The organism is Enterobacter soli (assembly GCF_964208575.1).
Classification (GTDB): Bacteria; Pseudomonadota; Gammaproteobacteria; order Enterobacterales; family Enterobacteriaceae; genus Enterobacter; species Enterobacter soli_A.
This window is the reverse complement of record NZ_CAXOFU010000026.1, coordinates 1-56,902: the sequence shown is the minus strand read 5'-3', so window position 1 is coordinate 56,902 and position 56,902 is coordinate 1. Positions and strand designations below refer to the sequence as shown.

Genomic DNA, 56,902 nt, shown 5'->3' with positions numbered 1-56,902 from the left:
CTCACCGCGATGGGCAATATCACTAACGGCGGCTCGACCCACGCCCGCACCCTGACCGCGGACTTTGGCGGCGACACGTTCAACGTCACCGGAAACATGTCAGCCACGGACATTACCCTCAAATCCGCGAAAAACGGCACCCTTCAGAACGGTACCATCGTTAATGATGGCGCACTGACCGGCGATACTATTGAACTGCAAACCAACGGTGCGCTGGTGATGGGAAAAAACAGTTCGGTTAAGGCCTCAACGGCGCTGAATACCAAAAGCTATTCGCTGGACAACGCAGGGAACATCCACAGTAAAACTGCCGCGCTCTATTTCGATAACTACGTCACGACCAATACCGGTCAAATCATCGGCAATAACGTTAAGTTCTGGACGTATGAGGACATGCTTAACGAAGGGATGATTCAGGCACTCCATGACCTGGAGATTAACACCCAAAACAACGGCAACTTAATCAACCGGAGTGCAATCTACGCGGGCGACGTTATGACCCTGGCCGCAAAAAAGGTGATTAACGGCGGCTACGGCTGCGGCCTGTTAAAAATGAGCACCTGCGGCGTGGGCACGCTGAAGGCAAACAGCCTGGTGCTCAACTCCAGCCACAAATATGCGTCTGAAGTTGGCGGCACCCAGCAGTTCAAATGGACGGAAATCAACACCGTTCAATAAGTGACGTGAAAGCGATGCGCACCGGCTGCGCATCGTTTTTTGACTACGGTTCGAACGGACGACGCTGGAACTGATCGTGACCGCATTTCGGGCAGAGCGGCAATACGTCCGGGGTATAGACCGCAATGTGGTGATGGCACTTCTCGCAGACCAGGTTGCCCAGCCCGACCACTTCGCCGCTATGATAAACGCCGTGGTGGTTCAGATCCTGGAACACCTCGCGCCACTCAAGCTGGGTTTTATCGGTGATGTCCGCCAGCTCCTGCCACAGACTCTCTTTAATCACCCGCATGAATACGCTGTCGGTGACCTCCTCCTGGCTCTCCTGGTAGCTACGCGCAAACTCTTCCAGATCGCGGCGGACGGCGCGCGTCACCTCTTCGACCTCGGTTCGCGTTAACTCACCCGTTTGCGTGACCCGCGCCCGTGCCTGTTCAACCAGCGCGTCGATATCGCGTTCGCCGTTACGCAGGCGTTCCGTCAGTGTCGTAACCAGTTCGCGGTAAAATTGAGCAACCTTGTTCATCATTTTGCCTCCCGGGTAAGTAACTGACTCTAATAATAGACCTTATTTAATTGCTGCTTTGTCAGTTGAAGCACAGACCCGGTAAATTCCTGCAAAGCGCATTTGCGTGAAAGGCTGTTTTGACGCGGACGTTTGGGCTATGCTATGCCGATCTGACATAACACATCCATTGGCTACATTAGTAGCTGTATTGAAAACAGGACCACTGGCTGCCATGCAAGAGCAATACCGCCCGGAAGAGATAGAATCCAAAGTCCAGCAACACTGGGACGAGAAGCGCACCTTTGAAGTAACCGAAGACGAGAGCAAAGAGAAGTATTACTGCCTGTCGATGCTTCCCTATCCTTCTGGTCGACTACACATGGGCCACGTGCGTAACTACACCATCGGTGATGTGATTGCACGCTACCAGCGTATGCTGGGCAAAAACGTTCTGCAGCCAATCGGCTGGGATGCCTTCGGCCTGCCGGCTGAAGGCGCGGCGGTGAAAAACAACACCGCCCCTGCTCCGTGGACGTACGACAACATCGCGTACATGAAGAACCAGCTCAAAATGCTGGGCTTCGGCTACGACTGGAGCCGCGAGCTGGCAACCTGCACCCCGGAATACTACCGCTGGGAGCAGAAGTTCTTCACCGAGCTGTACAAAAAAGGCCTGGTATACAAGAAAACCTCTGCCGTTAACTGGTGCCCGAACGACCAGACCGTTCTCGCGAACGAACAGGTTATCGACGGCTGCTGCTGGCGATGCGACACCAAGGTTGAGCGTAAAGAGATCCCGCAGTGGTTTATCAAAATCACCGCTTACGCTGACGAACTGCTCCGCGATCTGGATAACCTGGATCACTGGCCAGACACCGTTAAGACCATGCAGCGTAACTGGATCGGTCGTTCTGAAGGCGTTGAAATCACCTTTAACGTTGAAAACTACGATAACACCCTGACCGTTTACACCACTCGCCCGGATACCTTTATGGGGGCGACCTACCTGGCCGTTGCCGCAGGTCACCCGCTGGCGCAGAAAGCCGCCGAGAACAACCCGACGCTGGCGACCTTCATCGACGAATGCCGCACCACCAAAGTGGCCGAAGCCGACATGGCAACGATGGAGAAAAAAGGCGTCGACACCGGTTTCAAAGCCATTCACCCGCTGACCGGCGAAGCCATCCCGGTGTGGGCGGCGAACTTCGTGCTGATGGAATACGGTACGGGCGCAGTCATGGCCGTTCCGGGCCACGACCAGCGCGACTATGAATTCGCTAAAAAATACAGCCTGAACATCAAGCCGGTTATTCTGGCGGCAGATGGCACCGAGCCAGACCTGTCTGAACAGGCGCTGACTGAAAAAGGCACCCTGTTCAACTCCGGTGAGTTCAGCGGCCTGAGCTTCGAAGAGGGCTTCAACGCCATTGCCGACAAACTGACGGCGCTGGGCGTGGGCGAGCGTAAAGTTAACTACCGTCTGCGCGACTGGGGCGTTTCCCGTCAGCGTTACTGGGGCGCGCCAATCCCGATGGTGACCCTGGAAGACGGCACCGTGCTGCCAACCCCGGAAGATCAGCTGCCGGTTATCCTGCCGGAAGATGTGGTCATGGACGGCATCACCAGCCCGATTAAAGCCGATCCTGAGTGGGCCAAAACCACCGTTAACGGCCAGCCTGCGCTGCGCGAAACCGACACCTTCGACACCTTCATGGAGTCGTCCTGGTACTACGCGCGCTATACCTGCCCGCAGTATCAGGAAGGTATGCTGGACTCCGACGCCGCCAACTACTGGCTGCCGGTTGATATCTACATTGGCGGTATCGAACACGCCATCATGCACCTGCTCTACTTCCGCTTCTTCCACAAGCTGATGCGCGACGCGGGCCTGGTGAACTCTGACGAGCCGGCGAAACAGCTGCTGTGTCAGGGCATGGTGCTGGCAGATGCGTTCTACTACGTAGGCGCAAACGGCGAGCGCAACTGGGTTTCTCCGGTTGACGCCATCGTTGAGCGCGACGAGAAAGGCCGTATCGTGAAGGCGAAAGACGCCGAAGGTCATGAGCTGGTTTATACCGGCATGAGCAAGATGTCCAAGTCCAAAAACAACGGTATTGACCCGCAGGTGATGGTTGAGCGTTACGGCGCGGACACCGTTCGTCTGTTCATGATGTTTGCTTCCCCGGCGGATATGACCCTGGAGTGGCAGGAATCAGGCGTTGAAGGCGCGAACCGCTTCCTGAAACGCGTCTGGAAGCTGGTTTACGAACACACCTCACAGGGCGATGCCCCTGCGCTGAACGCGGCGGCACTGAGCGAAGATCAGCAGGCGCTGCGCCGTGATGTTCATAAAACGATTGCGAAAGTGACCGATGATATTGGTCGTCGTCAGACCTTCAATACCGCAATTGCGGCTATTATGGAACTGATGAACAAGCTGGCAAAAGCACCTCAGGACGGCGAGCAGGATCGCGCATTGATGCGTGAAGCGCTGCTGGCAGTCGTGCGTATGCTGAACCCGTTCACGCCACACGCAAGCTTCACCCTGTGGCAGGAGCTGAAAGGCGAAGGCGATATCGACAACGCGCCGTGGCCGGTGGCTGACGAAGCGGCAATGGTTGAAAACACCACGCTGGTTGTGGTGCAGGTAAACGGCAAAGTGCGCGGTAAAATTACCGTGGCTGTCGATGCAACCGAAGAACAGGTTCGCGAGCGCGCAGGTCAGGAACCTCTGGTTGCGAAATATCTTGAGGGCGTTACCGTGCGTAAGGTTATCTACGTACCGGGTAAACTGCTGAATCTGGTCGTTGGCTAAGCGCGGGAGGAAACGTGCGACAACTGGCAACAATACTCTTATCTCTGGCGGTGCTTGTCACCGCTGGCTGTGGCTGGCACCTGCGCAACACCACGGCAGTGCCTGCCCAGATGAAAACCATGATCTTCGACTCCTCGGATCCGAACGGTCCGCTGAGCCGTGCCGTCCGTAACCAGCTGCGTCTGAACGGCGTTGAGCTTGTAGAAAAAAGCTCGCTGCGCCAGGACATTCCGTCACTGCGTATTCTGGGTATGACCCTGAGCAAAGACACCGCGTCTATCTTCCAGGACGGACGCACGGCGGAATACCAGATGGTGATGAACGTGAACGCTGCCGTGCTGATCCCGGGTAAAGACATCTACCCAATCAGCACCAAGGTCTACCGTTCGTTCTTTGATAACCCGCAAACTGCGCTGGCGAAAGATGCCGAGCAGCAAATTATCATCAACGAAATGTACGACAAGGCAGCGGAACAGCTGATCCGCAAGCTGCCGAGCGTCGAAGCCACGAAGAAAGACGGTACTGACATCGTCGACAAACCGGATGCGAACTCGCCGCCGGTGTCTACCTCGATGGGTAACTGATGATCAGGTTGTATCCTGAACAACTCCGCGCGCAGCTCAATGAAGGGCTGCGCGCGGCGTATCTGCTACTCGGAAACGATCCGCTCCTGCTCCAGGAAAGCCTTGATGCCATACGCCACGTTGCGGCGGCGCAGGGTTTCGACGAGCACCACACCGTTCAGATCGACAACAGCACCGACTGGAACGCCCTTTTCTCGCTTTGCCAGGCGATGAGCCTGTTTGCCTCGCGCCAGACCATTCAGATCCTGCTGCCGGAAAACGGCCCTAACGCGGCGATCAACGAACAGCTGGCAACGCTGGTCAGCCTGCTGCACGGCGATCTGCTGCTGATCGTGCGCGGCAACAAGCTGACTAAAGCGCAGGAGAACGCCGCCTGGTTTACGCAGCTGGCGGCCAACGCGGTGCAGGTCACCTGCCAGACGCCCGAGCAGGCGCATCTGCCTAAGTGGGTTGCCGCTCGCGCTAAGCAGCACAACCTCCAGCTGGACGATGCCGCCAATCAGCTGCTCTGCTACTGCTATGAGGGCAACCTGCTGGCGCTGGCGCAGGCGCTGGACCGGCTCTCCCTGCTGTGGCCTGACGGCAAACTGACCCTGCCCCGCGTTGAGCAGGCGGTTAACGACGCCGCGCACTTTACCCCCTTCCACTGGGTGGATGCCCTGCTCTCAGCGAAAAGCAAACGCGCCCTGCATATTTTGCAGCAGCTGCGTCTTGAAGGCAGTGAGCCAGTAATTTTACTGCGCACCGTTCAGCGTGAACTGGTGATGCTGATCAACCTGAAACGCCAGTCGGCCCACACGCCCCTGCGCGCGCTGTTTGATAAACACCGCGTATGGCAAAACCGCCGCGCGATGACCACCGAGGCCATTAACCGCCTCAGTCACGAGCAGCTGCGCCAGGCCGTTCAGCTGCTGATGCGCGCCGAGCTGACGCTCAAGCAGGACTACGGTCAATCCGTCTGGGCCGAGCTGGAAAGTCTCTCTCTGCTGCTGTGCCATAAGGCGCTGGCAGACGTTTTTATTGATGGATAATATGCATTCTCTACAGGCACTGTATGGCGGCACCTTCGATCCGGTTCATTACGGACATTTAAAGCCGGTTGAGATCCTGGCCAACCTGATTGGCCTGCAGCGCGTTATCATCATGCCCAATAATGTCCCGCCGCACCGTCCTCAGCCCGAAGCCACCAGCGAGCAGCGCAAGGAGATGCTGGCGCTGGCGATAGCCGATAAACCGCTGTTCACCCTGGACGAGCGGGAACTGCATCGTGACACCCCCTCCTGGACTTCGCAAACCTTGCAGGAGTGGCGCGCCGAACAGGGGCCGGATAAGCCGCTGGCGTTTATCATCGGACAGGACTCGCTGCTCAATTTTCCGAGCTGGCATCAGTACGAAACCATTCTGGAAAACAGCCATCTTCTGGTGTGCCGCCGTCCGGGCTACCCGCTCACCATGCGTGAAGAACAACACCAGCAGTGGCTCGACGCGCACCTGACCGATAATATTGAAGATCTTCACAACCAGCCTGCCGGCAAAATCTATCTGGCCGAAACGCCGTGGTTTGATATTTCAGCTACCCTTATTCGCGAGCGTTTGCAGCAGGGGCTGGCCTGCGACGACATGCTGCCAGGCGCCGTTCTGGCCTATATTCATCAGCAGGGTCTGTATCAGAAAAGCGCAGAAGAATGAGCGCGATGCGCGAAAATTTCTGTTATTCACTCTCCTGCCTTGACAGGCCTGTCCATGCTGATATCCTCCGCTGCCAGACTTTCCCGCCGCGCATTGCTTTACAGAAATTGTTTTACAAAAATGGCGATGCAATCTCAGGCGGAGGGTGGGATGATACCCGCCTTCAAAAGCCCGGCCGGTGACATTTGTCCCGACACTGGCGTCAGTTCAGGTATACTGTCTGGCCACGAATTCACAGTTGCACCATCTCACTCACCCCAGGGGGAAAACTTGCAGGGTAAAGCACTCCAGGATTTTGTTATCGACAAAATTGATGACCTGAAAGGTCAGGACATCATCGCTATCGACGTTAAGGGTAAATCCAGCATCACCGACTGCATGATTATCTGCACCGGTACATCTACACGTCATGTTGTTTCGATTGCTGACCACGTTGTTCAGGAATCCCGCGCAGCAGGGCTGATGCCGCTTGGCGTTGAAGGTGAAGCGACCGCTGACTGGGTGGTTGTCGATCTCGGCGATGTGATTGTCCACGTTATGCAGGACGAAAGTCGTCGCCTGTATGAGCTGGAAAAACTCTGGGGTTAATGCGTGAAGTTGCAGCTGGTAGCCGTCGGCACCAAAATGCCGGACTGGGTACAAACAGGTTTCACTGAATATCTGCGTCGTTTCCCAAAAGATATGCCGTTCGAGCTGGTAGAGATCCCAGCGGGAAAGCGCGGCAAGAACGCAGATATCAAACGCATTCTCGATAAAGAGGGTGAGCTGATGCTGGCTGCCGCAGGCAAAAACCGCATCGTCACCCTCGATATTCCAGGTAAACCCTGGGATACGCCGCAGCTGGCGCACGAACTGGAGCGCTGGAAGCAGGATGGTCGCGACGTCAGTCTGTTGATTGGCGGACCCGAGGGGCTCTCCCCCGCCTGCAAAGCAGCAGCAGAGCAAAGTTGGTCCCTCTCCGCGCTGACCCTGCCCCACCCGCTTGTTCGGGTTCTGGTGGCAGAGAGTCTGTACCGCGCGTGGAGCATTACTACCAACCACCCCTATCACCGCGAGTAATGACTGACCAGGGTAGATTAAGCAGCGGATGAAACTACAGAATTCTTTTCGCGACTATACGGCTGAGTCCGCGCTGTTTGTGCGCCGGGCGCTGGTCGCCTTTACGGGGATTTTGCTGCTTACCGGCGTGCTGATCGCCAACCTTTATAATCTGCAAATTGTCCGCTTTACCGATTACCAAACGCGTTCCAACGAAAACCGTATCAAGCTGGTTCCTATCGCCCCGAGCCGCGGCATCATTTACGACCGCAACGGCACGCCGCTGGCGCTTAACCGCACCATCTACCAAATCGAGATGATGCCGGAAAAGGTGGATAACGTTCAGGATACGCTGGACGCGCTGAGAAGCGTTGTCGATCTCAACGACGACGATATCGCCGCCTTCAAAAAGGAGCGCGCGCGCTCGCACCGCTTTACCTCCATCCCGGTAAAAACCAACCTGACGGAAGTGCAGGTTGCCCGCTTTGCCGTGAACCAGTACCGCTTTCCCGGCGTGGAAGTCAAAGGCTATAAACGCCGCTACTATCCGTATGGCTCCGCGCTGACGCACGTTATTGGCTACGTGTCCAAAATTAACGACAAAGACGTCGACAGGCTCGATAAAGACGGCAAGCTGGCAAACTACGCCGCCACGCACGATATCGGCAAGCTGGGCATTGAGCGTTATTACGAAGACGTGCTGCACGGCCAGACCGGCTACGAAGAGGTTGAAGTGAACAACCGCGGCCGCGTGATCCGCCAGCTGAAAGAGGTGCCGCCGCAGGCCGGTCACGACGTCTACCTGACCCTCGACCTAAAGCTGCAGCAGTATATCGAAACCTTGCTCGCGGGCAGCCGCGCGGCGGTTGTGGTGACCGATCCGCGCACCGGCGGGATTCTGGCGATGGTATCTATGCCAAGCTACGACCCGAACCTGTTCGTCGACGGTATTTCCAGCAAGGATTATTCCGGCCTGCTGAATGACCCGAACACGCCGCTGGTTAACCGCGCCACGCAGGGGGTTTACCCTCCGGCATCCACGGTTAAACCATACGTGGCGGTCTCCGCGCTGAGCGCCGGGGTCATTAACCGCAATACCAGCCTGTTTGACCCGGGCTGGTGGCAGCTGCCTGGCTCCGATAAGCGCTACCGTGACTGGAAAAAATGGGGCCACGGGCATCTGAACGTCACCAAGTCGCTGGAAGAATCGGCGGATACCTTCTTCTACCAGGTCGCCTATGACATGGGGATCGACCGTCTTTCCCAGTGGATGAGCAAGTTCGGCTACGGGCACTACACCGGGGTTGACCTGTCGGAAGAGCGTTCCGGCAACATGCCGACCCGCGAGTGGAAGCTAAAACGCTTTAAAAAGCCGTGGTACCAGGGGGATACCATCCCGGTGGGCATCGGCCAAGGCTACTGGACGGCAACGCCGATCCAGATGAACAAGGCGATGATGATCCTTATCAACGATGGCGTGGTGAAAGTCCCTCACCTGCTGATGAGCACGGTGGAAGACGGCAAAAAAGTGCCCTGGATCCAGCCGCACGAGACGCCCGTTGGGGACATTCACTCCGGCTTCTGGGAAATCGCCAAAGACGGCATGTACGGCGTTGCCAACCGTGCCAACGGAACGGCGCATAAATACTTCGCCGGGGCGCCGTATAAAGTCGCGGCAAAATCCGGTACGGCGCAGGTATTCGGCCTGAAGGCGAATGAAACCTATAACGCGCACCGAATCGCCGAGCGTCTGCGTGACCACAAGCTGATGACGGCGTTTGCCCCTTATGATAACCCGCAGGTTGCGGTGGCGATGATTCTGGAAAACGGCGGCGCAGGTCCGGCGGTAGGTACCATCATGCGCCAGATCCTCGACCACATCATGCTGGGTGACAACAACACCGAACTGCCGGCTGAAAACCCGGCATCCGCAGCGGCGGAGGACCAATAATCATGACGGACAATCCAAATAAAAAATCGCTGTGGGATAAGATCCACATCGACCCAGCCATGCTGCTGATCCTTCTCGCGCTGCTGGTATACAGCGCCCTGGTTATCTGGAGCGCCAGCGGCCAGGACATCGGCATGATGGAGCGCAAAATCGGCCAGATTGCGATGGGCCTGGTGATTATGGTGGTGATGGCGCAAATCCCGCCGCGCGTGTACGAAGGCTGGGCGCCCTACCTGTATATCTTCTGTATTGTGCTGCTGGTGGCGGTGGATGCGTTCGGCGCCATCTCCAAAGGGGCGCAGCGCTGGCTGGATCTGGGCATTGTCCGCTTCCAGCCGTCGGAAATCGCGAAAATCGCCGTGCCGCTGATGGTGGCGCGCTTTATCAACCGCGACGTGTGCCCGCCGTCACTGAAGAATACCGCTATCGCGCTGGTGTTAATTTTCCTGCCTACCCTGCTGGTTGCCGCACAGCCTGACCTCGGTACGTCGATTCTTATCGCGCTCTCCGGTCTGTTCGTACTGTTCCTGTCGGGCCTGAGCTGGCGTCTGATTGGTATCGCCGTGGTGCTGGTGGCGGCCTTTATCCCTATTCTCTGGTTCTTCCTGATGCATGATTATCAGCGCCAGCGCGTGATGATGCTGCTCGATCCGGAAACCGACCCGCTGGGCGCGGGCTATCATATTATTCAGTCGAAAATTGCGATCGGCTCCGGCGGCCTGCGCGGCAAAGGCTGGCTGCACGGCACGCAATCGCAGCTGGAGTTCTTACCCGAACGCCACACCGACTTTATTTTTGCCGTTCTGGCGGAAGAGCTGGGGCTGGTGGGCATCTTGATTTTGCTGGCGCTCTACGTGCTGCTGATTATGCGTGGACTGTGGATCGCCGCACGCGCCCAGACTACCTTCGGTCGCGTTATGGCGGGCGGCTTGATGCTGATTTTATTCGTTTATGTCTTCGTAAATATTGGTATGGTGAGTGGAATTCTGCCCGTGGTGGGCGTACCGCTGCCGCTGGTGAGTTACGGAGGCTCGGCACTGATCGTGTTGATGGCCGGGTTTGGTATCGTGATGTCGATCCATACCCACAGAAAAATGTTGTCCAAAAGCGTATAAAAATAAGGGGATCGCAATGCGTAAGCAGTGGCTGGGTATCTGCATCGCAGCAAGTTTGCTTGCAGCCTGTACAAGTGATGATGGTCAGCAGCAGGCGACCGTTGCGCCGCCGCAGCCTGCGGTCTGTAACGGCCCGATTGTCGAAATCAGCGGTGCCGATCCAATCTATGAGCCGCTGAACGCAACGGCAAACCAGGATTATCAGCGCGACGGCAAAAGCTACAAAATCGTGCAAGACCCGTCCCGCTTCAGCCAGGCCGGTTTTGCCGCCATTTACGATGCCGAGCCGGGCAGCAACCTGACCGCATCGGGCGAAACCTTCGATCCGATGCAGATCACCGCGGCGCATCCAACGCTCCCTATTCCAAGCTATGTTCGCGTCACGAACCTGGCGAATGGCCGTATGATCGTGGTGCGTATCAACGATCGCGGCCCTTACGGTAACGATCGCGTGATTTCACTCTCCCGCGCCGCCGCTGACCGTCTGAACACCTCGAATAACACCAAAGTCCGTATCGATCCGATCATCGTCGCGCAGGACGGCACGCTGTCCGGCCCGGGTACGGCCTGTACCACCGTCGCAAAACAAACCTACGCCCTGCCCGCTCGCCCGGATTTAAGCGGCGGTATGGGCGGTGCATCTTCCCCGGCAGAGCCCGCTCAGCCGCAGGGTGAAGTGCGCGCCATCAGCAACGACACGCTGCAAAGCGACGACACCACGGGCGCTCCGGTGAAAAGCAGCGGTTTCCTCGGCGCACCGACCACCTTAGCTTCGGGCGTGCTGGAAGGCAGTGAGCCAGCGCCGGCGCCGGTCGTCGCCACTCCGGTAACTCAGCCCGCGCCCGTCACCGCGCCTTCTGCAACGCAGAGCGCAGCGGTCGCTGCACCGGCCGCATCCAGCGGCGGTTTTGTCGTGCAGGTGGGTGCCGTAAGCGATCAGGCTCGCGCCCAGCAGTATCAGCAGCGTTTAAGTCAGCAGTTCAGCGTGCCGGGTCGCGTTGAGCAAAACGGTGCGGTATGGCGTATTCAGATGGGGCCGTTTGCCAGCAAGTCTCAGGCGGCGTCCCTGCAACAGCGTCTGCAAAGCGAAGCGCAGCTGCAGTCATTTATCACTGTTGCAAAGTAATTAATCGGCGGTATCCGAATTGTCGGTTTGTGTAACTAACATTCACAAACTCATACCGAAAGTCGGATGCCTGCCTGTATAGCATTTGCTATAGTAAGGCACTTTTTTTAATTCCATCACGGATGTCGTAGTTCTGACCATGAAGACCACTTTTACTGCTCGTTTTGTGAAGCGCATGGCGCTGACCACGGCCCTTTGCGCAGCTGCCATGTCCGCAGCCCACGCCGATGACCTGAATATCAAGACCATGATCCCTGGCGTTCCGCAAATTGACGCGGAATCCTACATCCTGATCGATTACAACTCTGGCAAAGTTCTGGCAGAACAAAATGCCGACACCCGCCGCGATCCTGCCAGCCTGACCAAAATGATGACCAGCTACGTTATCGGCCAGGCAATGAAAGCAGGCAAATTCAAAGAAACCGACCTGGTCACCATCGGTAACGATGCCTGGGCGACCGGCAACCCGGTGTTCAAAGGCTCATCCCTGATGTTCCTGAAGCCAGGGATGCAGGTTCCGGTATCTCAGCTGATCCGCGGCATCAACCTGCAGTCAGGTAACGATGCGTGCGTAGCAATGGCGGATTTCGCCGCCGGTAGCCAGGACGCGTTTGTTGGCCTGATGAACAGCTACGTGTCTGCCCTGGGCCTGAAAAACAGCCATTTCCAGACCGTTCACGGCCTGGACGCTGAGGGTCAGTACAGCTCCGCGCGCGACATGGCGCTGATTGGCCAGGCGCTCATCCGCGACGTGCCAAACGAATACTCTATCTATAAAGAGAAAGAGTTCACCTTCAACGGTATCCGCCAGACCAACCGTAACGGCCTGCTGTGGGATAACAGCCTGAACGTGGACGGCATCAAAACCGGCCATACCGACAAAGCGGGCTACAACCTGGTGGCTTCCGCAACCGAAGGTCAGATGCGTCTGATCTCCGCGGTAATGGGCGGTCGTACCTTTAAAGGTCGTGAAACTGAAAGTAAAAAACTGCTGACCTGGGGCTTCCGTTTCTTCGAAACCGTTAACCCGCTGAAGGCAGGTAAAGAGTTTGCCTCCGAGCCAGTCTGGTTTGGCGACAACGACCGTGCTTCTCTGGGCGTGGATAAAGATCTGTATCTGACCATCCCACGCGGCCGCATGAAGGATCTGAAAGCCAGCTACGTGCTGAACACCACCGAGCTGCACGCGCCGCTGCAGAAAAACCAGGTTGTGGGCACCATCAACTTCCAGCTGGACGGCAAAACCATCGATCAGCGTCCGCTGGTGGTTCTGGAAGAGATCCCGGAAGGCAATTTCTTCGGCAAAATCATTGATTACATTAAGCTGATGTTCCATCACTGGTTTGGCTAAAAATTGAACACTTGAAAGTGTGATTTTGATCCCCATATACTAAGTATCCTGATAACTCCCACCTGACGTGGGAGTTATTATTTTTTGACGTTACGCCGGAGCTGACATGAAAACCAAACTTAACGAACTGCTTGAATTCCCTACCTCATTTACTTACAAAGTAATGGGTCTGGCGAAACCTGAGCTGGTTGATCAGGTGGTTGAAGTGGTACAGCGCCATGCGCCGGGCGACTACTCTCCGTCAGTAAAACCAAGCAGCAAGGGCAACTACCACTCGGTTTCTATCACTATTACCGCTACACACATTGAGCAGGTTGAGACACTGTACGAAGAGCTCGGCAATATCGAAATTGTTCGTATGGTGCTGTAGTCCCTCTGCGGTTACCCGGTTTGCCGGGTAACCCGCCTTCCCGCTGTGATATAATCCCCCTCACCTTTTCTCCCTTGTCTTCGGAGACACCGTTTTGTTCCAGGATAAAATCCTCGTCCGCAACCTCGGGCTGCAGCCCTATGAGCCTGTCTCTCAGGCTATGCATGACTTCACCGACTCTCGCGATGAAACGACACCAGACGAAATCTGGCTGGTTGAACACCTGCCGGTGTTTACGCAGGGACAGGCAGGTAAAGCAGAGCATTTGCTGATGACCGGGGATATTCCGGTGATCCAGAGCGATCGCGGCGGCCAGGTGACCTATCACGGGCCGGGTCAGCAGGTGATGTATGTGCTGCTCAACCTGAAGCGCAGAAAGCTGGGCGTGCGCGATCTGGTCACCCTGCTGGAACAAACCGTGGTGGATACCCTTGCCGAATACGGTATCGATGCCCACCCGCGTGCCGATGCGCCGGGCGTGTACGTTGGGGAAATGAAGATCTGCTCTCTGGGCCTGCGCATTCGGAAAGGCTGCTCGTTTCACGGGCTGGCGCTAAATATTAATATGGATCTCACGCCGTTCTTGCGCATCAACCCCTGCGGCTATGCCGGAATGGAAATGACGCAAATGCGCCAGTGGGTAGAAACAGCAAAGCCTGATATTATTCGACCTGTGCTTTTGAACAAGTTTTTAGCGCTACTTAACAATCCTCCCCACGAATATATCACTGCTTAATATATAATACATGCTGGCCCGATAATTTGACGGGCCGCTGCTTATTTCCCGCATTTACCCTTTACAATATTCAGCAGATTCTATATTTTCGAAGCGCCTGAACGCGCCCGAATATTAGCGCTACATATTATTCAGCCCACTGTTCGTGCTGATTACGAGACTCACGTAGCCTGCGTGATAATCACACAACTGTTTGTTTTCGATAAGCAAGTTACGTCCTTAAAACACTTTACGAATCTCTACAGGCATAATAAATAAATTCAACTATCATTCATATTGTGAATGAATACGGAGTGAAAGCGTGGAGTATAATAATTTACCAGCCAAACGCCTGAACGACCCCGTCGGTGAAGATAAACCGCAAATCTTTCGGACTTTACGTAATATTGATCTCAATTTATTGACTATTTTTGAGGCAGTATATGTCCATAAGGGTATCGTTAATGCTGCGAAAATTCTTAACCTCACGCCTTCCGCAATTAGTCAGTCAATTCAAAAATTGCGCGCTATATTTCCCGATCCCTTATTTATTCGTAAAGGCCAGGGCGTAACCCCCACGGCCTATGCTACCCATCTTCATGAGTACATCAGCCAGGGGCTGGAGTCCATTCTTGGGGCGCTGGATTTAACCGGCAGCTACGACAAGCAACGCACCATCACGATTGGGACATCCCCTTCGGTAGGCGTGCTGGTGATGCCTACCATCTATAAGGCCGTCAAAGAGCACTCGCCGCAGCTTTTGCTGCGCAATATTCCCGTCAGCGAGCCTGAGACGCAGCTAGCCCAGTTCCAGACCGACCTGATTATCGACAGCAATAACTTCAGCGCGCGAGCGCTCGGGCAGAACGTTCTGTATGCAGATACCCTGGTGCTGGTGTGCCGCCAGCACCACCCGGCGCTCGGCCAACCGCTGACGATTGAAAACCTGCGCAGCTACGAGCATTCGTCCTTTATGACCGAAGGGCAGACCATGAACCTTCTGCGTCAGCGTATCGATGAAATCTTCCCGGAACGTCAGGTGAGCTTCAGCAGTTACAATATGTTTACCATGGCATCCCTGATCGGCAGCAGCGATATGCTGTGCGTCATGCCCGCGCGGCTGTTCACATTACTGTGCAAATGCTGGCCGCTACAGAGCATTCCTCTGCCGCAGCTGAACACGGAATGCATTGAAATTTCTCTGCATTATAACAAGCTCAGCCTGCGCGATCCGGTTCTCGAAAACGTCATTAACGTTATCCGTCAGGCCTTCTGAAAGCCCCCGTCAGGACAAGTCCCTGCCTGGTGCAGGGCAAAACGCACAAAACAACAACTATTTTACAAATTGGCGACCTGACAGGCTGCTTTACAGGCCGTTTCAATGATATACTGCCTGTCGTTCGTTCAAAAATAGTTGATAAATACAACATTCCCTTGAATTGAAACGCTTTCCTTCGATATTCGCAACTGGAACACGCACGCTATGAGTAAACCCATTGTGATGGAACGCGGTGTTAAATACCGCGATGCCGATAAAATGGCCCTTATCCCGGTTAAAAACGTGGCTACAGAGCGCGAAGCGCTGTTAAGAAAACCGGAATGGATGAAAATCAAACTTCCGGCCGACTCTTCGCGTATCCAGGGGATCAAAGCGGCGATGCGCAAAAATGGCCTTCACTCCGTTTGTGAAGAAGCCTCTTGCCCCAACCTTGCTGAATGTTTTAACCACGGTACAGCGACCTTCATGATTCTGGGCGCCATCTGCACCCGCCGCTGTCCGTTCTGCGACGTTGCGCACGGTCGCCCGGTTGCGCCTGACGCTAACGAACCGCAAAAGCTGGCTCAGACCATTGCCGACATGGCGCTGCGCTATGTGGTCATCACCTCGGTTGACCGTGACGATCTGCGCGACGGCGGTGCTCAGCACTTTGCCGACTGCATCACGGCCATTCGTGAGAAGAGCCCAAACATTAAAATTGAAACGCTGGTGCCGGACTTCCGCGGACGTATGGATCGCGCGCTGGATATTCTGACCGCGACGCCGCCAGACGTGTTCAACCACAACCTGGAAAACGTGCCGCGTATCTATCGCCAGGTTCGTCCGGGCGCGGACTACAACTGGTCCCTGAAGCTGCTCGAGCGCTTTAAAGAAGCCCATCCGCATATTCCGACCAAATCCGGTTTGATGGTTGGCTTGGGTGAAACCAACGCTGAGATCGTGGAAGTGATGCGCGATCTGCGTCGCCACGGCGTGACCATGCTGACGCTGGGCCAGTATCTGCAGCCTAGCCGTCACCACCTGCCGGTACAACGCTACGTTAGCCCGGATGAGTTTGACGAAATGAAAGCGGAAGCGATGGCGATGGGCTTCACCCACGCGGCGTGCGGCCCGTTCGTTCGTTCTTCCTATCACGCCGATATGCAGGCGAAAGGCGAAGAAGTTAAGTAAATCTGAAATATTTATTTACATTAACGCGATAAAAAAACCGGCCACTGAGCCGGTTTTTTTTCGCTAGCCCTCAGGCTTCACGATTACTCTTTGTGAGAAAGCTTCTCAGCCGGGACGTCGTCTTCGGCGCTTTTCTTCGCTGCCGCATCATCGTCATTCATCGCTTTCTTGAAGCCTTTAATGGCAGCACCCAGATCGCCACCCAGCGTGCGTAACTTCTTGGTACCAAACAGCAGGACGACCAGTGCGGCAACCACCAGCAGTTTGGTAATACTAATCTCACCCATAGATACCTTCTTTACTTAAACAGGCTGCATTCAGCGCCAAAAACCTGAATGTATTAACGGTCATTTGGCGCGCGCACACAATAGCAATCTGTAACAAGGTGAATCAAGCATTGTTGAAAAAAACATCACAATAATTGCGGTGGCGCAAACCGTCGGTTGCGCAGGACAGGCAGCTGCTGACGCGCAAGCGCAATTCGCGCCGAAATTATCTCAGCGAAGATCAAATCGGGCCCTTCCGCCGCTGCGGCAATCGTCACGCCGAGCGGATCGATAACCCGGCTCTGGCCGATATTCTTATTGCCGCACTCCCCCGCCGCCACGACGTAGCAGGTGGTATCCAGCGCGCGGGCGGCCAGCAGCGTGGCCCAGTGATGCTCTTTTAACGGGCCTTTCACCCACGCGGCAGGCAACACCAGCACATCCGCGCCCTGAAGCGCCAGGCTTAACGCCAGCTCCGGGAAGCGCAGGTCGTAGCAGGTCATCAGTCCGATATTCATTCCGTCAATTTCAATCAGCGGAGGAATATGCTCGCCGGGATCGACAAGGCGGGATTCCTGGATGCTGAACGCATCGTAGAGGTGCAGCTTGGCGTAGCTCGCCACAATCGCACCCGCGCGCAGCACCACCAGCGTATTGACCGCCCTGCCAGCCGTGGAGGGAACATGCACGGTCAAAATGGTTGTCAGCGTGTTGCCAGCGCTTTCCGCGAGCAGCAGGCGTAAAAACCCGCCGTCCAGCGGCTGGGCTGATTTCACCGACATATCGGGATCGCTATCATCCCGCGCCAGCAGCGCCTCGGGAAGTACCAGCAGCGACGCGCCCTTTTCCCGCGCCTGTGCCATCAGCGCCACGCAGGTGCGGGCGTTTGTTTCCCAGTCCGGCGTGACCGCAAACTGCCCTACCGCAACATGCATATTTGTCCCCTGTCAGTAATCAGCGTTAAACTTGACGCTCTTACACATCAAATAGCAGGTATTCGAGTGTTACAACTACTTTTAGCCGTTTTTATCGGTGGAGGAACAGGTAGCGTTGCGCGGTGGTTCTTGAGTATGCGTTTTAATCCGCTGCATCAGGCGATCCCGATGGGAACGCTTGCGGCAAACCTGATTGGAGCATTTATTATCGGCGCAGGGCTGGCCTGGTTTAACCGGATGACCCATATCGACCCGATGTGGAAGTTATTGATCACCACCGGCTTCTGCGGCGGGCTGACCACCTTCTCCACCTTCTCTGCTGAAGTGGTGTTCCTGTTACAGGAAGGGCGTTTCACCTGGGCATTTACCAATATTGCCGTTAACCTGCTCGGCTCGTTCGCGATGACGGCGCTCGCATTTTGGCTATTTTCCTCAGCCAGCACGCAATAAGTCCCGGAGCGTTAATGTTGGCTTAATTTTTCTCTGTCACTCTGGTTGCAATAAAGAACGAGGGTGACGGAATGAAAGAGAGTCTGATGAGTGCAGGAATGGTGTTGTTGAGCGTGCTGATTATCGCCAGCTTCCTGAAAATGTATCTTCTTGGCTGATTCAAAACGAAAAAAACCCGCTCAGTGAGCGGGTTTTGAAATTCTTGCTGACGCGTCTGAATTACAGAGCGATTACGTTAGCAGCAGAAGGGCCTTTGGCACCGTTAGTGATTTCAAACTCAACGCGCTGACCTTCAGCCAGGGTTTTGAAACCATTAGTCTGGATTGCAGAGAAGTGTACGAACACGTCTTTGCTGCCATCTTCTGGAGTAATGAAACCGAATCCTTTGGACTCATTAAACCACTTAACGTTACCTTTAATCTTAGACATCAAAATTACCTTTACATTAAAAAACGACACAAATGCTGTGTCGGGTATCAGTACAACAATTGTGGGACGTTTTGTCCAGCGGATCTTTGATAAAAAGTGACAAAAGTCGCGTTAATTTTAGCTGACGCATTTTTATCCTTTATGATTCAAAGGCGGTACGTTTTTTCACCACTACGTAAAGTTTTCTCAGTTAAAACTGAAAACGCATCCACGCAAAGTAAACGTTACCGTTGTTATAAGTTCCTGGAATATAGGTCATCTGGAACGTAGCCGGGCCGTAGCCAATGGAGGCCAGCGGCAACAGCACCGGAATTGGGATATATTTCCAGTTATCGCGCGCGGTTACCCCTGCGGTATAACCCAGGCCAATGTGAAAATTATCGTCCGCCAGCGGTCGCCAGGTCTTCTCCCAACCGTAGCCGCCGATGGGTTCCCACTTGTTGAAGGAGTCTTTAAAGGCCATCAGGTAGAGGCCGTGCCAGTTTCCTTTTTCATCCCAGCGCGACTGACCAAAACCAGCGCCCCAGGGACGCTCGTTGTATTTGTCCGTCTTTTCTTTGTCGTACGCAAAGCGCGCGTGCCAGGTTATTGCCGGGACATAGAGATCGTAATGCTCAGGCTCCTTCCAGGTTTGCGCGACGTTATCCGTAAAAGTTGAGAACCAGCCTTTATCCGTCGCGTTGTCTTCTGCCATAGCCACAGTTGATAACGTTAACTGCGCAAAAATAAACAATAAAATCAAGAAAAACTTATTTCGTACGATCACGATGCAATTACCATTCTTAGTATTAGAGGCAGAGTTTACCATACAATAGTTGAATGAAACCTTAACGGCATCAGCGTTATTCTTAATTAATAAACCCCCTTCTGGGAATATTCTTATTCAGGAAATAACCTGTATGCGTAAATAAGCGCATACAGGTCGTAAAGTTAACGTTTATGTAACAGTTTATAAAGCGCCGGAATAACCAGCATTGACAGCAGCGGAGCCGTTATCATTCCGCCAATCATCGGCGCGGCGATGCGCTGCATCACCTCGGAACCGCTGCCCCCGCCCCACATAATCGGCAGCAGGCCCGCCATAATGGTGGCAACGGTCATCACCTTAGGACGCACCCGCAGCACGGCGCCTTCGTGAATGGCGCGCATTACCATCGCGCTGCCACCGTCAGGATCCTGGCGACGATATTTATCCAGAGCATGGTTTAAATAAAGCACCATAATTACACCGAACTCGGCGGCGACACCCGAAAGCGCGATAAATCCAACCGCCCCGGCAACCGACAGATTATATTCAAGAAACCACAATAGCCATACGCCACCAATAAGCGCGAAGGGTAATGTCCCCATTATTATCAGGACATCTGAAACGCGTTTAAAGGTGAGCCAAAGCAGTATAAATATAATCATTATCGTTACCGGCAACACTAATTTAAGCTTTGCCGTGGCCCGCTCCAGATATTCAAACTGACCGGACCAGGAGAGAGAAACGCCCTGCGGCAGCGCCACGTTCTCCGCGACCCGCTTTTGCATCTCATCCACGGCAGACTTCAGGTCGCGCCCGCGCAAATCAACGTAAATCCAGTTCGAAAGCCGCGCGTTTTCGCTTTTCAGCATTGGAGGCCCCTCGGTCACCACGATGTCCGCCAGCTCCCCCAGCGCCACCTGGCTGCCGTTCGCCGCAACGACAGGCAGCACGCGGAGTTTGTCGACGTTGTCCCGCAGATCGCGCGGATAGCGCAGGTTGATGGGATAGCGCTCGCGCCCCTGAATGACTTCGCCGACGTTATCCCCGCCCACCAGCGTCGAGGCCATGCTTTGCAGTTCATCGACGGAGACGCCGTAGCGCGCCGCCTTTTGCCGGTCGATGCGAATATCCACATATCGCCCGCCCGCCAGCCGCTCGGCAAGCGCGGAGGTGACGCCGGGAACCTGCTTCACCACGTGCTCAATCTGCTGCGCCACCCGCTCGATATCGGCAATATTATTGCCGTTCACCTTAATCCCCACCGGGCTTTTAATCCCGGTCGCCAGCATATCCAGGCGGTTGCGGATGGGCGGCACCCACACGTTGGCAATGCCCGGCACGGACACGGTTTTGTCCAGCTCCTCGACCAGCTTTTGCGGCGTCATGCCCGCCCGCCACTGCTCGCGGGGCTTGAAGTGGATCGTCGTTTCCAGCATGGTCAGCGGCGCCGGATCGGTTGCCGATTCCGCCCTGCCCGCCTTGCCAAACACGCTCTCCACTTCCGGCACGCTTTTAATCAGCCTGTCCGTCTGCTGTAGAAGTCTTGACGCCTCGCGCGCCGAGATCCCCGGCAGCGTTGACGGCATATACAGCAGATCCCCTTCATCCAGCGGCGGCATAAACTCGCTGCCGAGGCGGCTCAGCGGCCAGAGCGTGACGAGTAACAGCCCAAACGCCAGCACCAGCGTGGTTTTCGGAAACGACAGCACCTTATCCAGCAACGGCTCATACAGGCGGATCAGCACCCGGTTAATCGGGTTAGCTTTCTCATCCGGTATCCTGCCGCGAATGAAATACCCCATCAGCACCGGCACCAGCGTGATGCCAAGCCCTGCCGCCACCGCCATCGACCAGGTTTTGGTGAAGGCGAGCGGGGAGAACATTCGACCCTCCTGCGCCTCCAGCGAGAACACCGGAATAAACGACAGGGTAATGATCAGCAGGCTGCAAAACAGCGCCGGGCCAACCTCCACCGCCGCGCGTTCGGCAAGATGCCAGTAGTCTGCCGAAGACGGCGTTTTATCCGGGTGATCGTGCCGCCATTGCTCGAGGACTTTATGCATGTTTTCGATCATCACGATCGCCGCATCCACCATCGCGCCGATGGCGATGGCTATTCCTCCGAGCGACATAATGTTGGCGTTGATGCCCTGATAGTGCATCACCACGAAGGCGCCCAGAATGCCCAGCGGCAGCGAAACAATCGCCACCAGCGCCGAGCGGAAGTGGAATAAAAACAGCGCGCAGACCACCACGACGACCGCAAACTCTTCCAGCAGCTTGTGGGTCAGCGTTTTCACCGAGTCTGCAATCAGCGTTGAGCGGTCGTAGACCGGCACGATCTCCACGCCCTGCGGCAAGGTTTTTTGCAGCTCGCTGAGCCTGGCTTTGACGGCCTTGATGGTCTCCAGCGCGTTTTGCCCGTAGCGCATCACCACCACGCCGCCCGCCACTTCCCCTTCGCCATTCAGCTCGGCCACGCCCCGGCGGATCTCCGGGCCAAAGCCGATGGTCGCCACGTCTTTCAGCAGGACAGGCACCCCGTCCCGGCTGGCGATCACCACGTTGCGGAAATCCTCCAGCGAGCGCAAATAGCCGGTGGTGCGCACCATATATTCCGCCTCGCCCATCTCCAGCAGCGCGCCGCCGCTCTCTTTGTTGGCGGCCTGTACAGCGGCAGAAAGCTGGCTGTGGGTAATATTCAGCGCGCGCATCTTCGCGGGATCGGGGACGATCTGGTACTGGCGTACCATGCCGCCAATGCTGGCGACTTCCGACACGTTCGGCACGCTTTTGAGCTCAAACTTCAGCGTCCAGTCCTGAATGGCGCGCAGATCGGCGAGACTGTGCTTCCCGCTGCGATCGACCAGCGCGTATTCGTAGATCCAGCCCACCCCGGTGGCATCCGGCCCGAGGGACACCTTCACCCCGGCAGGAAACTGCGACTGCACCTGGCTTAAATACTCCAGCACGCGGGAGCGCGCCCAGTACAGATCCGTTCCGTCTTCAAACAGCACGTAGACGTAGGCATCGCCGAACATCGAAAACCCGCGCACCGTTTTTGCCCCGGGCACCGAGAGCATGGAGGTGGTGAGCGGCCAGGTGACCTGATCCTCAATCACCTGCGGCGCTTTACCGGGGTAGCTCGCCTTGACGATAACCTGCACGTCCGATAAATCCGGCAGGGCATCCAGCGGCGCGCGCTGCACCGCCCACCAGCCCCAGCCGGCCATAACTATCGCCGCGAGGATCACCAGCAGCCGGTTGCGCAGTGAAGCACGAATGATGGCGGCAATCATTGGCTCACCTCCGGCATCACGCTGCGCAGGCTCGCCTCGGAGTCGATAAGGAACTGCCCGGAGGTCACCACCTCATCGCCCGCTTTCAGCCCGGAGACGATCTCCGTCCAGCCCTGCGCCGTTATCCCGGTTTTGACGTTCACCGGGCGGAAATAGCCGTCGCCGGTTGCCAGCAGCAGGCGCGTGGAATCGCCGCTGTTGATAACCGCCTCTTCCGGCACGGCGAGCACCGGCGGACGCGGCGCCCCCTGCGCCCGCGACACGTTAAGGTACATGCCCGGCTTGAGTTTCTGTTCGGGGTTGTCGAGCACGATGCGCGCTTTCAGCGTGCGCGTGGTGGTTTCCATCTGCGGCAGCAGCTCGCTGACCGTGCCGTGGAATTGCTCCCCGGGCCAACTCTGGGTGGTGGCGACGATGTCACTGCCCACCCGCAGGGACTGCGCCTGCGTTTGCGGGTAGTCAACCACCAGCCAGACCGGGTCGAGGCTGGCAATCTCAAACAGCGGCGCCGTGGCCGCAATTTGCGCCCCTTCCCGCACGTCCAGCTTGACGACGTACCCGGCCTTCGCCGCCCTGACGGTCAGGGTGGTCTGCGGTTTGCCGCTGCGCTCAAGGGCGCGAATTGCCTCTTCGGGCATAAACTGCAGCGCCAGCCGCTCCCGCGCCGCGCGGGTCAGCCCGGCGTCGCCCAGTTGGCGCACCGCCAGATACTCCTGCTGGGCGGTGGTCCATTGGGGGATCCAGAGCTGCGCCAGCGGCTCGCCCGCCTTGACCTGCTGCTGCGGGGCGCTGGCGTACAGGCGTTTCACCACGCCGTTTGCCGGGGCGGAGACCAGGGTGATGTTGCGCTCGTCCGCGGAGACGGTGGCAAAGGCCGAAAACGGCGATTCCAGCTGGCGCATCTGCGCCTTCGCCGTCTTCATGCCGAGGTTTTGCTGCTGCCGGGTGCTAATAGCCACGCCTGCCGCCGCTTTTTCCTCATCGGCGTAGCGCGGCACCAGCTCCATATCCATGAAAGGAGATTTGCCCGGCTTATCGAAGCGCTGGCCGGGCACCATCGGATCGTACCAGTACAGCACCTTACGCTCCGCGGGCTGTGCCACCGTCGCGTGCTGATGGGACTGTTTCTGCCCGACGAAATAGCCCGCGCCGCCTGCGACCAGAACGGCAACTGCGAGGGCACTCAGGGTTGTTGTTTTCATATTGCCAGCTCCTGTGGGATCAGCCATTGAATGGCCGCCCAGGTTCGCGCCATCTCGCGCTCGGCCTGATTCACCGCCAGTTCCGTATCCAGCACGCTGCGGCGCGCCTCCAGTAATGCAGACAGTTCGGACTGCCCCGAGCGGTACTGCGCGGTCATCACCTCCAGACGCTGGCGCTGCAGCGGCAGCACCTCGTCGCGCTGGCGCTGCCAGAGGGTTTGCGCCGCCTGATACTGCGCCACCAGCGTTTGCACCTGGGCGATGTGCTCGCGCTTGATCAGCGTGAGCTGGTCAACAGCCTGCATCGAGCGGGAGACATCCGCGGCGTAGTCCTTGTCCTGCCGTTTTGACTGGAACAGGGGCAAATCGACGCTGAACATCACGCCCGCCATATCGTCATAGCCTTCGGCGCGATGGGCGTAATAGACTTCGACGTCGACATCGGGAATGGCCGCCACCGCCGACTGGGCGGAGCGGGCCTTTGCGGTATCGGCTTCGCGGCGGGCCGCTTCAACTTCCGGGTGCTGAATAATCCCCTCTTCCAGGGTTTTCTCGTCGGCAGGAAGACGCTGATAGCGCGGGAGCGGCCCGCTGACGTCGGTGATGAACTGCCCGGTCAGCTGGAACAGACGGCTTTGCGCCAGCTGGACATCGCGCTGGGCCAGCGTTTCTTTGTCGCGCATGGCGCTGAGGGTCATTTGCAGCGCCAAAACGCTGTCGGGCGCCGCGCTTCCGGCCCCGACGCTTGCCTTCTGCACGCCGCGCTGGCGCTCGGTTTCGCTCACCAGGGTATGGGCTTTTTTCAGCGCCTGACGGGCTAAGGCCAGTTCGAGCCACGCCTGGGCGGTATCGCGCTGGAGCGCCGCGCGGATGGCCTCGCCTTTTGCCAGCACCCCGCGCGCCTGCGCCTGCAGGGTCTGCGCCTTGCGCTCGCGTTTTTCGGCGCTGACGTAGCTCTGCATGATGCCCACCTTCTGCATGGTCATGCCTTCGCGGGTCATGCGCCGGTCGCTGTTGCCCTGCACCGGCACGTTTTCAATGCCGAACTTGAGCTTCGGGTCGGGGAGCTGGGTGGCGGAATCCGCCATCGCATCCAGCGCCTGCGCTTCGTTGCGGCTGGCGGAAAGCTCTGCGGAGTAGCGCTGGGCTTCGGACAGGGTTTGCTCGAGCGTCCACGGCTCCGCCTGTACGGCGGAGCTGAGCAGCCCAAACAGCACCCCACCGAGCCACAGGCTCAGTGTGTGTTGTTTCATGGTGTCCTCGCTTAGCGCTGCGGCGTCAGCGAGACAATCTGGAAACCATCCCCCGCGCGTTCAAGGATGAACGTGACCTTATCGCCGGGCTTCGCGCCGTTCAGCGCCGCGCCGGAAGCGAGGGTAAAGGGCATCGTCATGGCCGGCCATTTCAGCTCGGGAATGGCGTCGTGCTGAAGCATGACGGATTGAGCGGAGAACGACTGCACAACGCCGTGGCCCTGCCAGCGCTGGGCGGCAGGCGTGGAGATCTCACTGGCCTGAGCGGCAACTGAGGAAAAAGAGAGGGTTGCGCCAAGCAGCGCAGAAAAGAGTAAAGCACGCATGATAAAGCTCCTGTTAATCGTAAATTAAAATGAATTCAACGCATTAACAGGTTTTTATTCCCGGAACCGGCAGAAACGAATCGTTGCCGGCGGCCCCGCGGCGGGAGGGGTGACTGACCATGCAGACTGGCGCACCGGGGTACATTCCGGCACGTTCAGGGTCAGGGTCATGGCGGCAGGAAGCGCCACCACTTGTAGCTGAGAAGGATCTTTTTGCGCCTGATCCGGCACGCAGTGCTTTTTACACAGCGGCGAAACGCCAGCAGTGTGCTGAGGGCCCGGTTTGGCCATCATATCCATATGCTGAATGGACGTGACGCTACCGCGCAGGTCGATATCGCAGTCGTGAGAGGCAACCGCCACCTGACTCTGGATCAGCAGCCAGCCAAAGGCTAACAAAAACATCAGAAGATGTTTTTTGAGAAAGCGCAGGCGATAGGTCCAGCTGGCGTGCATATCGGCGTCATCAGGTTGAAAAAAGTGCTGCTAGTATAGGCAGCGTGAAAAATGAAAGGAAAACGCTTTTAAAGATTTTTACGCTTTTTATCAGTCGCCTGATGAAACACCTCTATGGCATTAACAAATCAGCATCATCCATATGACATATAATAGTGATTCATTCGGTCAATGTTCTTGTGATGCAAATGTCGCGGCCATGGCAAAATATCGTCGTGCTCTCCTTTAGTAGTATTTTTATTGATTTTAATCAGCAATAGCAGGCCATTAATTCGGCACATTTCATGGTCGTTTTTTTATTGATTATTTGTGCTCTCGGGCAGCAAGGAGACAGGGGAAACCATGCTTACGTTTATCGAACTCCTCATCGGGGTCGTCGTCATTGTCGGTGTAGCGCGCTACATCATTAAAGGCTACTCAGCCACCGGGGTGCTGTTCGTCGGCGGCCTGACGCTGCTGATCGTCAGCGCCCTCATGGGCCACAAAGTTCTGCCAGCCAGCGAAACCAGCACCGGCTATACCGCGACCGACATCGTGGAATACGTCAAGATCCTGCTGATGAGCCGCGGCGGCGATCTGGGCATGATGATCATGATGCTCTGCGGGTTTGCGGCCTTTATGACCCACATCGGCGCGAACGATATGGTGGTGAAGCTGGCGTCCAAGCCGTTGAAATTCATCAACTCCCCTTACCTGCTGATGATCGCGGCCTATTTCCTCGCCTGCCTGATGTCATTAGCCGTGTCGTCGGCGACCGGTCTGGGCGTGCTGTTAATGGCCACCCTGTTCCCGATTATGGTGAACGTGGGTATTAGCCGTGGCGCCGCCGCCGCAATTTGCGCCTCTCCGGCCGCCATTATTCTGTCACCAACCTCTGGCGATGTGGTGCTGGCGGCAAAAGCGGCGGAAATGTCGCTGATCGATTTCGCCTTTAAAACCACGCTGCCTATTTCTATTGCCGCCATTATCGCGATGGCGATTGCCCACTTCTTCTGGCAGCGCTACCTCGATAAAAAAGAGAACATCAGCCACGAAATGCTGGACGTGAGCGAAATTACTACCACCGCGCCCGCCTTCTACGCCATTCTGCCGTTCACCCCGATTATTGGCGTGCTGATTTTCGACGGTAAATGGGGCCCGCAGCTGCACATTATTACCATCCTGGTTATCTGTATGCTGCTGGCCGCCCTGCTGGAGTTTGTTCGCGGCTTTAATACCCAGAAAGTGTTCTCGGCGCTGGAAGTGGCCTACCGCGGTATGGCGGATGCCTTCGCGGGCGTGGTGATGCTGCTGGTCGCGGCGGGCGTGTTCGCGCAGGGCCTGAGCACCATCGGCTTTATCCAGAGCCTGATCTCCATCGCCACCTCGTTCGGCTCGGCGAGCATTATCCTGATGCTGGTGCTGGTGGTACTGACCATGCTGGCCGCCATGACTACCGGCTCCGGCAACGCGCCGTTCTACGCCTTCGTGGAGATGATCCCGAAACTGGCGCACTCCTCCGGCATTAACCCGGCCTACCTGTCGATTCCCATGCTCCAGGCCTCTAACCTGGGCCGTACCATTTCTCCGGTTTCCGGCGTGGTGGTAGCCGTCGCCGGGATGGCAAAAATTTCGCCGTTTGAAGTGGTCAAGCGCACCTCCGTTCCCGTTCTCGTTGGCCTGATCGTGGTCATCATCGCTACCGAAGTGCTGGTTCCCGGCACTGCCGTAGGCTAAGCCTCCCCTCACCAAAAAAGCGCCTGCGGGCGCTTTTTGTGCTTTAATAACTCCCAGAAATTATCCGCTTTCAATCATCAGGAATTCAAATGTTCAGGAAGGATATCGCTATTCTGTCTGGGACGATGGCGCTGTGCGTCTTCTCCGCGCAGGCCGAACCGCTTAAGGCAACGCAGTACGGGGATTTCGATCGGTATGTGCTGGCGCTCTCATGGCAGACCGGGTTTTGCCAGAGCATGCACGAACGCAACCGCGACGAGCCGGACGAGTGCCGCCTGCAAAAAGAGAGCAACACCAAAACCGATTTCCTGACCGTTCACGGCCTGTGGCCTGGCCTGCCGAAATCCATCGCCTCGCGCGGGGTGGATGAGCGCCGCTGGATGCGCTTTGGCTGCGCAACCCGCCCGGTGCCGAACATGCCGGAAGCCAAAGCCAGCCGCAAATGTTCTGCCGCTGAGACCGGGCTCTCGCTCTCGGGCGCGGCGAAGCTGAACAGCGTGATGCCGGGCGCGGGCGGTAATTCCTGCCTGGAGCGCTACGAATACGCTAAACACGGGGTCTGTTTTGGCTTCGATCCGGACGCCTATTTCGGCACCATGGTGCGCCTGAACCAGGAAGTGAAAAGCAGCGCGATGGGGGAATTCCTCGCGGCAAATTACGGAAAAACCGTCAGCCGCGGCGCGTTTGATGCCGCCGTTGCCAGAAGTTTTGGCAAGGCGAGCGTGAAGGCCGTCAAGCTGACCTGTAACGGCAACCCGGCCTACCTCACCGAAATGCAGATCTCCCTGAACGCGGCCACCATTAACAACCCGCTTTCTGCCGGATCGTTTGCCCCGCAGCCCCATCCGGGCAGCTGCGGTAAGCAATTTGTCATCGATAAAGTCGGCTACTGACCCGCGCCGGGGCGCACCAGGTCAAACCGGTGTTCGTCGCTGATGGCGTAATAGGCCGTTGGCCCGCCTGCGCGCAGTATCGGGCGGGCTTTGGCGGTCTGGTAAATGCCCTCTTCCAGCAGCGATTCCTGAATATGGATCCCCACCACTTCCCCCAGCACCAGCCAGGTGTCGACAGGCGTACCGTCCGCTCCCGTCAGCTGAATACACTGGGATAAGCGGCATTCGAAGTTGACCGGGCTTTCCGCCACCCGCGGCGCGTTCACCAGCCTGCTCGCGGCGGGCGTGAGTCCGGCAAAGGCAAATTCATCCTCGCCGTGGGGCAGCATCGCCGACGTCTGGTTCATCGCTTCAGCCAGATCGAAGGTCGCCAGGTTCCAGACAAACTCGCGCGTTTCGGCAATATTACGCACGCTGTCTTTCCAGCCGTTGCTGGAAAATCCAATGATCGGCGGGCGATAGTTGAAGCAGTTAAAGAAGCTATAGGGCGCCAGATTCGGGCGGCCCTCGCTGTTGCAGGAGGCGATCCAGCCAATCGGCCGCGGGCCCACGATAGCGTTCAGCGGGTCATGCGGCAGGCCGTGCCCCTGGGAAGGTTCGTAAAAGTACATAGTTTTCTCGGGTAGATGGGTCTGAGACGAAATGCGCTTCGCTCATCGCCCTGAAACAGAAGGATCAGCGTAGCGCATTTCGTTGAGGATCAGGACTGAATAAATTTCAGCAGAACTTCATCGTTCTGCCGTTTGTGCGGAGTGCCGATCCCGCCGGAGCCGCCTGCAACGCTGCGTCGACAAGGGCGCTTAAAAAGCATAATGCAAATCGGCGGGGGATCGCGTTTTTCGCTAAAAATTCATATGACCGATGAATGTGACTTTCATCACTTCAAACTTGGCGGCTCAGCCAGTATCATCGGGAGAGTTAAACCCTCGCTGCCAGACGGCGAGGGTTTTCTTTTGGATTGGTTTCTGCGTGACACGCAGCGTTAACGACATGGAGTAAAAATGTCCAGACCCACAATTATCATCAATGAACTCGACGCAGAACGTATCGACCGTCTTCTGGAGAAGCCAGAATTTGCCGCGCTGCCGATTGCCGACGCGCTGAACGCCGAGCTGGATCGGGCGCAGATGTGCACCCCGGAATCGATGCCTCACGACGTGGTGACGATGAACAGCCAGGTGAAATTCCGCGACCTGACAACGGGCGAAGAGCGCACCCGCACGCTGGTGTATCCGGCGCAGATGACCGACAGCAGCGCGCAGCTTTCCGTGCTGGCACCCGTAGGAGCGGCGCTGATCGGCCTGCGCACCGGCGACACCATTCACTGGGAACTGCCGGGCGGTACGTCGACGCACCTGGAAGTTCTCGAACTGCTCTATCAGCCTGAAGCGGCCGGCGATTATCTTCGTTAAGCCCTTCTGAACAAGCGCTCACCCGCCTTGCCCGGAGGATGCTCTCGCATCCTCTTTCCGAAATTCACCCAATCTTCCTATATCGTCCAAAATCCCCTTAATCCAGGCTTAATCTGTTTTGGTGCCGTGGGGACGGTCATGGGTGAGATACTGGTTATCACACTGGTTTTTCTCTGTTTTTTGGCAATTATTGTCACGGCAGTGCTTTATCTGGAACGTCACTGGTAAGCGACCGCGATCACACAACGCCCCCCGGCAGCCGGTTCACCAGCCCCGTAACCCGCTCCTGCGCCGCCTCCGGCGTTGCAGCTCCGGGCACCAGAATAACCTTGCGACACTCCTCTTCGCGTTTTTCGAAAATCTTGTAGGCACGCTCGGCATCGTCAAGCGGCAGATAGTGCGTGACGATCTCCTCGGGCGTGAGCAGCCCTTTTTCAATCAGCGGGAGCAGCTCCCCCAGCCAGGCGTGGACATGGGTCTGCCCCATTTTGAAGCTGAGCCCTTTGTCGAACGCATCGCCAAACAGAAAACCGTGGATAAATCCGGCATAGACGCCCGGCACGCTTACCACGCCCCCGCGGCGTACCGCAGCGATGCACTGGCGCAGGGCTTTGCCGCTGCTGCCCTCGATTTTGAGATTGCTGAGGATGGTTTCGGTGGTGCTGCCCTTCGCTTCAAACCCCACGGCATCAATCACCGCATCCACGCCGCGCTGCCCGGCGGTTTGCTCAATGATTTTTTCCGCCGCGTCGTTATCGTCATCAAAATTCACCGGGATGGCGCCGTACCGCTCGCGGGCAAAGCGCAGCCGGTACGGATGGTGATCGACGACGAAAATCTGTTCGGCGCCCAGCAGGCGGGCGCAGGCGATGGTCAGCAAGCCCACCGGCCCGGCGCCGTAAACCGCGACGCTGGAGCCTTTTTCAATCTGGGCGTTTTTCGCCGCCTGCCAGGCGGTGGGCAGTATGTCGGACAGGAAAAGCGCTTTATCATCCGACAGCAGCGGCGGAACCTTAAACGGCCCGACGTTGCCTTTCGGCACGCGAACGTACTCCGCCTGCCCGCCCGGCACCCCGCCGTAGAGATGGCTATAGCCGAACAGCGCCGCCGGGGCGGGAATTTGCTTCTTGTTTAGCGCCGCGCCCTGCCCGGCGTTGGTCTTTTCGCACGCGGCGTACTGATGCATCTGGCAGAAAAAGCAGTCGCCGCAGGCAATCACAAACGGGATCACCACCCGGTCGCCCTTCTGCACGTTTTTCACCTCCCGGCCGCACTCCACCACTTCCCCCATAAACTCGTGGCCGAAAATATCCCCGTGCTCGACCTTGGGGATCTTCCCGCGATAGAGGTGCAGGTCGGAGCCGCAGATCGCCGTGGCCGTGACGCGCAGGATGATATCGTCGGGTTGTTCAATGCAGGGATCGGGAACGTTATCCACCCGGACGTGGTGTGGACCGTGGTACGTCAGTGCCTTCATGCAGCCTCCGAACAGAAGTGAGCGAGCTTTTACAAAGGGTAGCTAGCTCAGGAGATCTGCTGAAAAATTAAGCTGTTTTAAGATTTATCCTGGCGATATTTAAAATTGCCATACCGCTTACAGAAACCGCTAATATTTTGTGTTTGAATGGATTTAGCGTTGATAAACAAGGAGAAACGGGTATGTATAAGACAATCATTATGCCAGTTGATGTTTTTGAGATGGAACTGAGTGATAAAGCCGTTCGTCATGCGGAATTCCTGGCGCAGCAGGACGGGGTTATCCATCTTCTGCACGTGTTGCCCGGCTCTGCCAGCCTGAGCCTGCACCGCTTCGCCGCCGACGTGCGCCGTTTTGAAGAGCATCTGCAGCACGAAGCGGAAACGCGCCTGCAAACGATGGTCAGCCATTTCAGCATTGACCCTGCACGCATCAAAACCCACGTCAGATTCGGCAGCGTCCGCGATGCGGTTAACGAGCTGGCGAGCGAGCTACGGGCCGATGTGGTGGTGATTGGTTCACGCAATCCGTCGATCACCACGCACCTGCTGGGCTCTAACGCCTCCAGCGTCATCCGCCACACCCACATTCCGGTGATGGTCGTCAGATAAAAAAAAGGCCACCTTTCGGTGGCCTCTTGCTATTGCAGGTGTGGTCTTACTTTCTTTTATTATGCTGTTTTCGTACGGATCAGATAGTCAAAGGAGCTCAGCGACGCTTTCGCGCCTTCGCCGGTCGCAATGATGATCTGCTTGTACGGAACGGTGGTGCAGTCGCCCGCGGCAAATACGCCCTTCACGCTGGTTTCGCACTTCGCGTCGATGATGATTTCGCCCATGCGGTTGCGCTCAATCGCGCCTTCCAGCCAGGTGGTGTTCGGCAGCAGACCAATCTGGACGAAGATGCCGGACAGCGCCACGCTGTGAACGTCGCCGCTCACGCGGTCGCGGTATTCCAGTCCGGTCACTTTGCTGCCGTCGCCTTTCACTTCGGTGGTCTGCGCGTTCAGCACGATATCCACGTTTTTCAGGCTGCGCACTTTGTCCTGCAGCACCTGATCCGCTTTCATTTCTGGTGCGAATTCCAGCAGCGTAACGTGTTCAACGATACCCGCCAGGTCGATTGCCGCTTCCACGCCGGAGTTACCGCCGCCGATCACCGCTACGCGCTTGCCTTTGAACAGCGGGCCGTCGCAGTGCGGGCAGTAGGTTACGCCTTTGGTGCGATACTGATCTTCGCCCGGCACGTTCATGTTGCGCCACTTCGCGCCGGTCGCAATGATGATGCTGCGTGCTTTCAGCACCGCGCCGGACGCGGTTTCAATCTGGTGTAAGCCGCCTTCAACCGCCGCCGGAACCAGCTTGCTGGCACTCTGGCTGTCGATCACGTCCACATCGTAATCGCTGACGTGGGCTTTCAGGGCGCCCGCCAGTTTCTGGCCTTCGGTTTTCGGCACGGAGATGTAGTTTTCGATATCCACGGTATCCAGCACCTGACCACCGAAACGCTCGCCCATCAGGCCGGTACGGATACCTTTACGCGCAGAGTAGACCGCCGCCGCCGCACCCGCCGGGCCGGAACCGACAATCAGAACATCGTATGCGTCGCGCTTGTTCAGCTCTTCCGCCGCGCGTTTTTCCGCGCCGGTATCCACTTTCGCAACGATTTCCGTCAGGGTCATACGGCCCTGGCCGAACTCTTTGCCGTTCATAAAGACCGCCGGCACGCCCATCACGTTGCGATCGGTAATTTCGTTCTGGAACGTACCGCCGTCGATTGCCGTGTGTTTGATGCGCGGGTTAAGCACCGACATCAGGTTCAGCGCCTGCACCACGTCCGGGCAGTTGTGGCAGGAGAGTGAGTAGTAGGTTTCAAACTCAAAATCACCGTCGATATCGCGGATCTGCTCCAGCAGCGCCTGCGCTTCTTTTGACGGATGACCACCGGTCCACAGCAGCGCCAGAACCAGTGAAGTAAATTCGTGACCCAGCGGGGAACCAGCAAAGCGCGGGCCCTGAGTGGAGCCTGGGTTAGTAATCAGGAAAGACGGCGTGCGCACCGGCAGGCTGTTGTCTTCTTTGAAGGTCACTTTTGGTGACAGTTCGGCGATGTCCGCCAGCAGTCCTTTGATTTCTGCCGATTTAGCGCTGTCGTCCAGCGTGGCAATCAGCTCAACAGGCTTAGTCAGTTTCTCAAGGTACGCCTTGAGCTGGGTTTTCATATTGGTGTCGAGCATTATTCTTCCCTCTTTAAAAACGTCATCATGCAAGCTGCCTTGATCGGGCGGCCTGAATGCAACTTGCATCATGGAGTTAGATGAAATGGGCGCGGGGCGCGCCCATTGAGATAAATTAATTTCCTAAGTATTTCGCGCCAGAGCAAGGCGGCTAGCCTGGGAATCCCCGGGAGCTTACACCAGTAAGTGACCGGGGTGAGCAGGCGACGCCAACGCAGCTATGGCGTGAAAAACGACGGAAATTTAGATTTTGCCGACCAGGTCCAGGGAAGGAGCCAGCGTCGCTTCGCCTTCTTTCCATTTCGCCGGGCACACTTCGCCTGGGTGAGAAGCAACATACTGAGCCGCTTTCACTTTACGCAGCAGGTCAGATGCATCGCGGCCGATACCTTCAGCGGTAACCTCGATAGCCTGGATAATACCCTGCGGGTCAACAACGAAGGTTGCACGATCTGCCAGGCCTTCATCTTCACGCATGTTGTCGAAGTTACGGGTCAGGGCGCCAGTCGGGTCACCGATCATCGCGTATTTGATTTTCGCGATGGTTTCAGAGCTGCCGTGCCATGCTTTGTGGGTGAAGTGGGTGTCTGTAGACACAGAGTAAACGTCCACGCCCAGTTTCTGCAGTTCTTCGTAATGGTCTGCAACGTCGCCCAGTTCAGTCGGGCATACGAAGGTGAAGTCAGCCGGGTAGAAGAAGAATACGCTCCAGCGGCCTTCGGTATCTTTCTCGGTAACTTCTACGAATTCACCGTTTTTGAACGCCTGGTTTTTAAAAGGTTTAATTTTGGTATTAATTAAGGACATCTGTATTTTCTCCGTTTTCTCGTTGGGTTGTAAGGTATCTAACTTTTTCAGATTCGGCTAATGCGTTTGCTTTATCAAATCAATCAGCCATACCTTACAAACTCAACAAAGTGCCATTGTGATGCTTAACCCGGTCAGCTCCGTAAGTAAAAAGGCCGCCTCGATGGGCGGCCCTGATACCTGAACTTCCCATAGGTACATTCAGTGCCAGTCTTCACTGACGTTGCGTTGCGCTCTATAACCTTTTTCAAAGTCATAACAGCGGTTCGATTACAGCATCCCCGCCCTCCTCAGGCACGGCGTTCTTGTCTATGTCTGTGATAGGTTTTGCCGAACAACAACAATTTGCCCTGACTGATTCTCAATACGACTACGCAAATACATTCATATATAAAATGATTATCAACGCCTCACGCCCGTATTTATGGGCCCGGTATTAATTTAATGCAGTAATGAGTCGCGTCACATATATAAATGAGAGATGTTTTTCAACGAATGTCGTCACTCTTAATGGATAAAATTATCTTAATGTCTCATGAAGTTTGGTTTCATTAATTTGACATCATGATATATTAAGCGGACATTCAAAGTGAATTAAGTAAGTTAACCCAAAGGATTGTAAATGGTTGGCTTCAATCTATAGTTATCAGTGATGTGATAACGACCGCAAAACATGGCTTACTCAGGATGAACTATGGCAAACCTCTACGACCTCAAAAATTTGATCTCAATCTGCTGGTCATTTTTGAATGCATTTATCAGCATCTCAGCATCAGTAAAGCGGCCGAAACGCTGTACATTACGCCATCTGCGGTTAGCCAGTCATTGCAACGCCTGCGTAGCCAGCTTGAAGATCCTCTGTTTATTCGTTCCGGAAAAGGGATCACCCCGACCACGGTCGGCACGAACCTGCACCTCCATCTTGAGCAGAATCTTAATCAGATAGAACAGACTATCAACATCATGCACGGCTCCAGCCTCAAGAAAAACTTCATCATCTACTGCCCGCAGATCGTGATCCCCGGGCGGTTGATTGAGCCGCTGCATCTGCTGTTCTCTGAAAATAACTACGAAGTAGAACAACACGATATGCTGCTCTCCCCGGAAACGGCAGAAGACCTGCTTGCGTACCGCAAAGCCGATCTGGCCTTTACGATGGCTCCCCTGAGCAACCGCTCGATTGTCTGCACGCGCTTCACCCAGTTTTCCGTGGTGTTGGTGGCCAGCAATAAACATCCGCGCCTGAAGGACTCGGTCACCGAAGACGAGTTGCGCAATGAGAAATTCACCTTTTTGAACAGCACGGAGGCGGGCGTAAAAGAGTTCCGGGCCCAGATTGAAACCGTTTTTGCTGAAAGGAATATTGCTTTTCGCAGCGACTCGTATATTTCCATCCTTAACGTCATCAGCACGTCAGAATTAATTGGCTATGTTCCCGAACCTATTTTCGAGAATTATAAAGACCTGCTGAATTTGAAAAAAGTCGAGATTCCGTTTGAGCTTCCTAAGCCGGAAGTTTTTATGCTGTACAATCGCGCCGCGCTGAACAGCAATATCTTCACGCAGTTTATTGAGCGGATCAAAACAGATTAACCATTCTCATATCGCCCGGTAAATCACCGGGCGATATGATTAACAGACTCAACCCGCCAGCTATATAAGGAGTATTACAGAATCGTTTACCCGTTGGCTGGTAGAGTTAGGCTGGCGAAGCGTACTCGACATTAATGACTCAGGGAGAGATTAGCTATGTCGATTTATAAATACCCGTTATCTCAAAACGTTCTTGAGGCCGCACAGGAACGCATTGAATGGACCCTTAATAATTTATCACAGGTCTGCGTCTCTTTTTCCGGCGGCAAAGATTCCACCATCATGCTGCACCTCACGGCGCAAACGGCGCGGGCGCTGAAGAAAAAAATCAGCGTGCTGTTTATTGACTGGGAAGCGCAATTTTCCTGCACCATCGAGCACGTTGAGAACATGCGCGAACTCTATCAGGACGTCATAGAACGCTTCTACTGGGTTGCCCTGCCGCTCACCACGCAAAACTCCCTGTCGCAGTTCCAGCCCGAATGGCAGTGCTGGGAGCCGGGCACCCGCTGGGTTCGCCAGCCGCCCGCCGATGCCATTACCGACCCAGAGTATTTTGATTTTTACCAGCCGGGCATGACCTTCGAAGCCTTCGTGCGAACGTTTTCCGCCTGGTTTGCCCAGCGGCGCCCCGCCGCGGTGATGGTGGGCATCCGCGCCGACGAGTCCTACAACCGCTTTCTCACCATCGCCAACGCGCGCAAACAGCGCTTTGCCGACGATAAACCCTGGACCACGGTCGCCCCCGGCGGTCACGCCTGGTACGTCTACCCGCTCTACGACTGGAAAACCGCGGACATCTGGACCTGGTTTGCCAAATCAGGCTGCTGCTACAACACCCTGTACGACCTGATGTACCAGTCCGGCGTTCCGCCGCGCTATATGCGCATTTGTGAACCCTTTGGCCCGGAGCAACGCCAGGGGCTATGGCTTTATCACGTCCTTGAGCCGGAAAGATGGGCGGCGATGTGTGAACGCGTCAGCGGCGTGCGAAGCGGCGGAATATACGCCGGACAGGACAATCACTTTTACGGTCACCGGAAAATCCTCAAGCCGGATCATTTATGCTGGAAGCAGTACGCCATGCTCCTGCTCGACAGTATGCCGCACACGACTGCCGAGCATTACCGCAATAAAATTGCGATTTATCTGCACTGGTATCAAAAGAAAGGGATGGACGATATTCCCGACACGCAGGAAGGCGATATTGGCTCAAAAGATATTCCGTCGTGGCGTCGCATCTGCAAGGTGCTATTGAATAACGATTTCTGGTGCAGGGCGCTATCATTCAGCCCAAATAAGCCGAAAAACTATCAGCAATACAGCGCCAGAATAAAATCGAAACGCAAGGAGTGGGGGATTTTATGCAACAACGATTAATTAAAGAGATGGAGAGCTATTTGCAGTCGCTGTCGGAAAGCGAGCGCATTGACGCCATCAACACCTTTCGCCAGGCGATCCATAAAATGAGCCCGTTTCGCGAGCAGCCCATCGACTGCGTGCTGTGGGTAAAACAGGATGATATTTCCGCCAACGATTACAACCCCAATAACGTTGCGCCACCGGAAAAACGCCTGCTCAGCCAGTCGCTGGAAATAGACGGCTTCACGCAGCCAATTGTGGTGACGGAAGACGCGCCGCAGCACTTCGAAATCGTCGACGGCTTCCACCGCCACGAGATCGGCAAAAACCGCGCGGCGCTCAGGCGCCAGCTCAAAGGCTATCTGCCGGTCACCTGCCTGCGCAAGGAGCGTCGGGAGAAATATGACCGCATGGCGGCGACCATCCGCCACAACCGCGCCCGCGGGCGGCACCAGATCAACGCCATGTCGGACATCGTGCGCGAACTCTCTTTACTGGGCTGGAGCGACGAGAAGATCGGCAAAGAGCTGGGGATGGACGGCGACGAAGTGCTGCGACTGAAGCAAATCAACGGCCTGCTGGAGATGTTTGCAGACCGTCGCTACTCGGAAGCCTGGACGGTGAAATAATCAGAGCGCGTTAAGACGCTCGGCCGCCGCCAGCAGCGTCGATTCCTGCTTCGCAAAGCACAGGCGAATCAGCTTATGCGGGAAGGGATCGGCGCAAAAAACCGACAGCGGAATGGCGGCTACGCCCGCCTCTTTGGTCAGCCACTGGCAGAAACTCACGTCATCCAGGTCTGAAATGGCGCTGTAATCCGCCAGCAGGAAGTAGGTGCCTTCGCTCGGCAAGATCTCCAGGCGGCTGGCGCTCAGCGCATTCACAAACAGGTCGCGGCGCGCGCGGTAAAATTCAGGCAGCTCGCGGTAATGCTCCGGCTCGGCGCGGAGCATATCAGCCAGCGCAAGCTGGGCGGGCGTGTTCACGGCAAAGGTCAGATACTGATGCACCTTGCGCAGCTCGGCGCTGATGGCCGCCGGCGCCACGCAGTACCCCACTTTCCAGCCGGTCATATGGTAGGTCTTACCAAACGACGAAACCGCAATCGCCCGCTCGCGCAGCTCGGGATGGGCCAGCACGCTGGCGTGCCCCTCGGCGGCAAAGCAGATGTGCTCGTACACTTCATCGCTCAGCACGTAGATTTCACGTTCGGCAATCGCCTGCCACAGAGCGGCGAAATCCGCTTTCTGCCACACGGTCGCCGACGGGTTGTGCGGAGTATTCAGGATCACCAGCCGGGTTTTATCGCTCAGCAGCGAGGCGAAAGCCTGCCAGTCCGGACGAAAATGCGGAGGCTGTAGCGCCACGCGCTTCACCACGCCGCCGGAAAGCGCGACCGCAGGGGCGTAGCTGTCGTAGCTCGGGTCGAAGCAAATCACCTCGTCGCCGGTGCGCACCAGGGCGGTAATGGCGGCATACAGCGCCTCGGTTGCCCCCGCCGTCACGGTGACGTCGGTGTTGGCATCCGGCCTGTAGCCGTACAGCTCAGCGGTTTTATCGGCGATGGCGTCGCGCAGCGCCTGCGCGCCCGTCATCGCCGCATACTGGTTTGCGCCCTGCGCCACGTGATGCGCCAGACGCGCCTGTAAATAGGCCGGGCCGTCAAAATCCGGGAAGCCCTGGGAGAGGTTAATGGCGTTATGCTGCTGCGCCAGGGCGCTCATCTGGGTAAAGATCGTGGTACCGAGACTGGGGAGTTTACTCTTCGGAATCAACGGGTTATTGCTCATTGTGTCGTGCCTGCTTGTAATACTTATGTTGCTGCCACTATAACACGATGTTAGTCTTTGGCAATCAAGACGCTTAGACGTCTATACCATATCAATATTCCTGGCCGACAGAGGTAAAAGGAAATGACAGACAACCTGCAACTCACGCAACTGGTCGACGCCTGCCGCTGGATTGGCGCGAAAGGCTGGGCACCCGCCACCGGCGGCAACATGTCGGTACGTCAGGATAGCGCCCTGTGCTGGCTTAGCGAATCGGGCAAAGACAAGGGGAGCCTCACGGTCGAGGATTTCCTGCAAGTCGAGATAGCCACCAACCGCGCGCCGTCAGGCCGCAAGCCCTCGGCCGAAACCGGGCTGCACACCCTCATTTACCGCCTGTTCCCGGAGGCCAACGCCGTGCTGCACGTTCACACGGTCAACGCCACGGTGCTGTCGCGGCTGGTGAAGGCATCAGAACTGCAAATCAGCGGTTTTGAGATGCAAAAATCCCTCTCCGGGCAGACCACGCATCTGGATACCCTGACCATTCCGGTATTCGATAACGATCAGGACATCGACGCCCTCGCCTCGCGAATCGCCCATTACGCGCAGGAACGCACCCTTAATTATGGTTTTCTTCTGCGCGGCCATGGCTTAACCTGCTGGGGGCGCGACGTGGCGGAAGCCCGTCGTCACCTGGAAGGCCTGGAATTCTTATTTGAATGCGAAATGCGTTTACGACAACTGGAGAGAATATGATTCGCGCGATTGTGACGGATATTGAAGGGACCACCAGCGATATCCGTTTTGTCCATGATGTTTTGTTCCCCTATGCGCGTGAGCGGCTGGCGGCCTTCGTGACCGCGCAGCAGTACGCCGAACCGGTCAAATCGATTCTGGACAACCTGCGCGATGAAATCGAACAGCCGCACGCCAGCGTTAGCGACCTGATTACCGCGCTGTTTGCCTTTATGGATGAAGATCGTAAGTCCACCGCGCTGAAGGCGTTACAGGGCATCATCTGGCACGACGGCTACGTGAACGGCGACTTTACCGGACATCTCTACCCCGACGTGCTGCCTGCGCTGGAAAAATGGAAGGCGCAAGGGATTGATCTCTATGTTTATTCCTCTGGCTCCGTCGCCGCGCAGAAACTGTTATTTGGCTACAGCGATGAAGGTGATATTACTCATCTGTTCAGCGGCTATTTTGATACGCACATCGGCGCCAAGCGCGAGGTGCAGTCTTATCAGAACATTGCGGCGCATACCGGCATTGCCCCGTCGCAAATCCTGTTCTTGTCTGATATCCATCAGGAGCTGGACGCCGCCGAGCAGGCAGGTTTTCGCACCCTGCAGCTGATTCGCGGTGATGATGATGGCGCGAGCCACCACCATCAGGTTCACCAGTTTGACGAGATTAACCCGGAGCAGATCCCTTCATGAGCGCATTAACGATTTTTTCTGATAAAGACGCCAGCCAGCACCAGTGGCACAGCACCGACGCCGCCGAGATCGCCCAACAGCTCAACGCCAAAGGCGTGCGTTTTGAACGCTGGGCGGCGGATCGTGATTTGGGGCGCGATCCAGCCCCAGAGGCGGTGATCGAGGCCTATCAGCATGCGATCGATAGGCTGGTGGCGGAGAAAGGCTATCAGAGCTGGGATGTGATCAGCCTGCGCGCCGACAACCCGCAAAAGGACGCGCTGCGCGCGAAGTTCCTGAACGAGCATACCCACGGCGAAGACGAAGTGCGCTTCTTTGTTGAGGGCGCCGGGCTGTTCTGCCTGCACATCGGCGACGAGGTGTATCAGGTGCTGTGCGAGAAAAACGACCTGATTTCGGTGCCCGCGGGCACGCCGCACTGGTTCGATATGGGGTCAGAACCGAACTTTACGGCGATCCGAATTTTCGATAACCCGGAAGGCTGGGTGGCGCAATTTACGGGCGATGCGATCGCGGATGCGTATCCACGCCTGGCATAGGTAAAAGCAAAACGGCAGCTAACGCTGCCGTTTTTAGTGTTTGCTCCCTCTCCCTGTGGGAGAGGGTCGGGGTGAGGGCACCAGAGCGCACTACCGTTTTAGCCCCTTCACATACGCCACCAGCTGATCCAGCACAATCCCCCACCCTTCGTGGAAGCCCATCTGCTCGTGCTGTTCGCGGATCTCCACCGTCGGGTGCCGCGCTATCGCGGTGTAGCGGGTCTTCCCTTCTCCGACATCTTCCAGCAGCAAAATCGCGGTCATAAACGGCTTCTCGGCGGGCTTCCAGCCTTCGGTGTAGCCGTCGGTGAAGACCAGCTTCCTGCCCGGATCGATATCGAGAAAAACGCCCTTGTTGTCCATGCGCTGCCCGTCAACCTCGAACACGGTGTTGAACCGCCCGCCGACGCGCAGGTCGAGGTCGCATTCGATCACCTTATGGGGAACGGGAATGAAGAACTTTTTGATGTGTTCGGGGGTGGTCCAGCAGAGCCAGAGCAGGTCGCGCGGTGCGTCCACCACGCGCTCCAGCTTTAAGTCGGTATTGGGATCGAGCGTCACGATGTTGTCCTCTCAGGGGAACCCCTTAAAGGATAGCCGGACTCAGGCAAATTTCCCTTCAGCAACCTCCTGCGGCGTGACCACGCCGGTGTCCAGCACCCAGCAGCTAATCAGCGACGCCGGGGTGACGTCAAACGCCGGGTTGTACACCTGCGCATCTTCCGGGGCCCACTGCACCGCGCCAAAGCTCCCGGCGACGCCCGTCACTTCCGCCGCCGCGCGCTGCTCAATCGGGATCGCGTCCCCGTTCGGGCAGGCAGGATCCAGCGTGGTTTGCGGGGCGGCGACGTAGAACGGAATGCCGTGGAATTTCGCCAGCACCGCCAGGGAATAGGTGCCAATTTTGTTCGCCACATCGCCGTTGGCGGCAATGCGGTCTGCGCCGACCCACACCGCGTCGACCTGCCCTTTTGCCATCAGGCTGGCGGCCATCGAATCGGTAATCAGCTTATACGGCACGCCCAGCTCGCCCAGCTCCCAGGCGGTTAATCGGCCGCCCTGCAACAGCGGACGGGTTTCATCCACCCACACGCTGCTGACGTTGCCTTCCCGATGCGCACGGGCAATTACTCCCAGCGCGGTGCCGACGCCCGCCGTTGCAAGCCCGCCGGTATTGCAGTGGGTCAACAGGCGGCTGCCGGGCTTCACCAGCGCGCTGCCCGCTTTCGCGATGGCATCGCAAAGCTGCCTGTCTTCTTCGATCAGGCGCAGGGCTTCAGCCGCCAGCGCCGGCACGAAATCCTCCTGCCACAGGGCCTGCTTCATCCGGTCGAGGTTGTTCATCAGGTTCACCGCCGTCGGGCGGGACGCGCGCAGGGTGTCCAGCGCAGCGGCCAGCTCGTCGCGGCTGCCGCCGTTTTCCGCCAGCAGCGCCAGCAGCAGGCTGGCAGAGAGGCCAATCAGCGGCGCGCCGCGCACGCGCAGGGCGTGAATGTGTCCCACAAGCGCCTCTGTGCTGGAGGCATCCAGCCAGCTTTTCTCCTGCGGAAGCGCCTGCTGGTCGAGAATAAATAGCTGATTATCCGCCACCCGCAGGCTGGTCGTCTGTAATGTCTGCATGTCGTTAATTCTCTGTTGCGTTGTTGTAGCACATTGTGTCAGGATGAAATCCAGATGTATAGACGTCTAAATGTCTTTATTAGCAAATCAGTGAGGAACAGGCAATGTCGCAATACCGTACCTTTACCGCTCAGGACGCCGTGGAGTATGCAAAGCAGTTCGGCGGCCTTGATAACCCATCGTCACTGGTGGAGGCGCAGGAGGTGGGCGACGGCAACCTCAATCTGGTGTTTAAGATTTTCGACAGCCAGGGCGTGAGCCGCATCGTCGTCAAGCAGGCGCTGCCCTACGTGCGCTGCGTGGGCGAGTCCTGGCCGCTGACCCTTGACCGCGCCCGCCTGGAGGCGCAAACCCTGGTCGAGCACTACCGCCACAGCCCGCAGCACACCGTTAAAATTCACCACTTCGACCCGGAGCTGGCGGTGATGGTGATGGAAGATCTCTCCAGCCATCGCATCTGGCGCGGCGAGCTGATCAAGAATAACCACTACCCGCAGGCCGCGCGCCAGCTGGGGGAATACCTCGCCCACACGCTGTTCCACACCAGCGATTTTTATCTGCACCCGCACGAGAAAAAGGCGCAGGTGGCGAAGTTCATTAACCCGGAGATGTGCGAGATCACCGAAGATCTGTTCTTCAACGATCCGTATCAGATCCACGAGCGCAATAGCTATCCCGCCGAGCTGGAAAACGACGTTGCCGCCCTGCGCGACGACGCGCAGCTCAAGGTGGCGGTGGCCGCCCTGAAGCACCGCTTCTTCTCGCAGGCCGAAGCGCTGCTGCACGGCGATATTCACAGCGGCTCGATCTTCGTGGCGGAGGATAGCCTGAAGGCCATCGACGCCGAGTTTGGCTATTACGGCCCCATCGGTTTTGACGTGGGCACCGCCATTGGCAACCTGCTGCTGAACTTCTGCGGCCTGCCGGGGCATCTGGGCATTCGCGATGCCGCCGCCGCCCGCGAGCAGCGCCTGAACGATATCCAGACGCTGTGGACGACCTTCGCAGAACGCTTCCAGGCGCTGGCCACGGAGAAAACCCGCGATGCGGCGTTAAGCACCCCGGGCTATGCCTCGGCGTTCCTGAAGAAAGTGTGGCAGGACGCGATTGGCTTCTGCGGCACCGAGCTGATTCGCCGCAGCGTGGGGCTGTCCCACGTGGCGGATATCGATACCATTGCGGACGACGCGATGCGCCACGAGTGCCTGCGCCACGCCATTACCCTGGGCAAGGCGCTGATTGTGATTGCGGATCGTATCGACAGCGTGGAAGAGCTGGTGGCGCGGGTGCGTCAGTACAGTTAAGCGTTGTGCGGGCGGGTGCCCTCACCCTGACCCTCTCCCACAGGGAGAGGGAATTGTTTCTCACCCCAGATACTCAATCACCGACAGCCCGCCGTTGTAGTCCGTGCTGTAGATAATCCCCTGCGCATCCACAAACACATCGCACGACTGGATCACCTGCGGGCGGTTCGGGCGGGTGTCCATCATCTTCTCCGGCGCCGCGGGCACCAGCGCGCCGGTTTCCACCGGGCGATACGGGTTCGAAATGTCGTACGCGCGCACGCCGGCGTTCTGGTAGGTGGCGAAGATCAGCGTGGAGCTGACAAAACTCCCCGGACGGTTCTCGTGCAGGTTGTGCGGGCCGAAGTGCGCCCCTTTCGCCACGTAGTCGATCTCATCCGGCTGCGGGAAGGTGGAAATGCTCACCGGGTTCGACGGCTCGCGGATGTCGAACAGCCAGATAAGCTTCTCGCCGTCCTCCTGATTGTCGAGCACCGCTTCGTCCAGCACCACCAGCAGGTCGCGATCCGGCAGCGGCAGCGCGGTGTGCGTCCCACCGCCGAACGGCGGGCTCCAGTTGCGATGGCTGATAAGCTTCGGCTGGGTGCGATCCTTCACGTCCAGCAGGGTTAATCCGCCGTCGCGCCAGCTGCCGTAGGCGGTATCCCCGGCGATAATGGCGTGGTGCAGCGCGTAGCGTTTGCCCTCCGGCCAGTTCGGCTTTTCGCCGTCGGCCTGGTTCATGCCCGGCAGCCACCAGCGCCCCGCCACTTCGGGCCTGCGCGGATCGGCCAGATCGATGGTCAGGAAGATGTAGTCGGTAAAGCCGTCGATCAGCGCGGAAACGTACGCCCAGCGCCCGCCCACGTACCAGATGCGGTGGATGCCGATGCCGTTCAGCGACAAAAAGCCAATTTCGCGCGGCCTGTCCGGCGTGGAAATATCAAACACCCGCAGCCCGGCGCTCCAGCCTTTGTCCTGCACGTCGCTGACGGTCTCCCCCACCTGACGGGTGTAGTAGACCTTTTCATCGGCAAAGCGTGCATCGGCGAACAGATCCCGGGCGTTAATGACCAGCAGCAGGTCGTCGTGCGCCTGCAAATGTACGTTCCAGGTGCCCGGCGGCGCGGGCACGTAGCCTGCGGCCTTCGGGTTATTCGGGTCGCGCACGTCCACAATGGAAAAGCCCTGGGACACCATATGGCCGATATAGGCAAAACCGCGATGCACCATCAGCTGCACGCCGTCCGGGCGGCCGCCCTGATCGCTGTGGCCAATCAGGCGCATGTTGCGGCTGTATTCGGGAGGGGGTAAATGAGTCACCTTGAGCTCCTTTCGCCGGGTGGCGGCTGCACCTTACCCGGCCTACCAAACCGTAGGCCCGGTAAGCGCAGCGCCACCGGGCATTATTTTGATTTCGCTTCCAGCGTCGCAAACCACGGGGCGATAAAGTCTTCGGTCTGGCCCCAGCCTGGAATAATTTTCCCCAGCGACGCCACGTTCACCGCGCCCGGCTGGGCGGTCAGCAGCGCCTGCGGAATTGCCGCCGCTTTAAACTCGTAGGTCGCTGGCGTGGTTTCCCCGGCAATCTTGTTGGCGACCAGACGCACGTTGGTCGCGCCAATCAGCTTCGGATCCACCGCCACGCTTACCTTCCACGGGCTGCCGGATTCGCGCATCAGCTGTAAATCCTGGTTCGAGATGTCGATGCTGTAGAGCTTGATCTCGGTGCGGCCGTTCTCCTTCAGCGCTTTATACGCGCCCTGGCTGAACGCGTCCCAGGTGCCCCAGATAGCGTCGATCTTGCCTTTCGGGTATTTCGCCAGAATAGCGCCCACCTTGTTGGCGGTATCGCCCTGCACGTCAGAGGAAACCGCGCCGATAGACTCCAGCTCTTTGATGTCCGGGTACTGCTTTTGCAACTCTTTATACGCCGCCTGACGACGCTCCATCGGCGGGAAGCCCGCCACCCACAGCTTGACGATATTGGCCTTGCCGTTGAAATCTTTCGCCAGCTGGCCGAAGGAGAGATGGGTCAGCGAGGCATCATCCTGTTGGGTTACGGTCACGCCGGGGATCTCGCCGTTGACGGCGGTATCAAACACCGACACTTTAATCCCGGCGTCCACCGCTTTTTTCACCAGCGCGGTGGAATACGGGTCGCGGCCCTGAGAGAGGATGATCCCGTCATACTTCTGGCTGATGGCCTGATTGACGAAGTCCTGGAATTTGGCGTCGTCGCCGTTACTTAAAAAGGTGCTGACCTTAAAGCCGAGCTTTTTCCCTTCCTGAATGGCGCCGGCGATAAACTGGGTGGTGTTATCGTCAGAGCCGAGGTTGCGGATCACCGCAATGCGAATCGGACCGTCGTGGCCGGCAATCGCCGCCGGAACCGGGGCAGGCGTTGCCGCATAGCCCGGCAGAGAAGTCAGTAACCCTAGCGCAACCAAAGAAAGTGCAATCTTTTTCATGTGTTATCCCGTTGTGTTGTTAGCGTTTTTGTACGTAGGTAATCGCCAGCGCGACGGCCAGCACCAGCCCTTTTATAATGTCCATGGCGTAATACGGCACCGACAGCATCACCAGCCCGTTCGACAGCACGCCAAGAATGACGGCCCCCACCAGCGTTCCAAGCGCGTTCGGCTTGCCGGAACCCGCCAGCGAAAAGCCAATCCACGCCGCCGCCACCGCATCCATCAGGTATCCCCCGCCCGCGTTCACCTGGGATGACCCGATGCGCGAGGCCAGCAGAATGCCGCCCAGCCCCGCCAGCAGAGAGGCAATCACGTAGGCCGCCACCTTGTAGCGGGTGGTGCGGATGCCGGACAGACGCGCCGCCTCCGGGTTGCCGCCGATGGCGTACATGCGGCGTCCGTGGGTGGTCAGCGAGAGCCCAAGCTGCGCCACAATGGTCACCACCAGCATGATGATAACGATGGTCGGCACCTGCCCGAGCAGGCTGAACGCCGCCGGAATCGTCCCTTCCGCCATATCGCCGCTCGGCAGCACCATGTTTTCGGTAATCGACCCGCCGTAGCTGTAGGTCATCGCCACGCCCTGAATGACAAACAGGCTGGCGAGGGTGGCGAGCATGTCCGGGATGCGCAGAATGACGATCAGAAAGGCGTTAAACAGCCCGACCAGCGAGCAGAGCGCGAGGGTGATCAGAATCGACTCGGTGGTGCCGAAGCCGTGCCAGACGAACAGCGATACCACCAGCGCGTTCGCCAGCGACGCCGTAGATCCCACGGAGAGATCGAACCCGCCGATGGTCAGCGAAATCGACACGCCGATGGCGATCACCGTTACGATGGCAATGGAGCGCAGGATGTTGATGATGTTGTTCGGATCGAGGAAGTTGTCCGACGCCAGGCCAAACACCGCCACCAGCGCGACCACGGTCAGCAGCATGCCCCACTTGTAAAGAAAATCGAAAATGTGCTGACGGCCAGACGCCGCCGCAGTCACTGAAAGGGCCTTGCTCACGACGCCGTTCCTCCGGTTGAATAATAAAGTAGTGTCTCTTCACGGGCCTCGGCCCCGGCGATTTCCGCCACCACGCGCCCGTCCCACAGCACGCAGATGCGGTCGCACAGCCCGACCAGCTCGGCAAACTCGCCGGAGGCGTAAATCACCCCTTTGCCCTCGCGCGCCAGGCCGTCGATAAGCTGGAAAAGATCGGTTTTGGCCTTCACGTCCACGCCCTTGGTCGGCTCATCAAAAATCAGCACGCTGGCGTCGTTGCGCAGCCATTTGCCGATCGCCACCTTCTGCTGGTTGCCGCCGGAAAGCCGGCGCAGCACCTGCCCCGGACCACGTGCGCGCACGCCCACCCGGGCAATCACCTCTTCCGCCCAGCGCCACGCCTGACGATGCCCGAACAGGCTCCAGCGCGAAAACGTGTTGTCGGCGCTCACGGCAAGGTTCATGCTCACCGGCTCATCGATAAAAATGCCCTCTTTGCGCCGCTCCTCCGGCACCAGCGCCAGGCCGCGCAGCACCGAGTCCGCCGGATCGCGCGGCTGCCACGGCTGATGATTCAGCTCGCCGCGCGCGACGCGGCTTTTGCTCGCGCCAAACAGCGCCTTGCAAAGCTCCGTTTTACCCGCGCCCGCCAGCCCCGCGATGCCAAGAATTTCCCCCCTGCGCAGATGCAGGGAGATATCTTTCAGCAGCGCGTCGTCGTGCAGCCCCTCAATGCGCAGCAGGGTTTCGTCGCTGTGCGGTGGGCGCGCGGGCGGGTAGATATCGCTCAGCTCGTGGCCGAGCATCTTCTCAACGATCTCTTCGCCGCTCAGATCCGCCATCGGGCCGGACTCAATCAGCTTGCCGTCGCGCAGCACCGTCAGGGTGTCGCAGATGGCCTTCAGCTCATGAATGCGGTGCGAGATAAACACCACGCCGATCCCCTGCTGCTGCAGGCGTTTCACCACCGCAAACAGGCGCTCGCTTTCGTGGGCGTCCAGCGGCGCGGTGGGCTCATCGAGGATCAGAAAACGGCAGTGGTGCGAAAGCGCCCGCGCCAGCAAAATCTGCTGCTTTTCCGCCAGCGTGCAGCCGTCAACCGAACGGCGCACGTCCAGCGCCACGTCCAGCTGCGCCAGCGCCTGTCGCGCCTGCTGGCGGATCGCCCCCCAGCGGTAGCCGTGGCCCGGCTGGGCCAGCTGGTCGAGCATGATGTTTTCGGCAATGCTTAAGCCCGGGATCAGCGCGACGTCCACTTCCTGCTGCACCAGGTGAATGCCGAGCAGCTTGGCGTCGCGCGGTTCACGAATGCTCACCGGCTGGTTGTTAATGCAGATCTCACCTTCATAGCGCTCGTGCGTGCCGCACAGCACCGCCATCAGCGTGGATTTCCCGGCACCGTTCGCGCCGGTCAGCGCGTGTACCGAACCGCCCGTGAGGGTGAAGTCAACGCGCGACAGCGCCTGAAAGCCGGAAAAGGCCAGGCTGATGCCGCGCATCTCAAGGCGACTGGAAACCATCCGCGTAACCCCTTCATTAATATTTTGATTTATGGAATTTTTCACAGCTCCGGTTGACTGACAACGACGGAAAAGGCATAAGATAAAGCGAAATATTATTAGCCATCCGGATGTCCAGACATAACATCGGGTTAGCGCTTGCTAAAAAAAGGACAATACCATGAGCAACACCGATATCCGCGTCGTGCCTGGCCCGGCGAACTACTTCTCCCACGCCGGAAGCCTTGCGCGTCTGAACGATTTCTTCACCCCGGAACAGTTTTCCCGCGCGGTGTGGATCTACGGTGAGCGCGCCATCGTGGGCGCCCGTCCGTTCCTGCCGGAGAGCTTTAACGCGCCGGGGGCTAAGCACCTGCTGTTTAAGGGCCACTGCAGCGAGCGTGACGTCGCGGAGCTGGTGAACGCATCAGGCAGCGACGCCAGCGTGGTGATTGGCGTGGGCGGCGGCGCGGTGATGGACACGGTGAAAGCCGTGGCGCGTCGCCTGGCCGTTCCGTTCGTGGGGATTCCAACCGTCGCCGCCACCTGCGCGGCCTGGACGCCGCTGTCGGTCTGGTATAACGATGCCGGTCAGGCGCTGCAGTTTGAGATCTTCGACGACGCCAATTTCCTGGTGCTGGTGGAGCCCAATATCATCCTCAACGCTCCGGCCGAATACCTGTTGGCGGGCATTGGCGACACGCTTGCGAAATGGTACGAAGCGGTGGTGCTGGCGCCCGAGCCGGAGCACCTGCCGCTGACCGTGCGTCTGGGAATTAACGGCGCGCTGGCGATCCGCGACGTACTGCTCGAGAGCAGCGAACGGGCGCTGGCCGACCAGCGGCGCGGGGAAGCGACGCAGGCGTTTAAAGACGTGGTGGATGCCATCATTGCCGGCGGCGGCATGGTGGGCGGGCTCGGCGAGCGCTACACCCGCGTGGCGGCGGCGCACGCGGTGCATAACGGCCTGACCGTGCTGCCGCAAACCGAGAAATACCTCCACGGCACCAAAGTGGCCTACGGCATTCTGGTGCAAAGCGCCCTGCTCGGGCAGGATGAGGTGCTGGCGCAGCTGGTTGCCGCCTATCAGCGCTTCAGTCTGCCGACGACCCTGCGCGAGCTGGAGGTAGACATCCACAACCGTGACGAGCTGGATAAGGTTATCGCCCACACCCTGCGCCCGGTGGAGTCGATTCACTATCTGCCGGTGGAACTCAACCCGGCGGTATTACGCAGGGCGTTTGAGAAGGTGGAATCCTTCAGCCGCTAATCGCCCCGACCGTCTATACCTAATGATGATTCTCACCACTCTCGCAACGAGGTCATCATGCAGATCGATTTAACAGGTAAGAAGGCGCTGGTTACCGGCGCCAGCCGCGGGCTTGGGCGTGCCATTGCCCTGTCTCTCGCCCGGGCAGGCGCCGATGTGGTTATCACCTATGAAAAATCCGCCGAGAAAGCCCAGGCGGTGGTCAGTGAGATTACGGCGCTCGGGCGCAAAGGCGAGGCGGTTCAGGCCGACAGCGCCAGCGCCGAAGCCATTCAGGATGCGGTAACGCACGCGGCACGCACCCTCGGCGGGCTGGATATTCTGGTCAACAACGCCGGGATTGCGCGCGGCGGCCCGCTGGAGGCCATGACCCTTGCGGATATCGACGCGCTGATTAACGTCAACATTCGCGGCGTGGTGATCGCCACCCAGGCGGCGCTGACCCACCTTTCCGACGGCGGGCGCATCATCAATATCGGCAGTTGCCTGGCTAACCGCGTTGCCCAGCCGGGTATCGCCGTCTATTCCATGACCAAATCCGCCCTGAACTCCCTTACCCGCGGTCTGGCGCGCGACCTCGGGCCGCGCGGCATTACCGTTAATATTGTGCATCCTGGCCCGACGAACAGCGATATGAACCCGGAGGACGGCGAGCAGGCCGATTCGCAGCGCCAGCTGATTGCCATCGGGCATTACGGTCAGCCTGAGGATGTGGCGGCGGCAGTAACGTTTCTCGCCAGCCCCGCCGCCGGGCAGATCTCCGGCACCGGTCTGGACGTGGACGGCGGGCTGAATGCCTGAAGCCCGCTAGCATATTTTCTGCACGCCTCTGTCGCCCGGCAGAGGCGCTTTCGAGCCGCCTCGACGAATCACACTTTGCCGCTTTTTCCCGCCGTTCATCCCCTCTACAGTGCGACATAAGAAATTCGGAATTTATCTAATAGTCTAATTATTCCCTTATATTTTGTGTGGGCGTACAGTGGAGGTACGGATGAAGATTGTTTGGTCACGGGTTGCAAAGAAAGCGCTATCCAGAATTGATAGCCGCTATCGTCAACGAATTGAAACGAAGCTTACGAAACTGGATGACCGGTCAGCTCCCCGACCCGATATCATAAAAATATCGGCTTCAGAAAATCATTTCCGGCTACGCGTTGGCGATTACCGCATTCTAATTATGCTGCGGGACGATCCCGTAGATCATTGTTATGTAGTGGATATTAAACGCAGAACATCAACCACTTACTTGCACGAGGAAAAGACACCCTATGGCTGTACAGCTAATTAAGGACGAAAACGGAAATACGCAATACGTGGTGATTCCCTATAACGAATACTTTCGCATGTGCCTGGAGATGGCAGAGATCGACGACGAAACCGACGACGACCTGGAGGATATTGAAGTCGAACACGATTGTTATGATGACGTGGAACTGCCGGGCGAGGTTTGCAGCATCATGACCTGGCAAAACGTCAGCCTGCAGGCCGCCTGGCGCATTCTCCGCGGCATGTCCCAGCAGGAAGTGGCTGAAAAGCTCGGCATCAGCCAGTCTGCCGTATCACAGCTTGAAGCCCTGGACTCTCGTCCGCAAAAGCGCACCCGCGAAAAGCTGGCGGCCATTTATGGCTGTAATCAGGAGCAGATCAGTCTCTATTTACCGAAAGAGGGTTAACAGCACTTCGCCCCGCCTTTGCCGCCGTAGCGCGCGTCCTGGCGGTCGCGGAAAAATTCTTCGTAGGTCATCGGCGTCTGGTCTGGGTGGTTGACGCGCATATGTTCGACGTAGTTGTCGTAATCCGGCACGCCGATCATCATTTTGGCGGCCTGGCCTAAGTATTTACCTGCTTTGGAGAGGGTGTCGAACATAGATCATTTCTCGTGTGTATCCCCTCACCCTAACCCTCTCCCCAGAGGGGAGAGGGAACTTTTAACACCCTCTCCCCTTTGGGGAGAGGGCTGGGGTGAGGGGTATCCTTAGTAAAATTAATGCGCCCCTTTCGCCTGAGTCACTATTTCATCCAGATTCTCAGGCATTGGCTCATACGGAGTCTCTTTCGCCGTTGGCTTGTCGACTTTCAGCGCCGCCAGCGCGGTTTTGAGAGAGTACAACGCCAGCACCACAACCACCACCATAAAGAAGATGGTCAGACCGGCATCCAGACGGTTGTTAAACACCAGCTGCGACAGCTGGGACTCGGTATATTGCGCCGGGATTTTACCGCTGTCGATCATCGCCTGGAACTTATTGGCGATGGCCAGGAAGCCCACTTTGTTATCCGGGCTAAAGGCTTTCTGCCAGCCTGCGGTCAGGGTACAGATCAGCAGCCACGCGGTCGGCACCAGGGCGACCCAGGCGTAACGCTGGCGCTTCATCTTGAACAGCACCACGGCACAGAGCATCAGCGCCATGCCCGCCAGCATCTGGTTGGCGATGCCGAACAGCGGCCACAGGGTGTTGATCCCGCCCAGCGGATCCACCACGCCCTGATGCAGGAAATAGCCCCACGCCAGCACGCACAGCGCGGTTGCCAGCAGGTTGGCCGGTAGCGAGTCGGTGCGCTTCAGGTTCGGGGAGATTACGCCGAGAAGATCCTGCAGCATAAAGCGCGCCGCGCGGGTCCCGGCATCCACCGCCGTCAGGATAAACAGCGCTTCGAACAGAATGGCGAAGTGATACCAGAACGACACGTCCATCAGGCCGCCCAGCGCGCCGTGGAGAATATACGCCATCCCCACCGCCAGCGTCGGCGCACCGCCCGCGCGGGAGATGATCGACTGCTCGCCCACCTCGTTGGCAATGTGCGTAAGCGTTTCAGGGGTAATGGCAAAGCCCCAGCCGCTCACCACCTGCGCGGCGGACGCCACCACGTCAACCGTACCGGCCGGGGCCAGCACCGCCATCGGGCTGTTCATCGCGAAGTAGACGCCCGGATCGATGATGCAGGCAGACACCAGCGCCATGATCGCCACGAAGGACTCCATCAGCATGCCGCCGTAGCCAATCAGGCAGGCCTGGTTTTCGTTCGCCAGCATCTTCGGCGTGGTGCCGGAGGCGATCAGCGCGTGGAAGCCAGACACCGCGCCGCAGGCGATGGTGATAAACAGGAACGGGAACAGGTTGCCGGTCCAGACCGGGCCGGTGCCGTCAACGAATTTGGTCAGCGCGGGCATGGTCAGAGTCGGGCGCATAATCAGAATGCCGATGGCCAGACCAACGATGGTGCCGATTTTCAGGAAGGTCGAGAGGTAGTCGCGCGGGGCCAGCAGCAGCCAGACGGGCAGCACTGCCGCCACGAAACCGTATCCCACCAGCATCCAGGTGAGCTGCACGCCGGTGAAGTCGAAGAACGGTGCCCAGGTCGGGCTTTCCGCCACCCAGCCGCCGGAGATAATCGCGAACACCAGGAACACCAGGCCAATGACGGACACTTCACCGATGCGCCCCGGGCGCAGATAGCGAATGTAAATCCCCATAAACAGCGCCAGCGGAATGGTAAAGGCCACGGTGTAGGTTCCCCACGGGCTGTGGGTCAGCGCTTTCACCACGATCATCGCCAGCACCGCCAGAATGATCACCATGATCATAAAGGTCGCGACCAGCGCAATCACCCCGGCGGTTGCGCCCATCTCCTCTTTGACCAGCTCGCCCAGCGAGCGACCGTCGCGGCGGGTCGAGACAAACAGCACCATAAAGTCCTGCACCGCCCCGGCCAGCACCACGCCCGCGAGGATCCAGATCATCCCCGGCAGGTAGCCCATCTGCGCCGCCAGCACCGGCCCCACCAGCGGGCCCGCCCCGGCAATCGCCGCGAAGTGGTGTCCGAACAGCACTTTTTTATCGGTCGGCACATAGTCTAGACCGTCGTTATGGCGCACCGCGGGCGTCATGCGGGTGGCATCAACCCCCAGCACGGTGTTGGCGATATAGCGCCCGTAAAAGCGATATGCGATCAGATAAATGCAGACGGAGGCAACGACTATCCACAGCGCATTGATCTGCTCACCCCGGTTGAGGGCGATGTAGCCCAGCGCAAATGCCCCCACAACGGAGAGCACTGCCCATTTAAGGTATTTCCCTGAGTTGTTCATGGTTGTTATCCGTTGTCGTGAAACAGTGGAATGTTACATTTTGTTTCTAGAACAACGCGCAAAATTTAACAACTCGGAAACACAATAATGTGTGGTCAAACCAGACATTTACACCACATTGTTAAGCCGATCACCTTCGCGCCGTCAGCGGTCACACTTTTGCCTTTTTCGTCCCGCCGCCGCATTACGGAATGATTTGTATCATCTTTTTAGAATATATCCTCGCCAGAATATCCTTGCGCGATCGCGCGCATACAAGGAAAAGGATATGAACAGTTCAGTACCTCAGGATTATAAGGTCGGGCCCGGCGCTTACTTCGCGCTGGCATTCGCCGCCGTTTTCTTCTCTGGCCTGTTGGGCGGAAAAGAGTGGTACGGCGTTTTCGATTTCACCACCCTCAACGGGGCGTTTGGCAAAGTGGTCAGTAAAGCGAGCCTCGACGGCGACACGCTCACTACCGCCACCAGCGCCTTTCGCGGACAGGGCGGCAGCGGCGCGATGGACGGTTTTCTCTTCGCGCTGGGGCTGATCCCCGCGGTAATGTTCGCCCTCGGCATGATTAACGTGCTGGAGCACTACGGCGCCCTGCGCGCCGCGCGCAAGCTGTTAACCCCGCTGCTGCGCCCGCTGCTGGGCATTCCCGGCACCGCCGGGCTGGCGCTGATCGGCAGCCTGCAAAGCACCGACGTGGGCGCGTCGCTCACGCGCAACCTCGCTGATGAAGGGCAAATCAGCGAATCGGAAAAAGACGTCTTCGCCATGTTCCAGTTCTCGGCGGGAGCGATGATCACCAACTTTTTCTCCTCCGGCGCGATCCTCTTCACCCTGATTGCCGTTGACGGCAGCGCGGCCGTGCCCACCTCCATCGGCGCATGTATCGCCGTGATGTTTATCATGAAAATTGTCGGCGCCAATCTGCTGCGCCTGATCCTCAAATTCACCGCTAAAGACGCCCCCGTGACACCCCAGGCAAAAGGAGAAGCCGCATGAGTGCTCCGCAATCCAATCCCGTCATCACCGATGTGTTTGTCGAAGGCGCGCGCAAGGGCTGGGGCATCGCCACCAGCAGCACCCTGCCGAACGTGGTGATGGCCTTTATCATTATTAAGGCGCTGGAAATTACCGGCGCGCTGAAGGGGCTCGGCATGATTTTCGCCCCGCTGATGGGGCTGTTTGGCCTGCCGGGCGAAGCCGCCGCGGTGCTGATTGGCGGCTGGATGTCGATGGGCGGCGGCATTGGCGTCGCCATCGGCCTGTTCGATAAAGGCATTCTCTCCGGCGAGCATCTGGCGATCCTGGCCCCGGCGATTTATCTGATGGGCTCCCAGGTGCAGTACCTCGGACGCATTCTCGGCGTGATCGGTACCCGCGCCAAACGTATTCCGCTGATGATTGCTATCTCGGTGATCAACGCATTTTTAGCCATGCTGCTGATGCGCATTATTCTCTGAACAGGACGTAACCATGAATCTGGAACACTACATTGAAGAACTGAAAACCCTGGTGAACGTGGACTGCGGCACCCAGACCATCGCCGGCGTCGCCACGGTGGCGGGCGTTATCGAGGCGCTGTGGCTGCGCGAGGGGTGGCACACCGAGCGCGTGGATCTGGGCGACAAGGTCGGCCCCGGCGTGTTCGTCTGCAACAAGCCGCAGTCGACGCAGTTTGACGTGCTGCTGGTCGGCCATCTGGACACCGTGTTCGCCCCCGGCACCGTTGCCGAGCGTCCGCTGAGCGAGGACGACACCCGCCTGTACGGGCCGGGCGTGTCGGATATGAAGAGCGGGTTGCTGAATATTTTGTGGGCGATGCGCCAGCTCGACGCCGCCGATAAATCCCGCCTGAGCATCGCGGTGGCGATGAACCCGGACGAAGAGACCGGCTCGGTCTATTCCCACGCGTGGATCGGCGAGCTGGCAAAACGCGCCCGCTGCGTGCTGGTGTGCGAAGCCGCGCGCGCCGACGGTTCGCTGGTGAAGGCGCGTAAAGGGATGGCGGGTTACCACCTCACCTTTAGCGGCGTGGCGGCGCACGCCGGGAACGACCCGGAGAAAGGCCGTTCGGCCGTCGTGGCGCTGGCAAACAGCATTCTGGCCATCAATGCGCTCACCGACTGGGATCGCGGCACCACGCTTAACGTGGGGGTGATCCAGGGCGGCAGCGCGGCAAACGTGGTGGCGGATAAGGCGGTGGCGGAGCTGGACGTGCGCTTCTGGGAAAACGACGAGTACGAGCGGGTGAATCAGGCGCTGGAAGCCCTGTGCGAGAAAGGCTTCCTCGACGGCGTGACGACGACCCTCACCCGCGTAAACCATAAGCCGGCAATGGCCGCGAGTGAGGCAACGCAGGCGCTGATGCGGCAGGTGGAAGCGGCGGGTAAAGCGGAAGGTATTGCCATCACCTGGCAGGCGGTGGGCGGCGGCAGCGACGCCAATCACACCGCCGCGCTGGGCATCCCGACGCTCGACGGCTTAGGTCCGGTGGGTGCAGGGTTCCACAGCCCGGCGGAGTGGCTGGATAAAGCGTCGATCGAGCCGCGGATCCGGTTGTTGAAGCGAATTGTGTCGATGATGTAGGCCCCATCCCCACAGGGGCCGATGAACCTCAGGCAATTTTTATTTCATGAAGCGCTGAGTGTTTGTCATAAAAATAGAAGGGTTACAGCGACACC

General features: G+C 57.8%; 57 protein-coding genes and 1 pseudogene (1 of these 58 cut by a window edge). 35 read left to right on the top strand and 23 right to left on the bottom strand.

What is annotated here, in order from left to right:
• On the top strand, positions 1–678 hold the final stretch of the coding sequence (locus AB6V08_RS20855) for a two-partner secretion domain-containing protein (RefSeq protein ID WP_368544710.1). The gene continues 1,110 nt to the left of window position 1, outside the view; 678 of the gene's 1,788 nt are visible here — the last part of the coding sequence; its start codon lies beyond the left edge, outside the window; it ends in the stop codon at positions 676–678.
• Between the two features lie 43 nt (positions 679–721).
• Here AB6V08_RS20855 and AB6V08_RS20850 read toward each other — a convergent pair whose 3' ends face one another.
• Entirely contained in the window at positions 722–1,204 is a 483-nt protein-coding gene (locus AB6V08_RS20850; RefSeq protein WP_368544723.1) for a zinc ribbon-containing protein, read from the bottom strand.
• A gap of 214 nt (positions 1,205–1,418) precedes the next feature.
• Between AB6V08_RS20850 and leuS the strand changes: the two genes are divergently transcribed.
• The 14 genes from leuS (at position 1,419) to lipA (ending at position 16,389) form a co-directional block, all read left to right on the top strand.
• Positions 1,419–4,001 carry a leucine--tRNA ligase gene (gene leuS / locus AB6V08_RS20845; RefSeq protein ID WP_368544709.1) on the top strand — a complete coding sequence of 861 codons (2,583 nt, stop codon included), beginning with the start codon at positions 1,419–1,421 and terminating at the stop codon, positions 3,999–4,001.
• 14 nt (positions 4,002–4,015) lie between these two features.
• Complete coding sequence (gene lptE, locus AB6V08_RS20840) at positions 4,016–4,585, top strand: LPS assembly lipoprotein LptE (RefSeq protein WP_368544708.1); 570 nt, start codon at positions 4,016–4,018, stop codon at positions 4,583–4,585.
• Positions 4,585–5,616: a DNA polymerase III subunit delta gene (gene holA / locus AB6V08_RS20835; RefSeq protein WP_368544707.1), complete on the top strand. Its 1,032-nt coding sequence runs from the start codon at positions 4,585–4,587 to the stop codon at positions 5,614–5,616. The genes lptE and holA overlap by 1 nt, the downstream gene beginning before the upstream one ends.
• Positions 5,609–6,274, top strand: a complete 666-nt coding sequence (gene nadD, locus AB6V08_RS20830; protein ID WP_368544705.1) for a nicotinate-nucleotide adenylyltransferase — start codon at positions 5,609–5,611, stop codon at positions 6,272–6,274. The genes holA and nadD overlap by 8 nt, the downstream gene beginning before the upstream one ends.
• 270 nt (positions 6,275–6,544) lie before the next feature.
• Entirely contained in the window at positions 6,545–6,862 is a 318-nt protein-coding gene (rsfS, locus tag AB6V08_RS20825; protein ID WP_368544704.1) for a ribosome silencing factor, read from the top strand.
• 3 nt (positions 6,863–6,865) lie between these two features.
• A complete protein-coding gene (gene rlmH / locus AB6V08_RS20820) occupies positions 6,866–7,333 on the top strand; it encodes a 23S rRNA (pseudouridine(1915)-N(3))-methyltransferase RlmH (protein WP_003858701.1) in 468 nt (155 codons plus the stop codon).
• A gap of 28 nt (positions 7,334–7,361) precedes the next feature.
• Positions 7,362–9,263, top strand: a complete 1,902-nt coding sequence (gene mrdA / locus AB6V08_RS20815) for a peptidoglycan DD-transpeptidase MrdA (protein ID WP_368544703.1) — start codon at positions 7,362–7,364, stop codon at positions 9,261–9,263.
• A 2-nt stretch (positions 9,264–9,265) separates the two neighbouring features.
• The gene (gene mrdB, locus AB6V08_RS20810) at positions 9,266–10,378 is read left to right on the top strand and encodes a peptidoglycan glycosyltransferase MrdB (RefSeq protein ID WP_131633072.1); all 1,113 of its coding nucleotides are present in this window, start codon (positions 9,266–9,268) and stop codon (positions 10,376–10,378) included.
• Between the two features lie 16 nt (positions 10,379–10,394).
• Entirely contained in the window at positions 10,395–11,504 is a 1,110-nt protein-coding gene (gene rlpA, locus AB6V08_RS20805; protein ID WP_368544702.1) for an endolytic peptidoglycan transglycosylase RlpA, read from the top strand.
• Positions 11,505–11,643: 139 nt separating this feature from the next.
• Positions 11,644–12,855 carry a D-alanyl-D-alanine carboxypeptidase DacA gene (gene dacA, locus AB6V08_RS20800; RefSeq protein ID WP_368544701.1) on the top strand — a complete coding sequence of 404 codons (1,212 nt, stop codon included), beginning with the start codon at positions 11,644–11,646 and terminating at the stop codon, positions 12,853–12,855.
• Between the two features lie 106 nt (positions 12,856–12,961).
• Positions 12,962–13,225 (top strand): DUF493 family protein YbeD, encoded by a 264-nt coding sequence (ybeD, locus tag AB6V08_RS20795; protein ID WP_006177135.1) that lies wholly within the window; start codon positions 12,962–12,964, stop codon positions 13,223–13,225.
• 94 nt (positions 13,226–13,319) lie between these two features.
• A complete protein-coding gene (gene lipB / locus AB6V08_RS20790; RefSeq protein ID WP_368544700.1) occupies positions 13,320–13,961 on the top strand; it encodes a lipoyl(octanoyl) transferase LipB in 642 nt (213 codons plus the stop codon).
• Positions 13,962–14,262: 301 nt separating this feature from the next.
• Positions 14,263–15,216, top strand: a complete 954-nt coding sequence (locus AB6V08_RS20785; RefSeq protein ID WP_368544699.1) for a YbeF family transcriptional regulator — start codon at positions 14,263–14,265, stop codon at positions 15,214–15,216.
• 207 nt (positions 15,217–15,423) lie between these two features.
• On the top strand, positions 15,424–16,389 hold the full coding sequence (gene lipA, locus AB6V08_RS20780; RefSeq protein WP_259389792.1) for a lipoyl synthase: 966 nt from the start codon (positions 15,424–15,426) through the stop codon (positions 16,387–16,389).
• 83 nt (positions 16,390–16,472) lie between these two features.
• Here the strand turns inward: lipA and tatE are convergent, their stop codons facing one another.
• Positions 16,473–16,676: a twin-arginine translocase subunit TatE gene (gene tatE, locus AB6V08_RS20775; RefSeq protein WP_014069320.1), complete on the bottom strand. Its 204-nt coding sequence runs from the start codon at positions 16,674–16,676 to the stop codon at positions 16,473–16,475.
• A gap of 125 nt (positions 16,677–16,801) precedes the next feature.
• Entirely contained in the window at positions 16,802–17,590 is a 789-nt protein-coding gene (locus AB6V08_RS20770; protein ID WP_368544698.1) for a deaminated glutathione amidase, read from the bottom strand.
• 66 nt (positions 17,591–17,656) lie between these two features.
• On the opposite strand from AB6V08_RS20770, the gene crcB reads away from it, so the two are divergent.
• Complete coding sequence (gene crcB / locus AB6V08_RS20765; RefSeq protein WP_368544697.1) at positions 17,657–18,040, top strand: fluoride efflux transporter CrcB; 384 nt, start codon at positions 17,657–17,659, stop codon at positions 18,038–18,040.
• 219 nt (positions 18,041–18,259) lie between these two features.
• Here crcB and cspE read toward each other — a convergent pair whose 3' ends face one another.
• The 7 genes from cspE to AB6V08_RS20730 form a co-directional block, all read right to left on the bottom strand.
• Positions 18,260–18,469, bottom strand: a complete 210-nt coding sequence (cspE, locus tag AB6V08_RS20760) for a transcription antiterminator/RNA stability regulator CspE (protein WP_000034825.1) — start codon at positions 18,467–18,469, stop codon at positions 18,260–18,262.
• Positions 18,470–18,659: 190 nt separating this feature from the next.
• Positions 18,660–19,277: a lipid IV(A) palmitoyltransferase PagP gene (gene pagP / locus AB6V08_RS20755; protein WP_439649905.1), complete on the bottom strand. Its 618-nt coding sequence runs from the start codon at positions 19,275–19,277 to the stop codon at positions 18,660–18,662.
• Between the two features lie 122 nt (positions 19,278–19,399).
• Positions 19,400–22,516: an efflux RND transporter permease subunit gene (locus AB6V08_RS20750; protein ID WP_368544695.1), complete on the bottom strand. Its 3,117-nt coding sequence runs from the start codon at positions 22,514–22,516 to the stop codon at positions 19,400–19,402.
• Complete coding sequence (locus tag AB6V08_RS20745) at positions 22,513–23,718, bottom strand: efflux RND transporter periplasmic adaptor subunit (RefSeq protein WP_368544694.1); 1,206 nt, start codon at positions 23,716–23,718, stop codon at positions 22,513–22,515. The genes AB6V08_RS20750 and AB6V08_RS20745 overlap by 4 nt, the downstream gene beginning before the upstream one ends.
• A complete protein-coding gene (locus AB6V08_RS20740; RefSeq protein ID WP_368544693.1) occupies positions 23,715–24,971 on the bottom strand; it encodes a TolC family protein in 1,257 nt (418 codons plus the stop codon). The genes AB6V08_RS20745 and AB6V08_RS20740 overlap by 4 nt, the downstream gene beginning before the upstream one ends.
• An 11-nt stretch (positions 24,972–24,982) precedes the next feature.
• Complete coding sequence (locus AB6V08_RS20735; protein WP_368544692.1) at positions 24,983–25,297, bottom strand: copper-binding protein; 315 nt, start codon at positions 25,295–25,297, stop codon at positions 24,983–24,985.
• A 54-nt stretch (positions 25,298–25,351) separates the two neighbouring features.
• Positions 25,352–25,753: a hypothetical protein gene (locus AB6V08_RS20730; RefSeq protein WP_368544691.1), complete on the bottom strand. Its 402-nt coding sequence runs from the start codon at positions 25,751–25,753 to the stop codon at positions 25,352–25,354.
• 342 nt (positions 25,754–26,095) lie between these two features.
• Between AB6V08_RS20730 and dcuC the strand changes: the two genes are divergently transcribed.
• Positions 26,096–27,469 carry an anaerobic C4-dicarboxylate transporter DcuC gene (gene dcuC, locus AB6V08_RS20725; protein ID WP_368544690.1) on the top strand — a complete coding sequence of 458 codons (1,374 nt, stop codon included), beginning with the start codon at positions 26,096–26,098 and terminating at the stop codon, positions 27,467–27,469.
• Positions 27,470–27,558: 89 nt separating this feature from the next.
• The gene (rna, locus tag AB6V08_RS20720; RefSeq protein ID WP_368544689.1) at positions 27,559–28,362 is read left to right on the top strand and encodes a ribonuclease I; all 804 of its coding nucleotides are present in this window, start codon (positions 27,559–27,561) and stop codon (positions 28,360–28,362) included.
• On the opposite strand, the gene AB6V08_RS20715 is transcribed toward rna, so the two are convergent.
• Positions 28,356–28,973, bottom strand: coding sequence for a flavin reductase family protein (locus tag AB6V08_RS20715; protein ID WP_368544688.1), 618 nt, complete (start codon positions 28,971–28,973; stop codon positions 28,356–28,358). The genes rna and AB6V08_RS20715 overlap by 7 nt on opposite strands.
• Positions 28,974–29,363: 390 nt before the next feature.
• On the opposite strand from AB6V08_RS20715, the gene rnk reads away from it, so the two are divergent.
• Together rnk and yldA are read left to right on the top strand one after the other, a co-directional pair.
• Positions 29,364–29,774 carry a nucleoside diphosphate kinase regulator gene (rnk, locus tag AB6V08_RS20710; RefSeq protein ID WP_368544687.1) on the top strand — a complete coding sequence of 137 codons (411 nt, stop codon included), beginning with the start codon at positions 29,364–29,366 and terminating at the stop codon, positions 29,772–29,774.
• A gap of 138 nt (positions 29,775–29,912) precedes the next feature.
• On the top strand, positions 29,913–30,002 hold the full coding sequence (gene yldA / locus AB6V08_RS20705; RefSeq protein WP_368544686.1) for a small membrane protein YldA: 90 nt from the start codon (positions 29,913–29,915) through the stop codon (positions 30,000–30,002).
• Between the two features lie 10 nt (positions 30,003–30,012).
• Here the strand turns inward: yldA and AB6V08_RS20700 are convergent, their stop codons facing one another.
• Positions 30,013–31,251, bottom strand: a complete 1,239-nt coding sequence (locus AB6V08_RS20700) for a zinc-dependent alcohol dehydrogenase (protein ID WP_368544685.1) — start codon at positions 31,249–31,251, stop codon at positions 30,013–30,015.
• A 182-nt stretch (positions 31,252–31,433) separates the two neighbouring features.
• Between AB6V08_RS20700 and uspG the strand changes: the two genes are divergently transcribed.
• Positions 31,434–31,862: a universal stress protein UspG gene (gene uspG / locus AB6V08_RS20695; RefSeq protein ID WP_368544684.1), complete on the top strand. Its 429-nt coding sequence runs from the start codon at positions 31,434–31,436 to the stop codon at positions 31,860–31,862.
• A gap of 59 nt (positions 31,863–31,921) precedes the next feature.
• On the opposite strand, the gene ahpF is transcribed toward uspG, so the two are convergent.
• A complete protein-coding gene (gene ahpF, locus AB6V08_RS20690; RefSeq protein ID WP_368544683.1) occupies positions 31,922–33,487 on the bottom strand; it encodes an alkyl hydroperoxide reductase subunit F in 1,566 nt (521 codons plus the stop codon).
• Between the two features lie 243 nt (positions 33,488–33,730).
• Positions 33,731–34,294, bottom strand: a complete 564-nt coding sequence (gene ahpC, locus AB6V08_RS20685; RefSeq protein ID WP_182919577.1) for an alkyl hydroperoxide reductase subunit C — start codon at positions 34,292–34,294, stop codon at positions 33,731–33,733.
• 694 nt (positions 34,295–34,988) lie between these two features.
• On the opposite strand from ahpC, the pseudogene citR reads away from it, so the two are divergent.
• From citR to AB6V08_RS20670, 3 genes and pseudogenes are all read left to right on the top strand, one after another.
• Positions 34,989–35,887 (top strand): annotated as a pseudogene (gene citR / locus AB6V08_RS20680) (DNA-binding transcriptional repressor CitR).
• A gap of 156 nt (positions 35,888–36,043) precedes the next feature.
• Entirely contained in the window at positions 36,044–37,267 is a 1,224-nt protein-coding gene (locus AB6V08_RS20675) for a phosphoadenosine phosphosulfate reductase (protein WP_368544682.1), read from the top strand.
• Complete coding sequence (locus AB6V08_RS20670) at positions 37,252–37,878, top strand: IbrB-like domain-containing protein (RefSeq protein ID WP_368544681.1); 627 nt, start codon at positions 37,252–37,254, stop codon at positions 37,876–37,878. The genes AB6V08_RS20675 and AB6V08_RS20670 overlap by 16 nt, the downstream gene beginning before the upstream one ends.
• On the opposite strand, the gene AB6V08_RS20665 is transcribed toward AB6V08_RS20670, so the two are convergent.
• Positions 37,879–39,039, bottom strand: coding sequence for a pyridoxal phosphate-dependent aminotransferase (locus tag AB6V08_RS20665; protein WP_368544680.1), 1,161 nt, complete (start codon positions 39,037–39,039; stop codon positions 37,879–37,881). It abuts the gene before it with no gap.
• 123 nt (positions 39,040–39,162) lie between these two features.
• Between AB6V08_RS20665 and AB6V08_RS20660 the strand changes: the two genes are divergently transcribed.
• Genes AB6V08_RS20660 through AB6V08_RS20650 form a run of 3 tightly spaced genes read left to right on the top strand, consistent with a single transcriptional unit; the run spans position 39,163 to position 41,002 of the window.
• On the top strand, positions 39,163–39,777 hold the full coding sequence (locus AB6V08_RS20660) for a methylthioribulose 1-phosphate dehydratase (protein WP_368544679.1): 615 nt from the start codon (positions 39,163–39,165) through the stop codon (positions 39,775–39,777).
• On the top strand, positions 39,774–40,463 hold the full coding sequence (mtnC, locus tag AB6V08_RS20655) for an acireductone synthase (RefSeq protein WP_368544678.1): 690 nt from the start codon (positions 39,774–39,776) through the stop codon (positions 40,461–40,463). The genes AB6V08_RS20660 and mtnC overlap by 4 nt, the downstream gene beginning before the upstream one ends.
• On the top strand, positions 40,460–41,002 hold the full coding sequence (locus AB6V08_RS20650; RefSeq protein WP_368544677.1) for an acireductone dioxygenase: 543 nt from the start codon (positions 40,460–40,462) through the stop codon (positions 41,000–41,002). The genes mtnC and AB6V08_RS20650 overlap by 4 nt, the downstream gene beginning before the upstream one ends.
• Before the next feature lie 90 nt (positions 41,003–41,092).
• Here AB6V08_RS20650 and AB6V08_RS20645 read toward each other — a convergent pair whose 3' ends face one another.
• Both AB6V08_RS20645 and mtnA read right to left on the bottom strand, forming a co-directional pair.
• Positions 41,093–41,563 (bottom strand): SRPBCC family protein, encoded by a 471-nt coding sequence (locus AB6V08_RS20645; protein WP_368544676.1) that lies wholly within the window; start codon positions 41,561–41,563, stop codon positions 41,093–41,095.
• Between the two features lie 42 nt (positions 41,564–41,605).
• Positions 41,606–42,622 carry an S-methyl-5-thioribose-1-phosphate isomerase gene (mtnA, locus tag AB6V08_RS20640; RefSeq protein ID WP_368544675.1) on the bottom strand — a complete coding sequence of 339 codons (1,017 nt, stop codon included), beginning with the start codon at positions 42,620–42,622 and terminating at the stop codon, positions 41,606–41,608.
• Between the two features lie 104 nt (positions 42,623–42,726).
• Between mtnA and mtnK the strand changes: the two genes are divergently transcribed.
• Positions 42,727–43,926 carry an S-methyl-5-thioribose kinase gene (gene mtnK / locus AB6V08_RS20635; RefSeq protein WP_368544674.1) on the top strand — a complete coding sequence of 400 codons (1,200 nt, stop codon included), beginning with the start codon at positions 42,727–42,729 and terminating at the stop codon, positions 43,924–43,926.
• 60 nt (positions 43,927–43,986) lie between these two features.
• Here the strand turns inward: mtnK and AB6V08_RS20630 are convergent, their stop codons facing one another.
• The 4 genes from AB6V08_RS20630 to AB6V08_RS20615 form a co-directional block, all read right to left on the bottom strand.
• The gene (locus tag AB6V08_RS20630) at positions 43,987–45,228 is read right to left on the bottom strand and encodes an LVIVD repeat-containing protein (protein ID WP_368544673.1); all 1,242 of its coding nucleotides are present in this window, start codon (positions 45,226–45,228) and stop codon (positions 43,987–43,989) included.
• A gap of 83 nt (positions 45,229–45,311) precedes the next feature.
• The gene (locus AB6V08_RS20625) at positions 45,312–46,376 is read right to left on the bottom strand and encodes a sugar ABC transporter substrate-binding protein (RefSeq protein WP_368544672.1); all 1,065 of its coding nucleotides are present in this window, start codon (positions 46,374–46,376) and stop codon (positions 45,312–45,314) included.
• Positions 46,377–46,395: 19 nt separating this feature from the next.
• On the bottom strand, positions 46,396–47,391 hold the full coding sequence (locus AB6V08_RS20620) for an ABC transporter permease (RefSeq protein WP_368544671.1): 996 nt from the start codon (positions 47,389–47,391) through the stop codon (positions 46,396–46,398).
• A complete protein-coding gene (locus AB6V08_RS20615; RefSeq protein WP_368544670.1) occupies positions 47,388–48,890 on the bottom strand; it encodes a sugar ABC transporter ATP-binding protein in 1,503 nt (500 codons plus the stop codon). The genes AB6V08_RS20620 and AB6V08_RS20615 overlap by 4 nt, the downstream gene beginning before the upstream one ends.
• Before the next feature lie 160 nt (positions 48,891–49,050).
• On the opposite strand from AB6V08_RS20615, the gene AB6V08_RS20610 reads away from it, so the two are divergent.
• From AB6V08_RS20610 to AB6V08_RS20595, 4 genes are all read left to right on the top strand, one after another.
• On the top strand, positions 49,051–50,139 hold the full coding sequence (locus AB6V08_RS20610) for an oxidoreductase (RefSeq protein ID WP_368544669.1): 1,089 nt from the start codon (positions 49,051–49,053) through the stop codon (positions 50,137–50,139).
• 57 nt (positions 50,140–50,196) lie between these two features.
• Positions 50,197–50,940, top strand: a complete 744-nt coding sequence (locus AB6V08_RS20605; protein WP_368544668.1) for an SDR family NAD(P)-dependent oxidoreductase — start codon at positions 50,197–50,199, stop codon at positions 50,938–50,940.
• Between the two features lie 190 nt (positions 50,941–51,130).
• Positions 51,131–51,427 carry a type II toxin-antitoxin system RelE/ParE family toxin gene (locus AB6V08_RS20600; RefSeq protein WP_368544667.1) on the top strand — a complete coding sequence of 99 codons (297 nt, stop codon included), beginning with the start codon at positions 51,131–51,133 and terminating at the stop codon, positions 51,425–51,427.
• Positions 51,408–51,812 carry a helix-turn-helix domain-containing protein gene (locus AB6V08_RS20595; RefSeq protein ID WP_368544666.1) on the top strand — a complete coding sequence of 135 codons (405 nt, stop codon included), beginning with the start codon at positions 51,408–51,410 and terminating at the stop codon, positions 51,810–51,812. Before AB6V08_RS20600 ends, AB6V08_RS20595 begins: the two co-directional genes overlap by 20 nt.
• Here the strand turns inward: AB6V08_RS20595 and AB6V08_RS20590 are convergent.
• Positions 51,809–52,006: a YbdD/YjiX family protein gene (locus AB6V08_RS20590; RefSeq protein ID WP_006809671.1), complete on the bottom strand. Its 198-nt coding sequence runs from the start codon at positions 52,004–52,006 to the stop codon at positions 51,809–51,811. The two genes, AB6V08_RS20595 and AB6V08_RS20590, sit on opposite strands and share 4 nt — an antisense overlap.
• Positions 52,007–52,123: 117 nt before the next feature.
• On the bottom strand, positions 52,124–54,229 hold the full coding sequence (cstA, locus tag AB6V08_RS20585) for a pyruvate/proton symporter CstA (protein ID WP_368544665.1): 2,106 nt from the start codon (positions 54,227–54,229) through the stop codon (positions 52,124–52,126).
• A gap of 268 nt (positions 54,230–54,497) precedes the next feature.
• Between cstA and AB6V08_RS20580 the strand changes: the two genes are divergently transcribed.
• The 3 genes from AB6V08_RS20580 to AB6V08_RS20570 are packed head-to-tail and all read left to right on the top strand — an operon-like array spanning position 54,498 to position 56,807.
• Entirely contained in the window at positions 54,498–55,220 is a 723-nt protein-coding gene (locus AB6V08_RS20580) for a nucleoside recognition domain-containing protein (protein WP_368544664.1), read from the top strand.
• The gene (locus AB6V08_RS20575; RefSeq protein WP_368544663.1) at positions 55,217–55,681 is read left to right on the top strand and encodes a YjiG family protein; all 465 of its coding nucleotides are present in this window, start codon (positions 55,217–55,219) and stop codon (positions 55,679–55,681) included. Before AB6V08_RS20580 ends, AB6V08_RS20575 begins: the two co-directional genes overlap by 4 nt.
• Before the next feature lie 13 nt (positions 55,682–55,694).
• Positions 55,695–56,807, top strand: coding sequence for a M20 family metallopeptidase (locus tag AB6V08_RS20570; RefSeq protein WP_368544662.1), 1,113 nt, complete (start codon positions 55,695–55,697; stop codon positions 56,805–56,807).
• Positions 56,808–56,902: the final 95 nt, after the last annotated feature.

Coding starts and splice junctions, on each gene's coding strand:
- AB6V08_RS20850 (WP_368544723.1), bottom strand. CDS start 1,204: ATGAACAAGGTTGCTCAATTTTACCGCGAACTGGTTACGACACTGACG.
- leuS (WP_368544709.1), top strand. CDS start 1,419: ATGCAAGAGCAATACCGCCCGGAAGAGATAGAATCCAAAGTCCAGCAA.
- holA (WP_368544707.1), top strand. CDS start 4,585: ATGATCAGGTTGTATCCTGAACAACTCCGCGCGCAGCTCAATGAAGGG.
- nadD (WP_368544705.1), top strand. CDS start 5,609: ATGGATAATATGCATTCTCTACAGGCACTGTATGGCGGCACCTTCGAT.
- mrdA (WP_368544703.1), top strand. CDS start 7,362: ATGAAACTACAGAATTCTTTTCGCGACTATACGGCTGAGTCCGCGCTG.
- mrdB (WP_131633072.1), top strand. CDS start 9,266: ATGACGGACAATCCAAATAAAAAATCGCTGTGGGATAAGATCCACATC.
- rlpA (WP_368544702.1), top strand. CDS start 10,395: ATGCGTAAGCAGTGGCTGGGTATCTGCATCGCAGCAAGTTTGCTTGCA.
- dacA (WP_368544701.1), top strand. CDS start 11,644: ATGAAGACCACTTTTACTGCTCGTTTTGTGAAGCGCATGGCGCTGACC.
- ybeD (WP_006177135.1), top strand. CDS start 12,962: ATGAAAACCAAACTTAACGAACTGCTTGAATTCCCTACCTCATTTACT.
- lipA (WP_259389792.1), top strand. CDS start 15,424: ATGAGTAAACCCATTGTGATGGAACGCGGTGTTAAATACCGCGATGCC.
- tatE (WP_014069320.1), bottom strand. CDS start 16,676: ATGGGTGAGATTAGTATTACCAAACTGCTGGTGGTTGCCGCACTGGTC.
- AB6V08_RS20770 (WP_368544698.1), bottom strand. CDS start 17,590: ATGCATGTTGCGGTAGGGCAGTTTGCGGTCACGCCGGACTGGGAAACA.
- cspE (WP_000034825.1), bottom strand. CDS start 18,469: ATGTCTAAGATTAAAGGTAACGTTAAGTGGTTTAATGAGTCCAAAGGA.
- pagP (WP_439649905.1), bottom strand. CDS start 19,277: ATGGTAAACTCTGCCTCTAATACTAAGAATGGTAATTGCATCGTGATC.
- AB6V08_RS20750 (WP_368544695.1), bottom strand. CDS start 22,516: ATGATTGCCGCCATCATTCGTGCTTCACTGCGCAACCGGCTGCTGGTG.
- AB6V08_RS20745 (WP_368544694.1), bottom strand. CDS start 23,718: ATGAAAACAACAACCCTGAGTGCCCTCGCAGTTGCCGTTCTGGTCGCA.
- AB6V08_RS20740 (WP_368544693.1), bottom strand. CDS start 24,971: ATGAAACAACACACACTGAGCCTGTGGCTCGGTGGGGTGCTGTTTGGG.
- AB6V08_RS20735 (WP_368544692.1), bottom strand. CDS start 25,297: ATGCGTGCTTTACTCTTTTCTGCGCTGCTTGGCGCAACCCTCTCTTTT.
- AB6V08_RS20730 (WP_368544691.1), bottom strand. CDS start 25,753: ATGCACGCCAGCTGGACCTATCGCCTGCGCTTTCTCAAAAAACATCTT.
- dcuC (WP_368544690.1), top strand. CDS start 26,096: ATGCTTACGTTTATCGAACTCCTCATCGGGGTCGTCGTCATTGTCGGT.
- rna (WP_368544689.1), top strand. CDS start 27,559: ATGTTCAGGAAGGATATCGCTATTCTGTCTGGGACGATGGCGCTGTGC.
- AB6V08_RS20715 (WP_368544688.1), bottom strand. CDS start 28,973: ATGTACTTTTACGAACCTTCCCAGGGGCACGGCCTGCCGCATGACCCG.
- rnk (WP_368544687.1), top strand. CDS start 29,364: ATGTCCAGACCCACAATTATCATCAATGAACTCGACGCAGAACGTATC.
- yldA (WP_368544686.1), top strand. CDS start 29,913: ATGGGTGAGATACTGGTTATCACACTGGTTTTTCTCTGTTTTTTGGCA.
- AB6V08_RS20700 (WP_368544685.1), bottom strand. CDS start 31,251: ATGAAGGCACTGACGTACCACGGTCCACACCACGTCCGGGTGGATAAC.
- uspG (WP_368544684.1), top strand. CDS start 31,434: ATGTATAAGACAATCATTATGCCAGTTGATGTTTTTGAGATGGAACTG.
- ahpF (WP_368544683.1), bottom strand. CDS start 33,487: ATGCTCGACACCAATATGAAAACCCAGCTCAAGGCGTACCTTGAGAAA.
- ahpC (WP_182919577.1), bottom strand. CDS start 34,294: ATGTCCTTAATTAATACCAAAATTAAACCTTTTAAAAACCAGGCGTTC.
- AB6V08_RS20675 (WP_368544682.1), top strand. CDS start 36,044: ATGTCGATTTATAAATACCCGTTATCTCAAAACGTTCTTGAGGCCGCA.
- AB6V08_RS20670 (WP_368544681.1), top strand. CDS start 37,252: ATGCAACAACGATTAATTAAAGAGATGGAGAGCTATTTGCAGTCGCTG.
- AB6V08_RS20665 (WP_368544680.1), bottom strand. CDS start 39,039: ATGAGCAATAACCCGTTGATTCCGAAGAGTAAACTCCCCAGTCTCGGT.
- AB6V08_RS20660 (WP_368544679.1), top strand. CDS start 39,163: ATGACAGACAACCTGCAACTCACGCAACTGGTCGACGCCTGCCGCTGG.
- mtnC (WP_368544678.1), top strand. CDS start 39,774: ATGATTCGCGCGATTGTGACGGATATTGAAGGGACCACCAGCGATATC.
- AB6V08_RS20650 (WP_368544677.1), top strand. CDS start 40,460: ATGAGCGCATTAACGATTTTTTCTGATAAAGACGCCAGCCAGCACCAG.
- mtnA (WP_368544675.1), bottom strand. CDS start 42,622: ATGCAGACATTACAGACGACCAGCCTGCGGGTGGCGGATAATCAGCTA.
- mtnK (WP_368544674.1), top strand. CDS start 42,727: ATGTCGCAATACCGTACCTTTACCGCTCAGGACGCCGTGGAGTATGCA.
- AB6V08_RS20625 (WP_368544672.1), bottom strand. CDS start 46,376: ATGAAAAAGATTGCACTTTCTTTGGTTGCGCTAGGGTTACTGACTTCT.
- AB6V08_RS20615 (WP_368544670.1), bottom strand. CDS start 48,890: ATGGTTTCCAGTCGCCTTGAGATGCGCGGCATCAGCCTGGCCTTTTCC.
- AB6V08_RS20610 (WP_368544669.1), top strand. CDS start 49,051: ATGAGCAACACCGATATCCGCGTCGTGCCTGGCCCGGCGAACTACTTC.
- AB6V08_RS20605 (WP_368544668.1), top strand. CDS start 50,197: ATGCAGATCGATTTAACAGGTAAGAAGGCGCTGGTTACCGGCGCCAGC.
- AB6V08_RS20600 (WP_368544667.1), top strand. CDS start 51,131: ATGAAGATTGTTTGGTCACGGGTTGCAAAGAAAGCGCTATCCAGAATT.
- AB6V08_RS20595 (WP_368544666.1), top strand. CDS start 51,408: ATGGCTGTACAGCTAATTAAGGACGAAAACGGAAATACGCAATACGTG.
- AB6V08_RS20590 (WP_006809671.1), bottom strand. CDS start 52,006: ATGTTCGACACCCTCTCCAAAGCAGGTAAATACTTAGGCCAGGCCGCC.
- cstA (WP_368544665.1), bottom strand. CDS start 54,229: ATGAACAACTCAGGGAAATACCTTAAATGGGCAGTGCTCTCCGTTGTG.
- AB6V08_RS20580 (WP_368544664.1), top strand. CDS start 54,498: ATGAACAGTTCAGTACCTCAGGATTATAAGGTCGGGCCCGGCGCTTAC.
- AB6V08_RS20575 (WP_368544663.1), top strand. CDS start 55,217: ATGAGTGCTCCGCAATCCAATCCCGTCATCACCGATGTGTTTGTCGAA.
- AB6V08_RS20570 (WP_368544662.1), top strand. CDS start 55,695: ATGAATCTGGAACACTACATTGAAGAACTGAAAACCCTGGTGAACGTG.